The organism is Syntrophaceae bacterium (genome assembly GCA_013177825.1).
GTDB lineage: Bacteria > Desulfobacterota > Syntrophia > Syntrophales > PHBD01 > PHBD01.
Window position 1 is genome coordinate 57,205 of record JABLXX010000009.1, and the last position, 57,671, is coordinate 114,875.

The 57,671-nt window shown below is 57.8% G+C and carries 57 protein-coding genes, 1 tRNA gene and 1 riboswitch (2 of these 59 only partly in view); of the genes, 14 read left to right on the top strand and 44 right to left on the bottom strand.

Annotation, left to right across the window (positions count from 1 at the left end):
* From HPY65_16290 to HPY65_16305, 4 genes are all read left to right on the top strand, one after another.
* Positions 1-189, top strand: partial view of a pyruvate oxidoreductase subunit gamma gene (locus tag HPY65_16290; GenBank protein ID NPU86037.1) — the 3' portion only. Its footprint begins 375 nt before the window's first position; only the last 189 of its 564 coding nucleotides appear in the window; its start codon lies beyond the left edge, outside the window; its stop codon occupies positions 187-189.
* A 78-nt stretch (positions 190-267) separates the two neighbouring features.
* The gene (locus tag HPY65_16295) at positions 268-561 is read left to right on the top strand and encodes a 4Fe-4S binding protein (GenBank protein ID NPU86038.1); all 294 of its coding nucleotides are present in this window, start codon (positions 268-270) and stop codon (positions 559-561) included.
* Positions 554-1,762: a pyruvate ferredoxin oxidoreductase gene (locus HPY65_16300; protein ID NPU86039.1), complete on the top strand. Its 1,209-nt coding sequence runs from the start codon at positions 554-556 to the stop codon at positions 1,760-1,762. Before HPY65_16295 ends, HPY65_16300 begins: the two co-directional genes overlap by 8 nt.
* A 4-nt stretch (positions 1,763-1,766) precedes the next feature.
* A complete protein-coding gene (locus HPY65_16305; GenBank protein ID NPU86040.1) occupies positions 1,767-2,666 on the top strand; it encodes a pyruvate synthase subunit beta in 900 nt (299 codons plus the stop codon).
* A gap of 58 nt (positions 2,667-2,724) precedes the next feature.
* Here the strand turns inward: HPY65_16305 and HPY65_16310 are convergent, their stop codons facing one another.
* Positions 2,725-4,023 carry a 3-deoxy-D-manno-octulosonic acid transferase gene (locus tag HPY65_16310; protein NPU86041.1) on the bottom strand — a complete coding sequence of 433 codons (1,299 nt, stop codon included), beginning with the start codon at positions 4,021-4,023 and terminating at the stop codon, positions 2,725-2,727.
* Positions 4,024-4,314: 291 nt separating this feature from the next.
* Between HPY65_16310 and HPY65_16315 the strand changes: the two genes are divergently transcribed.
* Positions 4,315-4,968: a ribulose-phosphate 3-epimerase gene (locus HPY65_16315; GenBank protein ID NPU86042.1), complete on the top strand. Its 654-nt coding sequence runs from the start codon at positions 4,315-4,317 to the stop codon at positions 4,966-4,968.
* 57 nt (positions 4,969-5,025) lie between these two features.
* Here the strand turns inward: HPY65_16315 and HPY65_16320 are convergent, their stop codons facing one another.
* From HPY65_16320 to HPY65_16335, 4 genes are all read right to left on the bottom strand, one after another.
* The gene (locus HPY65_16320; protein NPU86043.1) at positions 5,026-6,063 is read right to left on the bottom strand and encodes a nitronate monooxygenase; all 1,038 of its coding nucleotides are present in this window, start codon (positions 6,061-6,063) and stop codon (positions 5,026-5,028) included.
* Positions 6,064-6,151: 88 nt separating this feature from the next.
* Positions 6,152-7,294, bottom strand: a complete 1,143-nt coding sequence (locus tag HPY65_16325) for an acyl-CoA dehydrogenase (GenBank protein ID NPU86044.1) — start codon at positions 7,292-7,294, stop codon at positions 6,152-6,154.
* A 63-nt stretch (positions 7,295-7,357) separates the two neighbouring features.
* A complete protein-coding gene (locus tag HPY65_16330; GenBank protein ID NPU86045.1) occupies positions 7,358-9,001 on the bottom strand; it encodes a fatty acid--CoA ligase in 1,644 nt (547 codons plus the stop codon).
* A 78-nt stretch (positions 9,002-9,079) separates the two neighbouring features.
* Complete coding sequence (locus HPY65_16335; protein ID NPU86046.1) at positions 9,080-9,925, bottom strand: 3-hydroxybutyryl-CoA dehydrogenase; 846 nt, start codon at positions 9,923-9,925, stop codon at positions 9,080-9,082.
* A gap of 304 nt (positions 9,926-10,229) precedes the next feature.
* Between HPY65_16335 and HPY65_16340 the strand changes: the two genes are divergently transcribed.
* On the top strand, positions 10,230-10,748 hold the full coding sequence (locus HPY65_16340) for a hypothetical protein (protein NPU86047.1): 519 nt from the start codon (positions 10,230-10,232) through the stop codon (positions 10,746-10,748).
* Positions 10,749-10,818: 70 nt separating this feature from the next.
* Here HPY65_16340 and HPY65_16345 read toward each other — a convergent pair whose 3' ends face one another.
* From HPY65_16345 to HPY65_16380, 8 genes are all read right to left on the bottom strand, one after another.
* Complete coding sequence (locus HPY65_16345) at positions 10,819-12,183, bottom strand: hypothetical protein (GenBank protein ID NPU86048.1); 1,365 nt, start codon at positions 12,181-12,183, stop codon at positions 10,819-10,821.
* Between the two features lie 78 nt (positions 12,184-12,261).
* Positions 12,262-12,915: a TIGR00730 family Rossman fold protein gene (locus HPY65_16350; GenBank protein ID NPU86049.1), complete on the bottom strand. Its 654-nt coding sequence runs from the start codon at positions 12,913-12,915 to the stop codon at positions 12,262-12,264.
* 92 nt (positions 12,916-13,007) lie between these two features.
* Positions 13,008-13,199, bottom strand: coding sequence for a 30S ribosomal protein S21 (gene rpsU / locus HPY65_16355; protein ID NPU86050.1), 192 nt, complete (start codon positions 13,197-13,199; stop codon positions 13,008-13,010).
* A 206-nt stretch (positions 13,200-13,405) separates the two neighbouring features.
* The gene (hisC, locus tag HPY65_16360; protein NPU86051.1) at positions 13,406-14,476 is read right to left on the bottom strand and encodes a histidinol-phosphate transaminase; all 1,071 of its coding nucleotides are present in this window, start codon (positions 14,474-14,476) and stop codon (positions 13,406-13,408) included.
* Positions 14,473-15,297 carry a lipoate--protein ligase family protein gene (locus HPY65_16365; protein ID NPU86052.1) on the bottom strand — a complete coding sequence of 275 codons (825 nt, stop codon included), beginning with the start codon at positions 15,295-15,297 and terminating at the stop codon, positions 14,473-14,475. The genes hisC and HPY65_16365 overlap by 4 nt, the downstream gene beginning before the upstream one ends.
* Positions 15,298-15,304: 7 nt before the next feature.
* Positions 15,305-15,703 (bottom strand): glycine cleavage system protein GcvH, encoded by a 399-nt coding sequence (gcvH, locus tag HPY65_16370; protein NPU86053.1) that lies wholly within the window; start codon positions 15,701-15,703, stop codon positions 15,305-15,307.
* A gap of 86 nt (positions 15,704-15,789) precedes the next feature.
* Entirely contained in the window at positions 15,790-16,875 is a 1,086-nt protein-coding gene (locus HPY65_16375) for an aminopeptidase P family protein (GenBank protein ID NPU86054.1), read from the bottom strand.
* Entirely contained in the window at positions 16,865-17,503 is a 639-nt protein-coding gene (locus HPY65_16380; protein NPU86055.1) for a tetratricopeptide repeat protein, read from the bottom strand. The genes HPY65_16375 and HPY65_16380 overlap by 11 nt, the downstream gene beginning before the upstream one ends.
* A gap of 352 nt (positions 17,504-17,855) precedes the next feature.
* Positions 17,856-17,943: riboswitch (cyclic di-GMP riboswitch) on the top strand.
* A 201-nt stretch (positions 17,944-18,144) separates the two neighbouring features.
* On the opposite strand from HPY65_16380, the gene HPY65_16385 reads away from it, so the two are divergent.
* The 6 genes from HPY65_16385 to HPY65_16410 are packed head-to-tail and all read left to right on the top strand — an operon-like array spanning position 18,145 to position 24,221.
* A complete protein-coding gene (locus HPY65_16385) occupies positions 18,145-18,951 on the top strand; it encodes a DsbC family protein (protein ID NPU86056.1) in 807 nt (268 codons plus the stop codon).
* Positions 18,948-19,457 (top strand): type II transport protein, encoded by a 510-nt coding sequence (locus tag HPY65_16390; protein ID NPU86057.1) that lies wholly within the window; start codon positions 18,948-18,950, stop codon positions 19,455-19,457. Before HPY65_16385 ends, HPY65_16390 begins: the two co-directional genes overlap by 4 nt.
* Positions 19,435-19,875, top strand: coding sequence for a hypothetical protein (locus HPY65_16395; protein NPU86058.1), 441 nt, complete (start codon positions 19,435-19,437; stop codon positions 19,873-19,875). The genes HPY65_16390 and HPY65_16395 overlap by 23 nt, the downstream gene beginning before the upstream one ends.
* Entirely contained in the window at positions 19,872-20,594 is a 723-nt protein-coding gene (locus tag HPY65_16400) for a prepilin-type N-terminal cleavage/methylation domain-containing protein (GenBank protein ID NPU86059.1), read from the top strand. Before HPY65_16395 ends, HPY65_16400 begins: the two co-directional genes overlap by 4 nt.
* Positions 20,581-21,069 (top strand): hypothetical protein, encoded by a 489-nt coding sequence (locus tag HPY65_16405; GenBank protein ID NPU86060.1) that lies wholly within the window; start codon positions 20,581-20,583, stop codon positions 21,067-21,069. Before HPY65_16400 ends, HPY65_16405 begins: the two co-directional genes overlap by 14 nt.
* Before the next feature lie 17 nt (positions 21,070-21,086).
* The gene (locus tag HPY65_16410; protein ID NPU86061.1) at positions 21,087-24,221 is read left to right on the top strand and encodes a hypothetical protein; all 3,135 of its coding nucleotides are present in this window, start codon (positions 21,087-21,089) and stop codon (positions 24,219-24,221) included.
* Positions 24,222-24,492: 271 nt separating this feature from the next.
* On the opposite strand, the gene HPY65_16415 is transcribed toward HPY65_16410, so the two are convergent.
* From HPY65_16415 to HPY65_16555, 29 genes are all read right to left on the bottom strand, one after another.
* Positions 24,493-26,220: a hypothetical protein gene (locus HPY65_16415; GenBank protein NPU86062.1), complete on the bottom strand. Its 1,728-nt coding sequence runs from the start codon at positions 26,218-26,220 to the stop codon at positions 24,493-24,495.
* Positions 26,217-26,720, bottom strand: coding sequence for a hypothetical protein (locus HPY65_16420; protein ID NPU86063.1), 504 nt, complete (start codon positions 26,718-26,720; stop codon positions 26,217-26,219). The genes HPY65_16415 and HPY65_16420 overlap by 4 nt, the downstream gene beginning before the upstream one ends.
* Positions 26,701-27,417, bottom strand: coding sequence for a type 4a pilus biogenesis protein PilO (gene pilO, locus HPY65_16425; protein NPU86064.1), 717 nt, complete (start codon positions 27,415-27,417; stop codon positions 26,701-26,703). The genes HPY65_16420 and pilO overlap by 20 nt, the downstream gene beginning before the upstream one ends.
* 3 nt (positions 27,418-27,420) lie before the next feature.
* Complete coding sequence (locus HPY65_16430) at positions 27,421-27,969, bottom strand: hypothetical protein (protein ID NPU86065.1); 549 nt, start codon at positions 27,967-27,969, stop codon at positions 27,421-27,423.
* Entirely contained in the window at positions 27,969-29,045 is a 1,077-nt protein-coding gene (pilM, locus tag HPY65_16435; GenBank protein NPU86066.1) for a type IV pilus assembly protein PilM, read from the bottom strand. The genes HPY65_16430 and pilM overlap by 1 nt, the downstream gene beginning before the upstream one ends.
* Before the next feature lie 78 nt (positions 29,046-29,123).
* Positions 29,124-29,351 (bottom strand): septum formation initiator family protein, encoded by a 228-nt coding sequence (locus HPY65_16440; protein ID NPU86067.1) that lies wholly within the window; start codon positions 29,349-29,351, stop codon positions 29,124-29,126.
* Positions 29,352-29,537: 186 nt separating this feature from the next.
* Entirely contained in the window at positions 29,538-30,716 is a 1,179-nt protein-coding gene (locus HPY65_16445) for a hypothetical protein (GenBank protein NPU86068.1), read from the bottom strand.
* Positions 30,717-30,726: 10 nt separating this feature from the next.
* A complete protein-coding gene (dut, locus tag HPY65_16450) occupies positions 30,727-31,173 on the bottom strand; it encodes a dUTP diphosphatase (GenBank protein ID NPU86069.1) in 447 nt (148 codons plus the stop codon).
* A gap of 18 nt (positions 31,174-31,191) precedes the next feature.
* On the bottom strand, positions 31,192-32,448 hold the full coding sequence (locus HPY65_16455; GenBank protein ID NPU86070.1) for an insulinase family protein: 1,257 nt from the start codon (positions 32,446-32,448) through the stop codon (positions 31,192-31,194).
* Between the two features lie 4 nt (positions 32,449-32,452).
* Positions 32,453-34,558, bottom strand: a complete 2,106-nt coding sequence (locus tag HPY65_16460; protein ID NPU86071.1) for a polyribonucleotide nucleotidyltransferase — start codon at positions 34,556-34,558, stop codon at positions 32,453-32,455.
* A 109-nt stretch (positions 34,559-34,667) separates the two neighbouring features.
* The gene (gene rpsO / locus HPY65_16465; protein NPU86072.1) at positions 34,668-34,934 is read right to left on the bottom strand and encodes a 30S ribosomal protein S15; all 267 of its coding nucleotides are present in this window, start codon (positions 34,932-34,934) and stop codon (positions 34,668-34,670) included.
* A gap of 18 nt (positions 34,935-34,952) precedes the next feature.
* Positions 34,953-35,909: a tRNA pseudouridine(55) synthase TruB gene (gene truB / locus HPY65_16470; GenBank protein NPU86073.1), complete on the bottom strand. Its 957-nt coding sequence runs from the start codon at positions 35,907-35,909 to the stop codon at positions 34,953-34,955.
* Complete coding sequence (locus tag HPY65_16475; GenBank protein ID NPU86074.1) at positions 35,906-36,862, bottom strand: bifunctional oligoribonuclease/PAP phosphatase NrnA; 957 nt, start codon at positions 36,860-36,862, stop codon at positions 35,906-35,908. The genes truB and HPY65_16475 overlap by 4 nt, the downstream gene beginning before the upstream one ends.
* A complete protein-coding gene (rbfA, locus tag HPY65_16480; protein NPU86075.1) occupies positions 36,846-37,220 on the bottom strand; it encodes a 30S ribosome-binding factor RbfA in 375 nt (124 codons plus the stop codon). The genes HPY65_16475 and rbfA overlap by 17 nt, the downstream gene beginning before the upstream one ends.
* A complete protein-coding gene (locus tag HPY65_16485) occupies positions 37,138-37,545 on the bottom strand; it encodes a DUF503 domain-containing protein (GenBank protein ID NPU86076.1) in 408 nt (135 codons plus the stop codon). The genes rbfA and HPY65_16485 overlap by 83 nt, the downstream gene beginning before the upstream one ends.
* 40 nt (positions 37,546-37,585) lie before the next feature.
* Positions 37,586-40,225 (bottom strand): translation initiation factor IF-2, encoded by a 2,640-nt coding sequence (gene infB / locus HPY65_16490; protein NPU86077.1) that lies wholly within the window; start codon positions 40,223-40,225, stop codon positions 37,586-37,588.
* A gap of 55 nt (positions 40,226-40,280) precedes the next feature.
* The gene (nusA, locus tag HPY65_16495; GenBank protein ID NPU86078.1) at positions 40,281-41,543 is read right to left on the bottom strand and encodes a transcription termination/antitermination protein NusA; all 1,263 of its coding nucleotides are present in this window, start codon (positions 41,541-41,543) and stop codon (positions 40,281-40,283) included.
* 154 nt (positions 41,544-41,697) lie between these two features.
* On the bottom strand, positions 41,698-42,273 hold the full coding sequence (locus tag HPY65_16500) for a ribosome maturation factor RimP (protein ID NPU86079.1): 576 nt from the start codon (positions 42,271-42,273) through the stop codon (positions 41,698-41,700).
* A gap of 127 nt (positions 42,274-42,400) precedes the next feature.
* A tRNA-Gly gene (locus HPY65_16505) sits at positions 42,401-42,475 on the bottom strand.
* 96 nt (positions 42,476-42,571) lie between these two features.
* Positions 42,572-43,888: a histidinol dehydrogenase gene (gene hisD / locus HPY65_16510; protein ID NPU86080.1), complete on the bottom strand. Its 1,317-nt coding sequence runs from the start codon at positions 43,886-43,888 to the stop codon at positions 42,572-42,574.
* A 1-nt stretch (position 43,889) separates the two neighbouring features.
* The gene (murA, locus tag HPY65_16515) at positions 43,890-45,140 is read right to left on the bottom strand and encodes a UDP-N-acetylglucosamine 1-carboxyvinyltransferase (protein NPU86081.1); all 1,251 of its coding nucleotides are present in this window, start codon (positions 45,138-45,140) and stop codon (positions 43,890-43,892) included.
* The gene (gene prmC, locus HPY65_16520) at positions 45,133-45,990 is read right to left on the bottom strand and encodes a peptide chain release factor N(5)-glutamine methyltransferase (GenBank protein ID NPU86082.1); all 858 of its coding nucleotides are present in this window, start codon (positions 45,988-45,990) and stop codon (positions 45,133-45,135) included. Before prmC ends, murA begins: the two co-directional genes overlap by 8 nt.
* A 40-nt stretch (positions 45,991-46,030) precedes the next feature.
* Entirely contained in the window at positions 46,031-47,110 is a 1,080-nt protein-coding gene (prfA, locus tag HPY65_16525; GenBank protein NPU86083.1) for a peptide chain release factor 1, read from the bottom strand.
* 238 nt (positions 47,111-47,348) lie between these two features.
* Positions 47,349-47,567, bottom strand: coding sequence for a 50S ribosomal protein L31 (rpmE, locus tag HPY65_16530; GenBank protein NPU86084.1), 219 nt, complete (start codon positions 47,565-47,567; stop codon positions 47,349-47,351).
* A gap of 91 nt (positions 47,568-47,658) precedes the next feature.
* Positions 47,659-48,906 carry a transcription termination factor Rho gene (gene rho / locus HPY65_16535; protein NPU86085.1) on the bottom strand — a complete coding sequence of 416 codons (1,248 nt, stop codon included), beginning with the start codon at positions 48,904-48,906 and terminating at the stop codon, positions 47,659-47,661.
* A 260-nt stretch (positions 48,907-49,166) separates the two neighbouring features.
* A complete protein-coding gene (gene pgeF, locus HPY65_16540; GenBank protein ID NPU86086.1) occupies positions 49,167-49,985 on the bottom strand; it encodes a peptidoglycan editing factor PgeF in 819 nt (272 codons plus the stop codon).
* Positions 49,978-50,955 (bottom strand): RluA family pseudouridine synthase, encoded by a 978-nt coding sequence (locus HPY65_16545; GenBank protein ID NPU86087.1) that lies wholly within the window; start codon positions 50,953-50,955, stop codon positions 49,978-49,980. The genes pgeF and HPY65_16545 overlap by 8 nt, the downstream gene beginning before the upstream one ends.
* Entirely contained in the window at positions 50,949-52,361 is a 1,413-nt protein-coding gene (locus HPY65_16550; GenBank protein NPU86088.1) for an L-seryl-tRNA(Sec) selenium transferase, read from the bottom strand. Before HPY65_16550 ends, HPY65_16545 begins: the two co-directional genes overlap by 7 nt.
* Before the next feature lie 184 nt (positions 52,362-52,545).
* The gene (locus tag HPY65_16555; protein ID NPU86089.1) at positions 52,546-53,814 is read right to left on the bottom strand and encodes a coproporphyrinogen III oxidase family protein; all 1,269 of its coding nucleotides are present in this window, start codon (positions 53,812-53,814) and stop codon (positions 52,546-52,548) included.
* Between the two features lie 142 nt (positions 53,815-53,956).
* Here HPY65_16555 and def point away from each other — a divergent pair, with 142 nt between their 5' ends.
* Together def and HPY65_16565 are read left to right on the top strand one after the other, a co-directional pair.
* On the top strand, positions 53,957-54,523 hold the full coding sequence (def, locus tag HPY65_16560; protein NPU86090.1) for a peptide deformylase: 567 nt from the start codon (positions 53,957-53,959) through the stop codon (positions 54,521-54,523).
* A gap of 556 nt (positions 54,524-55,079) precedes the next feature.
* On the top strand, positions 55,080-56,708 hold the full coding sequence (locus tag HPY65_16565) for an alpha-keto acid decarboxylase family protein (protein NPU86091.1): 1,629 nt from the start codon (positions 55,080-55,082) through the stop codon (positions 56,706-56,708).
* Between the two features lie 92 nt (positions 56,709-56,800).
* Here the strand turns inward: HPY65_16565 and HPY65_16570 are convergent, their stop codons facing one another.
* The gene (locus HPY65_16570) at positions 56,801-57,502 is read right to left on the bottom strand and encodes an amino acid ABC transporter permease (GenBank protein NPU86092.1); all 702 of its coding nucleotides are present in this window, start codon (positions 57,500-57,502) and stop codon (positions 56,801-56,803) included.
* Between the two features lie 2 nt (positions 57,503-57,504).
* A protein-coding gene (locus HPY65_16575; GenBank protein NPU86093.1) for an amino acid ABC transporter permease crosses the window boundary here: on the bottom strand, positions 57,505-57,671 show its 3' portion. 544 nt of this gene lie beyond the right edge of the window; 167 of the gene's 711 nt are visible here — the last part of the coding sequence; the start codon falls outside the window, past its right edge; it ends in the stop codon at positions 57,505-57,507.

A 57,671-nucleotide genomic window follows, 5' to 3' on the forward strand; every position in this document is an offset into this window, starting at 1 on the left:
CACCTGATCCGGGAGGGAGCGCCGGTGGTTAACACTCCCATGCTGGGCGCTTTTGCCAAGGCCACCGGCTTGGTATCCTTGGAAAATCTGGAAAAAGCACTGGAGGAAAAATTATCCCGGGAGGCAGTTCGGCGGAATTTCGCCACGGTTACGGATGCCTACCAGGAGACGACCATCGTCACCGGCTGACGCGACAGATTTCGAGTCGTTGGAAAGTTGCGTTCCGGGAGTCGGCCGGGAGGCTCCCCACAGAAATTAGAGGCGGTTATGGAAAAACGAGACGAAAACATTTCGGCCATGTGCAGGCCCGCTGTCGGGGAAGCGGGAAGAACCGGGGACTGGCGTACCGTCCGGCCGGTCATCGATCCGACAAGATGCATCCCCGCCGTGAAGAGGAAATCCGCCTGCTTCCTCTGCTGGCTGTACTGCCCCGAGGGCGTTGTCAAGGCCACCATCCCGGTCGAGATCGATCTGGATTACTGCAAGGGATGCGGCATCTGTGCCGAGGAGTGTCCGGCCAAGGCCATCCAGATGGTAAGGGAGGACCAGTCCGATGAGTAAGGTGCAGATCATGACTGGCAATTCGGCAGCGGCGGCAGCCGTCATGCTTTGCGACGTCCAGGTGGTGGCGGCCTACCCGATCACCCCCCAGTCGCAGCTGGCGGAGATGATGTCGCAGTACATCGAAAGCGGGGAGTTGAAAGCCGAATACGTCCGGGTCGAAGGAGAGCACACCGCCCTGACCGTCTGCATTTCCGCCTCCACCGTCGGCGCCCGGGTCTTCACCGCCACCAGCGCCAACGGACTTCTCTATATGCACGAGCAGCTCCACTGGGCGGCGGGGGCCCGCCTCCCGATCGTCATGTGCTGCGTCAACCGGGGTGTCGGCGCACCCTGGACCATCTTCAACGACCAGCAGGATTCCCTTGCCCAGCGCGATACGGGATGGATCCAGCTCTACTGCCGGAACAACCAGGAAATCCACGACACGATCCTGCAGGCCTACCGGATCGCGGAATCGGTCTATGTCCCGGTCATGGTTTGCTACGACGGCTTTGTCCTTTCACACACCATGATGCCCGTGGATATCCCGGAGCAGGAAGGCGTGCGGGAGTACCTGCCGCCATACAAGCCCCACACGATCCTCACCCCCGACGACCCCCGCTGTCTCAATCCCGTGCTTTTCCCGAACCGCCGGGCCGACAGCGAAGGAGTCCTGCGGGACGGTTACATGGAGATGCGCTACAAGCTTGAAGCCGCCCTGGAAAAAGCACTGGGCGCCATCACCGAGGCGAGTGACACCTTCGCAAAGCGTTTCGGGCGCGATCATGGCGGCCTGGTCTGGGGCTATCGGACGGAGGACGCTGAACTCCATCTCGTCGCCATGGGTTCCCTCGCCAGCGAGGCCACTCTGGCCGCCGACGCACTCCGCGCCCGGGGCATCCGGGCCGGCGTTACGGGAATCCGGGCATTCCGACCGTTCCCGAAGGCGGCCGTCAGAAAAGCCCTGCAAGGAGCAAAGGCCGCTGTCGTCTTCGAAAAAAGCATCAGTTACGGGAACGAGGGCGCGCTGTGCACGGAAATCAAGGGCGCCCTGTTCGGAACGGGAATCGAGCCGGCCGTTTACAACTACATCGCCGGCCTGGGGGGGCGGGACGTAAAGGCCCGCGAACTGGAGGCCGCAGCCGGAGAGTCGTGGGATGACCTGTCAGCGGGTCGGCGGGAAAAGAACACAACCTGGCTCAACTGCGTTACGGAGTGAGACGATGCCGGAAAATCTCTTCAAAATCAACAGCAAGGAATACATCCTCCCGGGGAGCCGGGCCTGTCAGGGCTGCGGGTTGTCTCTCTTCTATCGATATGCCTTGAAGGCGCTCCGTGAGAACACGATCGTCACGCTTCCGGCATGCTGTCTGTGCGTCCTCCAGGGTCTCTATCCGAGCACGCCGGTCATGGTGCCCGCCCTGAACAACTCTTTCGCGAGCACGGCGGCATCGGCATCCGGTCTGGTTGCAGGTCTCCGGGCGCTCAATAAGGCGGATACCACCGTCGTGGCCATCGCCGGAGACGGAGCGACCTTCGACATGGGAATCCAGGCCCTGAGCGGAGCGGCCGAGCGGGGAACGGATTTTATCTACGTCTGCTATGACAATGAAGGGTACATGAACACGGGTACCCAGCGCTCCAGTGCCACGCCCATGGGCGCCCTGACGACGACGACGCCGATCCTCACGAAACAGCAGCCGAAAAAGGACTTTCTGAAGATCATGGAGGCCCACAACATTGCCTATATCGCCACGGCCTCTCCTTCCTATCCCCTCGATCTTTATGACAAGTTCGTCAAAGCCAAGAAAATCCGGGGGACGCGGTACATCCATATCCATGTTCCCTGCCCTCCCGGCTGGGTGTATCCGCCCAAAGACACTGTGAAAATGGGTCGGCTGGCCGTGGAAACGGGGTTGTTCCCACTGTTTGAAATCGAAAACGGGAAGTTCCGTTTCACCGGCCGCAGCAAGACCCAGGCGGAACGGGGAAACCGTCTTCCGGTGATCAATTACCTGGAAAAACAGGGAAGATTCCGGAAGATGGACGCCGAACAGCTCAGCCAGTTTCAGTCCATGGTGGATGCCAAATGGGACGAGTATCTGCGGAAAACGGAAGGATAGGAATCATGGCGCGGCCCTGAGCCGGTCCGCAAAGGGATCGCACCGGGAAACACGCATTTCATTTCTTTTCCAGCTGGATCCGGATCATGGCCGCATAGCGCTCTGCCGCGCCCATGTTGGCGATAACGGCATCCCGGCCGCGGCCGCCCCGCCGGGCCATGTCCTCCGGATGAGCGAGAAGTCCGGAGATTCCCTTTAACAACTCGTCGCCGCTCCTCACGGTCACCCCCGCCCCCGTTTCCTCGAGGAGCTTCCTTTCTTCCAGGAAATCGTCCATGGAGGGACCATAAAAGACAACCTTGCCCCACGCGGCGGGCTCGAGAATATTCTGGCCTCCCTTCGGAACAAGGCTTCCGCCGCAGAATACAATAGTGGCCACACTGTAGAGCTTGAACAGCTCCCCGATGACGTCTACCAGCACAATCCGCTCGGCCTGCCTTGAACGGCCGGCCTGAATTTCCGAAAAGGTGATCACGTCTTCGAAGCCCGCCGCGCGTACCATCGAAAGCACCGCCTGAGCGCGCTCGATATGCCTGGGCACGAGAATCAGCGTGAAATCGGGGTGATCCATGAGCAGACGACGATAGGTTTCCAGGACGACCGTCTCCTCTCCCTCGTGGGTGCTCCCCGCAACCAGCACCTTCTCCGACCCGTTTAAGTTTAACTTTCGCACGGTCTCGCGGTGAAGCACCGGCGAGGCGTTGGCGGCGAGTCCATCATACTTCGCATTTCCCAGGACGTGTACCCGCTCCTTCGGGAGTCCCAGTTCCACAAGCCGGCGGGCATCCGTAGCGGAAATCACGCCCACATCGGCAACCGCGTCCAGAAGGGGCTTCCAGAAAAAGCGGGACAGTCGATATCCCCGGAATGATCTCGGCGACAGGCGCCCGTTCACCATCAAGGTCCGGATCCCCCTCTCCCTGCAGATCCGCAGGAAATTCGGCCACAGTTCCGTTTCCACCATGATGTAAACATCCGGGCGGACCCCGTCGAGCATCTTCCGGACGACCCACGGAATATCGAGGGGATAGTAAAGAAACGCCGAGGCGTCTTTGACCATGCGCCGGGCCATGTCCTGGCCCGTTTCCGTGCCGGTGGAAAAAACCAGGCAGGCACCGGGATAATGTTCCCTTAGAGACGCCACAATAGGGGCGGCGGCGGTAACTTCCCCGACGGACACAGCATGGATCCAGATTCGGGGGCTTCCCTGCAGTTCTCCAAAGAATCGGGGTTCGACATAGCCGAACTTCCGCGTCAGGCTTTTCCGGTACTTCCCGGTCGTCCACATCTTGACGGCGTAGTATGGAATTGCAAATAGGCCGACAACGAACATCAGCAGATTGTAGAGAAAAAACATGAATGCCCCGTCACGAAAAGGATTCAGCCCCTCAAAGACCGGGGATGCGGCGAGGATCTTGGTTCTTTTCCCCATGACTGTCAAGGCCAATCAGCCCTGCCGTTCAGACGATCCGATCAGCCGCGGGGGCCGGGCCAACGTTTCGGGAATGGGGACACATTTGAAATCCGCCCCCATTCCTGTACGACCCGAGCCAAACAGCCATCCGCATCGTGCATTAGAAAGACCTTGAATTGACAGGGCTTCATCAATTGTGTATGGAACGCACAGACAAAACCGGGAGGACACTTCGTGAAACTCATTGCCCCTTCCATCCTCTCCGCTGATTTCAGCCGCCTCGGAGAAGAAATTGCCGCCGTGGAGCGGGCCGGAGCGGACTGGATCCACATCGACGTAATGGACGGCCGCTTTGTTCCGAACATTACCATCGGGCCGGCCGTGGTCGGACACCTGAGGAAATGCACAAAGCTTCCCTTCGACGTCCATCTGATGATCGAGGAGCCGGAACGCTATGTCGATGCGTTTGCCGCAGCGGGCAGCGATTTCCTGACGATCCATATCGAGGCTTCGCGCCACCTGCACCGGACTGTGTCCCAGATCCGGGAAAAGGGAATCAGACCCGGAATTTCCATCAACCCGGCAACATCCCTGGCCCTGCTGGAAGAGATTCTCCCGGACGTGGACCTGCTCCTGGTCATGACGGTCAACCCCGGATTCGGCGGGCAGAAGTTCATCAAAAACGCCCTTTCCAAGATTAAAAAGGCGCGGGAGATGATCGACCGTGTTGCTCCCGGGGTTATTCTGGAGGTGGACGGCGGAATCACGCCGGAGAACATCGGGCAGGTCTCCGCAGCCGGAGCCGGGGTCTTTGTGGCAGGGGCCGCTGTTTTCGGGGGGCCGGATTACGGAGAGAAGATCCGTCTTCTGAAAGAAGCCGCCGGCTGAACATGCTTTCACAACCAAGCCCCCTCCCTGACGGGAGGGGGCTTTTCTTTGTCGATCTCAGGCCACTTGCCGAGCCATCTTTTCCTGCACAGCCTTCGCTTCCGCGACCATGCGTTCGAAGAGTTCCGCCACGGTCGGCTCGTCGTGAATCAACCCCGTGTTCTGGCCGATGGGAAGAATGCCCTTCTCCACATCGCCGTCTTCCGTCGCCGCCTTGAAGAACCGGAAGGCGTTGGCCATGTAGGCCAGCTGCTTCGCATTGCCGTATCCGGAAGCCAGGACGCCGAGGAACAGCTTGAAAAAGGGAACCTTGATCTGCCGGGCGATGTCCTGGGAGCTGAAAAACGCCGATACCCAGTCCAGACCCTTCTTCGCCTGCTGGCGCGCCGCATCTGTGTCCAGAACACGGCAATAGATGCCGTCGATCCGCTTGGAGAAGACCGTGTCGTAGACGTCCTTCTCGATGGACAGCTTTTTGAAATTCGCATGGAGCGGGCTTTCCTTCGTATTCATCAATCGCGTGCCCATGGCGATCCCCTCGGCTCCCAGTGCCAGGGCGGCGGCCAATCCTCTTCCGTCGGCAAACCCTCCGGCTGCGATGACGGGAATCTTCAGAACATCCGCCAGGCTCGGCACCAGGACCAGTGACGTGACTTCCTCCCCGTGGGCGGCCGCTTCGTTCCCCGTTGCGATCACACCGTCGGATCCATAGTCCTGCGCCCGCAGGGCGTGGCGTGCGTTGACCACCGTGGCGATCACCTTGCCGCCGTATTCATGGGCGCGCTTGACGATCCAGTCTCCCTTTCCAAGGGCAAAATTGATGACCGGGACTTTCTCCTCCAGAAGAATCTTGGCGTTTTCCATCGCCCCCGGAAACAGCAGGGATGCGTTCGCCCCGAAGGGTTTGTCCGTCAGTGTCCGGATCTCCCGGATGGCCTTCCGAGTCTCTTCCACCCCCAGCGCTCCGGTGGCCAGGATGCCAAGCCCTCCGGCGTTGGAAACGGCCGCCACCATCTTCGGCGTACTGATCCAGCTCATGCCGGACAGCAGGATAGGATACTGAATTCCAAAAAGCTCCGTAATCTTCGTCTTCACAGCCTGACTCCTCGTGCATGAATCATTCCCCCTCCCCGGCGGGGAGGGGGCTATTCGCCAAATGGAACAACCGCTTTGGCAACCGTTCCTATCTCGTCTGGAGATACCGACCGATGGTCATGATCTCCGCTTCCTTCGTCCCCTCGTACAGCTCCAGGATCTTCGCGTCCCGGTACCACTTCTGCACCGAGTACTCGTCGATGTACCCATATCCTCCGTGAAGCTCGACGCCTGCATTCGCACAGAACACCGCCGTCTGACCGCTGTAGAACTTCGCCATCGCCGCCAGCGTGTAGTCCGGAGTTCCCTGGTCGATCAGCCACGCCGATTTGTACACCAATCCGCGCAGCGCCTCAATCTGAATCACCATCTCCGTCAGCTTCTTCTGCGTCAGCTGGTAGTTCCCGATCGGTGTCCCGAACGCCGTACGCTCCTTGACATATTTCACCGACGTCTCCAGGCACGCCTCCGATAAACCCAGACCCTGCGCCGAAACCATCACCCGCGTCGTATCGAAGAAGTGCATCAGCTGGATGAACCCCTTCCCTTCCTTCCCGATCAGGTTCGCCTGCGGAACACGAACGTCCTCCAGTGCGATCTCCGCCGTGTCGCTCGCCCGGATCCCCAGCTTCCCCTTAATCTTGTTCCGCGTGATCCCCGGCGTCGTCATCGGAACCACGATCAGGCTGAAACTGTTGTGCTTCTTCTCGTCCGGGTTCGTGATGCATGCCGTCACCATGAAGTCCGCCACCGTCCCGTTCGTGATGAACATCTTGTTCCCGTTGATCACGTAGTCCGTTCCGTCCTTCACCGCTCGCGTTTTGTAGCCCGATGCATCCGTCCCCGCGTTCGGCTCCGTGTAACCGCCCGCGCTCACCCAGTCGCCCGCGCAGACCGGCGGCAGGTACTTCTGCTTCAGCTCCTCGTTTCCATACTGGAAGATCGACTCGCAGCCGAAGCATGCAGCCACCACGTTCAGCCCGATTCCCATGTCCACCTTGGACAGCTCTTCCGTGATGATCGCGTTCCCCAGCATCCCCGCATTCGCCCCGCCGTACTGCTCCGGAATCCACGATCCCACCAGCCCGTTCTCCGCCGCCTTCTTCCGGATCTCCGGCGTGTATTTCTCGTGCTCGTCGCACTCCTTCGAAATCGGCGTAAACTCCGCCACCGCAAACTTGTACGCCATCTCCTTCAACATCTTCAATTCTTCGGAAAGCTCGTAATCCATCGCAAACCTCCTGAGATCTATGATCGCCCGCCCCCCAGCAAGGAGGGGCAAGTCTCCGAACCATTATGCTCCATACGTCTTTCGTAATGCGACCTTGTTGATTTTTCCGACACTCGTTTTCGGAATGGCTTCGACGATCTCCACCCGGTCCGGGATGCCATATTTGGGAATCCGTCCGCTCTCGCTCATATCCATCAGGTATTTCTTCAGATCATCCGAAGTGACTTTGCCCTGGAAGTCCGCTTTGAGCACGGCTATCATAAATGGCCTCTCCCCCCACTTCGGATCGGGAACACCGATGGCTGCAGCTTCCGCCACTGCCTCGTGCTGGCTCAACAGATTCTCCAGTTCCAGGGAGGAGATCCACTCACCACCCGTTTTGATGACATCCTTGATCCGGTCGGTGATATGGAGGTACCCTTCCTCATCGATATTCGCAACATCCCCCGTATGGAGCCAACCGTCGCGCCACAGCTCCTTGGTGCGCTCGGGATCCTTGTGATAGCCTCCCGTCAGCCAGGGCGCCCGGACTACAACCTCGCCGGACGACTTCCCATCGTGGGGCAGTTCCCTCCCCTGGGCGTCGCGGACGCGCACGTACACCAGCGGGGCCGGGATACCCGTTTTGGTGTAGTAGTCCACGAGTTTTTCCTTCGGCAAGTCCAGCATCCAGGGCTTGACATTGCACAGGGTCAGGAGAGGACAGGTCTCCGACATCCCGTAGGCGGCATAAATTTGGATTCCCAGTTCCATGGCCGCCAGGGCCAGACCCTTGGACAGGGCCGCCCCGCCGATGACGACCTTCCAGTGGCTCAGGTCGAGTTGCTTGACGAAGGGGTTGGAAACGAGCATCTGGATGATGGTCGGCACACAGTGGGAGAAGGTGACCTTCTCCATGAGGATCAGCTTGAGGAGCATCTCCGGCTCATAGCGCCCCGGATAGACCTGCTTGACGCCGATCATGGTCGCTGCATAGGGCACGCCCCAGGCATGAACGTGGAACATGGGCGTCATGGGCATGTACACATCGGTCGACCGCATGCGTCCAATACCCTCATAGGAGCCCGTCACGATCATCAGGGCCTGGGCATGGAGGACGAGTTGCCGATGGGAGAAATAGACGCCCTTGGGTAACCCTGTGGTCCCCGTGGTGTAGAAGGTCGTGGCCCGGGTGTTTTCATCGAAGTCCGGGAAATCGTAGGAAGGAGCGGATCCGGCCAGGACTTCCTCGTATTCGGCGGCAAACGGAATTTTTGAAGCCGGCCGGCTGCCGTCCTCACTGATCAGGATCACCGTCTTGACCGTCTTGATCTGGTCCCACACGGCTTCCAGAAGCGGAAGGAAGTCCGTATGGATAATGACGATCTTGTCCTCTGCATGATTCATCGTGTAGAGGACCTGTTCCGGCGAAAGGCGCCAGTTCTGGGTATGCAGGACTGCGCCCATCATGGGTACGGCAAAGAAACACTCCAGGTAGCGGTTGCTGTCATAGTCGAAAACGCAGACAACATCTCCTTTTTTAACGCCCAGTTTTTCCAGCCCTCCCGCAAGACGGTGGATCCGTTCGTTGAGCTGGCGGTATGTCAGTCGGAGTTTGTCCCGGTAAACAATTTCCTGGTTCGGTGCAAACACCAGGGGCATTTCGAGGATGTGTTTGATGAGGAGTTGGTAATTATAGCTCTGTCCCGGTTCGTAATTCGCCGACATGAGATTTCCCTCCTCTGGCGGAAAGCCGGGAACGGCCCCCCCGAGCCGTTCCCGGGATATGAACATGGACGAGGCCTCCTACTTGTAATTGAAGACGCCCTTTCCCACCTTGCGACCGAAGCGGCCTGCCCGGACGAGTTGCACGAGAAGCGGCGCCGGCCGGTACTTGTCCCCCAGTTCGCGATGCAGTCCGTCGATCACACGCAGAAGCGTTTCATTGCCTACCAGGTCCGAAAGGGCCAGGGGTCCGATGGGGTGATTGCAACCCAGCACCATGCCCTTGTCGATGTCCTCCGCACTGGCCAGGCCTTCGCCGAGGACGAAGAAAGCCTCGTTCAGCATCGTGCAGAGGATCCGGTTTACCACGAAGGCGGGCGCCTCTTTCACGACAACCAGTTCCTTGCCGATCTTCTTTCCCCAGGCCTCGGCAACCGCGAGGGTGTCCGCACTGGTTTCGTATCCCTTGATGATCTCCAGGAGCCGCATGACCGGAACGGGGTTGAAGAAGTGCGTCCCGATGAATTTGTCGGGGCGCTTCGTCACCGCCGCCATCTCCGTGATGCTGAGGCCGGATGTATTGGTGAAGAACAGGCAGTGGGCCGGAACGATTTCTTCCAGCTCCGCATAGACCTTCTTCTTCACGTCCATGACCTCGATGACCACTTCAACCACGATGTCGGCATTGGCGGCGGCCTCTTTCATGTCCAGTGTCGGCTTGATCCGGCCCAGGACGGCGTTCATGTCTTCCTGGGTCCGCTTGCCCTTCTCCACTTCCTTTGCCAGATTCTTCCGGATCGTGTTCATGCCACCGTCCACGAACCGCTGCTCGATGTCCCGGAGGGTGACCGAATACCCTGCCTGGGCGCATACCTGTGCGATTCCATTCCCCATCAGACCAGCACCCAGCACACAAATGTTCTTGATTTCCATCTTCAACCTCCTTCCCGTGATTATGCGCAGACCGTACCCGCCGCTTGCGGGCCAATCGTTGCTGATGAAGTGGATTCTGGATGGGCCGTGAAGGCCAGGAAGCCTTCTGCAGTCGGTACCTGGCAGACCGCCATGATACATGGCCTGCCGGAACGGGTGGAACGGGTGGACTTTTATCGGCCGTTGGACTACATGTTTTCCATCACATGCGTCGGGGTTTATAACACATTCAACAACCCGTGACAACGGCATGATTGACATTTCAGTCAAGATACGCGCGATTTTATAAAGAGTGGTTATGCATGTCATTCTGGACGGCTATAACGTCATCCGTCAGTCCGACACCTTGAGGGCCTTTGAGCGGAGGAGCCTAGAGGAGGCCCGTACCGCGCTTGTACGCTCCGTGGCGGAATACCAGAGGAAGAAAGGACACCAGGTAACCATCGTTTTCGACGGCTGGTCCGGTGGATCTCCGCTGGAGGAGCGGGACCGGTTTGGAAATGTCGAGATCGTCTATTCCCGGAAAGGCGAAAAGGCCGATGAGGTGATCAAGCGGATGGTTCACCGGAGCAGCGAGGAAACCATCGTCGTCACCTCCGACCGGGACGTGGCGGATTATGCAAACCGTCATGGCGGCAGCGCCGTTTCCTCGCTGGACTTTGAGCGGATCCTGATGAAATCTCCTTCGGAAAGCGGGGGCGAGGACGAATCGGCAAACGACAGCGATGAAGAGGAGCGGCCCGCCAAGAGGAAAGGCCCCTCCCGGCGTCCTTCGAAAAGAGAGAAGGCATATCAGTCGCGGTTCCGCAAGCTATGACAAGCAGGCTGTTGAAAAGGGGATGTCTGCGCGTATTTTCTCGAATGCCTGCCTGCGAAGCGGAGGCCTGTCAGCGGGAACAGACCCTGATCAGAAAACGTTCCAGCATATGCCTGGGGCTGCGGGCAGTCGACTTCAGGGACAGATCCATCGCGGCCAGGTCGGATATCCAGGCGTTCAGATCGTTGTCAGAGAAAGAGCGGGCATTCCGCAGGGACAGATAGATTACATACGGATGCTGGCTCCGAAGAACTCCCTCCTGTTTGGAGGAACCGCTACCTGACCGCAGGGCCGGATACACGGCGCGCTGAAAGTCGTGGAACTCCATCTCGGCCCGATAGGCGGGTGGAAGTTCCCCGGGCCGGAGAAAGGCGGCGGCGTCACGGAGATTGCGTATCTCCCGGGCAATCATGGAGAGGATGAAGACGGGGGCCTCGCCTCTCAGGAAGAGTTCATCAAGGGTCAAGAGGCATCGGGAAAGATCTCTGGCCGCAAGGGCGGCTGTCAGGTCGAAAACCGTGTCTTCCTTCGTCTTTCCAACGGCTTCCTCCACATCCCGCGCCTCGATGACCGGCCTATCCCCCACATAAGCAATCAGCTTTTCCACCATTTTCAGCGATTCGCGGAGCTGGAAGCCGGTTTTCCGTCCGATCGCGGGCAGCGCGTCACCGGCCAGTTTCTTCCCTGTACCCACCAGGAGGTCGTCAACGGACCTGGCAAGGGACTGTCTCTGCTTCGCCTCTCCTTTTACAGATGCAAATGTCAGGACGCGGCTCTTTTCGCTGATGATCTTGAACAGCCTCATCCGGCGGTCCGCAGCAGGGGCCGTCAGAATCAGGCAGACATCCTCTGGCAGTATGGTCCGGAAAAAGTCCTCCAGGCGTCCTGCGCCATCGGCAGCATCGGATAAAGGTTTTCCGAACCGCTCGTACATTTCCAGGAGCCTGGGGAGCCATGTGGGAAGCTCACGAGCGGCATCCGCGCCGGCAATACGGGTCCATTCGTCTTCGGGCAGGTTTTTCCAGCCGCCGTCCTTCAGGTCGTCCGCCTGCAGACCGCTGACTGCCAGAAACTGGGAAAAGGACTGGGCGGCCTGGACCGGGCTGCGCTCCATCAGATCCTTCGTTCTCTGGACAAGCTGGGATGCGGTGGCGGCGGACTGAAAGAGCCGGGTGTTCCTGACGACAACCACCTTGCGACCGGGAATAAGTGCAGGGGTGTTCAGGTTATCCAGGAGACGCACCGGTGTCTCCTGATCGCCGTCCAGGATGAACAGGCTCCATTCCCGATCGGATTCCGGAACGAGCGCATCGATGATTTTCTGCAGTGCGTCCTGGATAAGGAACTCCTCGTCGCCCAGAAGCAGGTAGCAGGGAGCAACGACACCCTGTCGGATTTCTCGCAGGACGCCCGTCAGCGAATCTCTGGTTTCCATGCCTTCGTCCCCTGAAAAGGGAGTTTTGGATATGAAGGGACCTCCACGGGGAAGGAGGGTGCGGGATGATCGACTGGGTCAGAGGATGACAAATTTCTGAATGTGCCGTACGGCTTCTTCCGGATCGTCGGTAATCTTCAGGAGGGCCAGGTCCTCGGCGTCAATCTTTCTCTCTTTCACCATCACCTTCTTTACCCAGTCCAGCAGCCCCTGCCAGTAGGCCCGGCCAAGAAGGATGACGGGAAAGCTGCGGATACGTCTGGTTTGGATTAGCGTGAGGGCTTCGAAAAGCTCATCCATGGTGCCGTAGCCTCCGGGGAAAATGACATAGGCTACGGCGTATTTGACGAACATCACTTTCCTGACGAAAAAATATTTGAAGTCAAGACTGATGTTTGCGTATTGATTCGGCTTTTGCTCATACGGAAGGTGGATGTTCAGACCGACGGATTTACCTCCCGCGGCGGCGGCGCCTTTGTTGGCCGCTTCCATAATCCCGGGACCGCCGCCGGTAATCACTCCGAATCCCTCTTCCGCCAGCCGCCGGGCAAGGACTTCCGCCTTCTCGTAATAAGGATCGGAGGCTGTCAGGCGTGCTGATCCGAAGATGGTGACCGCATGTTTCACCTTCGAGAGGGACTCGATGGACTCCACGAATTCCGCCATGATGCGGAAGATGCGCCACGACTCATCGATGGACAGGGCGTCCACGAGATACTGCTTTTCATCCATCCAGAACTCCCCCGGCGAAGAAAATCCGCGCAGGATCCGAGACCGGCGGCTACCGCCGTCCATTTCGTCCCGGATACAACCACCATCTCTTTTCAGGAATGGCGGCGGCGCTGCACCTTGGCAAAACGACGGCGGGCTTCGATGGCTTTTCTCTTACGCCTCACGGAAGGCTTCTCATAGGCCCGACGCAATTTCAGTTCCTTGAACAAGCCGCTCTTTGAAAGCTTATTCTTGAGAATCTTCAAGGCCTTTTCCACATCATTGTCAAAAACCTTAACTTCCAAGGCCATCCATCCTTTCTTGTCTGTGTTTGTTCATTCCAGTTTTCCCGAATCCTACCGACAAGGCCTCTCCATTCAAGTGATATCGCTTATATTTCAATCAGTTATGCGTTATCGGCGGTTGGGCACAAAAAAAGGGTAGTACGGCGCATTCATCCTTCTCGTGCCGTAAACCACCCTTTGACGCAAAATATTTTAGATCACGCTCCTTATCGGCCCGGTACGAGAACACTCCTGACGATTCTCAGGAATTCCCCGTTTTCTTTTCGCGTTCCCACCGTCACGCGAATGCCGCTGGCTGCCCCCGGTCGGCTGAATTTTTTGACAAGAACGCCTTCCCGAAGGAGTGCCTGATATACGTCATCCTCTCTGAATTTGCAATAGAAAAATATGAAATTGGCATCCGTTGGGCAGGCCTGCACTCCTCGGATGGAACGCAGTGCCCGCAGCAATTTTTCACATTCCCGCCGGATCCTGGCGGCCTGGTCGAGAAAGACGGATTCGTGTTCGAGATAAAAAGCAGCCGCGACCTGGGAGAGAGCGTTCAGATTATACGGCGGACGGACCTTGTTCAGCTCCTTCACAAGCTCCGGAGCACCGATCAGAAAGCCGATCCTCATGGCGGCGAGGCCGATCTTGGACAGGGATCTCAGAATCACAAGCCGTTCGTATTGTTTCAACTTCGGGAGAAACGTCTTGCCCGAAAAATGGAAGTACGCCTCATCCACAACAACCACTCCAGGAGACGCCTTGATCAGCCGCTCCACCCGGTCGGCATGGAAACAGCCACCAGTCGGGTTGTTCGGATAACTCAGAAATGTGATGGCGGGTTTCTCCGTTTTCAGCAAATGCTCCATTGCGTCAAGTTCCAGGTCGCCCTGTTCATCAAGGGGAACATCGTGAACCTTGTATCCATTGTTCAATGCCGTAATCCGATACATGGGAAAGGTGGGCACCGGAATCAGAATCGCCGCCCCGGGACGCGCCAAGGCCGTGCTGAGGATCGCGATGGCCTCGTCGGATCCATTGCCGATCAGGATCATGTCTTCACCAACCCCGAAATGACGTGCATAGGCTCTTTGAAGGCGTGGGGATCCCGGTTCGGGGTAATGGTGCAGGTTAACGGACTTCATGGCTGCGAAGAGCTTGTTGCGCAACTGCATGGGAAGCGGATATGGATTCTCGTTTGCGTCCAGTTTGATCCTGGCCGGCACATCCTCAACGAAGTAAGCCTCCTGACCTGCCACTCCTTCCCGGACCAGGGATCGAATATGGCTCATCCTTCTTCTCCTTCAGGAGTTCCAGGGAGTGTGCCGTTCAAAAGTCTCCCGCGAGCAATCTGCTCCGCCAGATCCCGTTCCCGTTCCGTCATTCCAAAAGTGTCCAAGGATATCTCCCACTCAGAAGCGAATGCATCTTCCAGATACCGGCTCATCATCAGCGGCGTTTCCTCAACGACGGGCCGAAAATCACGAATACAGGTTACCGAGTTTGCAAGCGACCGGACCTGCTCATCCATATCCCCTGTCCCCCGGAGAACCTCCACCGTCCGGGCGGCATCGAAATCGATCAGAATGGAACCATGCTGAAGGAAAGATCCTCTCGACCGTGCCTGGGCGCTGCCGCAGATTTTGCGGCCGTTTACGAGTAACTCGTATCGTGATGGCTTTGCAAAGCAGGATGTGTTGAGGAATACTTCCGGGGAAGATCGCCCCGGTTCAGCGCAATCCACGGGGATCCCCCAATTCCTCAGAGCCTTTGACAGACAGCGGCTGATTGCCAAATAAGTCGCCAGGATCCCGGACTCAAACCGTTGGCCTTCCTGGCGGGCAATCACGGCATAGGTCAGATCATTTCCGTGCAGGACCGCTTTTCCACCTGTAGGCCGCCGGACAACATCCACTCCGAGGCGTTTGCATGCATCCAGATTGACCTCCGACCGGATGTCCTGGAAATACCCAAGGGAAACAGATGGTTGAAGCCAGCCGTAGAATCGGATCGTCGGTGGTGAGCGGTTTTCCTGCACTTCACGGAAAATGGCCTCGTCAATGGCCATGTTGTCAAAAGCCGAGTGAACCTGATAGCGCAGGACCCTCCACACGGGAATCTCAGTCCGCCTCCCCTTCCTGAACAATAAAGTCCTGATATCCCCTTGCGTCCAGGAGATCGTCCAGTTCATCGAGATCTTTCATGGCGACAACGATCATCCATCCCGTATCATGGGCGTCGCTGTTGATGATCCCGATATCATCGGTCAGATCTTCGTTGACATGTACGACATCACCGGTCACGGGAGAAATCAGTTCCACCACGCCTTTAACCGCCTCGATGGAACCGAAGGGCTCATCGCGTTCCACCTCATCCTCCGGATCCGGCAGTTCAATGGCGTGTACTTCACCAAGCCTCTCCTGCGCGTAGTCGGTGATCCCTATGGTTGCCAGATCCCCCTCGATGCGAACCCAGAGGTGCTCCCGGCTGTAATAGAAATCATCAGGGAATACTTTCATATAATGGCCTCTATATCGTAATTTTATTTTCCGGACCGGTTGTCCACCTGCGGAAGCATCGCCTCTTCAGGTGAAACAACGTGCCATCACAGAACCTTCAACTCCTTCGGTACCCTGGAAAGGATCTCGATCCCGTTACGCCGGACCACTACCATGTCCTCTAACCGGATGCCCCATTTCCCGGGAAAATAAACACCCGGCTCGACCGTAATCACCATCCCCTCTTCCAGCAACTCTTCGGATCGCGTCGACAGTCGGGGTGCTTCATGAACATCCAGCCCGACACCATGACCCGTTCCATGGGAGAAAAATTGTCCCCACCCTGCCCGCTCGATCCTTCCCCGTGCCTTGCCATCCACTTCCCTGCAGGGAACGCCGGGCCGGATGATGTCAAGACCCTCCTGGAGGGCTTCCCGCACAACTTCGTAAGCCTGCTTCTTTTCCGGATCCAGGGGTCCCAGAACAACCGTCACGGTTTCATCGGAGCAATAGCCGTCAAAGATTGCCCCGCAATCGATGATGAGAATGTCCCCTTCCTGAATACGGCGCCCCCCCGGGGCAGCATGCGGGAGAGCCGAGTTTTCCCCGGAAGCCGCTATGATCGGAAAGGACGGCCCGTCAGAACCATTCTTTTGAAGCAGATGACCAAGCTCGGCAGCCAGTTCCCGTTCGCTCACCCCCGGCCTGATCAGCGGGAAGAGCGATATGACGGATTCCGAAGAAATGGCGGCGGCCCTGCGCATGAGATCCACCTCGGCATCCTCTTTTATGGCCCTTACAAGTCGAATTTCCTCCCGGAGAGGCGAGAGTCTCTTCTCGCCGAGGCGCTGTGTCATAGACAGGTAGAGATCCACCGAAAGTGCGGAGGCGTCGAACCCGAAGCTCTGCCCACCGTTTGCCGATAATGCGTCCAGGATTCCCGTTACTTTATCTTCGTAAAGCCTGATTTCGGCGCTGCCCGCCTGACGAGCCGCCTGTTCCTGATAACGGCCGTCCACGAGAAGGATCGTCCGGTCGGCCCCCAGCAGGAGAACTCCATCGCTTCCTGAAAAACCAGTCAGATAACGGATCGTTCTCAGATCAAAAAAGATAATCCCCTTGAGACCGAGAACCGCAAATATGGATCGGACCCTGTTCTGCCGGTTGCTATGCGAATCTCGGTCATGCCCCATGGGATTTCATCCTGCCAATATTCCTCAGCCATCGGGCAAGCTCCCCTGCCAGCCTGATCCGCGATGCGGCATTGGGCTGCACGTCCTCCCCAGGCAATGCCGCAATCCTGATTCTGGCTTCCTCGTGATCGGGTTCCCGCCTCAGGATTTCTTCAAGAACTCCCCGAGCCATGTCCAAGTGTCCCTGACGGGTATAAAGATCAGCCAACGTGACGGTCCAGAACTGACGGTCTATGTCCTCGACACGTTCGTAACGGCTGTCTGGTCCGAGTTCCCAATCGCGCTTCGGGTCACTGGCATGGCCAATACGGCCAGCGATTTCATCCGCTCTCGGAGCATCCGGATTCAGACTGAGAAAAATCTTGTAGAATCGGGTTGCTTCATCCAGACGACCCCCGCGTGCAAAGGCATCGCCTGCATCGAGATAGATCCGGACCGCCCACTGAATCCAGGGATCGATTTCATGGAGCTGCTCGCCAGCCTCTTCCAAGGCATTCATGCCCAAGAGGGCTCTGCAGAGGATGATTTTTCCCTCGATATCAGAAGGGAGACGGGCAAGGTTCTCATCCGCAAGCCGACGGGCTTCATCGAAACGCCCCTGATTCAGCAGCAGTTCCGCTTCATCCATAAACGGCGAGTTTCCCTGAATACGGCTTGGATCCATTAGTCAATGTATTCGAAATGTTTACGTTTTCAGCCATTCGATGCGGCCCGGTGAACGCTAGCATAGCCCCCACGGGGTGTCAAGGAGGAAATCCGTACTTTTCCGCGGGATTCGCGCGTTCACAAAGACATCACGAACAGCCCGGTGAAAATGCCGCCTTTATGGTGAAAACCCCCGGTTGTGACGCCCCTAGTTAAAAAATCCTCTTCTCAGAGGGAGCTATGTTAAGTATGCTTACATTATTCATTACAATATCTTCGGCATACAGGATTCCGTAACGCTTTCAATGGTCCGACATTTGCAAGTCTCGTCACGATGCCTGCAGAGGCAAACTGTCCGAAAGGGCAGGACGCAAAGCCAGCGGCCTACGTCTTGTAAAGGGATATGGCGGCAGGGTTGCCGGGCGCCAACAGTCAACACCATGATTTCATAACTCCGGGAAACTTCCGTTGACTGTCCGGATACCCCTCCATTATCCCCTTAAGTCGTTTCCACGACAAACCAGGGAGTCCACTCTACGGAGACGCTTCTTGATTTTGATGCTGGGATATGAGAATATTTGGCTAATTTCAATCATATCCCCATTCACAGGGAGGTCAAGGAGCATGCCGATGACGCTGTTTTCTCACAAGTCGATCATGATGCGAATCATTCCTTTTGTTCTTCTGGTTCTCGTTTTCAGTCTTCCTGCTTTGGCAAGCGCCCAGGATCGCCCAATGGCAAAAGATCCTTGTTCGTCCATGACAGAAGCCGATTTGCGAGTCGTTTTTGATAAGATACAATCGGGTATCCACATCCTGTCGAATCGTCGTAGCCCGGTGGAGGGCCTCTGTGAAATCGTGCTCGGCAACAAGATGAACCCACAGGTTGTTTATCTTGACTATACGAAAAAGTATGTCCTTGCAGGATCGTTATTCGACGCCGGAAACATGACAAACCTGAGTCTGATCTCCCGAAAGGCCATCCAGGATCAATTCCGGGTTGACGTGTCAAAAATCCCGCTGGGAAACGCACTCCTGATGGGAAGTGAAACGGCAGGGGAAAAAGTCATCGTTTTTACGGATCCTGACTGTCCGTATTGCTCGTCCCTTCACCAGACCCTTCGACAAATCGTTGCAAAGCGCAAGGATGTGGCTTTTCTCATCAAGCTCCTGCCCTTGCCCATGCACAAGGACGCTTATTGGAAGTCGAAGAGCATCCTCTGCAATCGTTCTTTGAAAATGCTGGAGGACAATTTCGAGAAAAAGGAAATCCCCCGGACGGATTGCCAGACCGACGAACTGGAGAAGAATATCAAGTTTGCTGAATCATTGGAATTTGGAACACCCACGATGATCCTCCAGGACGGTTCGGTTATTGCCGGAGCCTTACCGGAGGATGAATTGCTGAGAAAACTGGATTCAAAAAAATGACATCAGGATATCGACAGAACTCAGCAGATCTTACTACACGATCATCCAGAGAGATCGGCCGAGGCTTTAACACGAGGGGTTTCAGCCTCTCCGAACTCCTGATCATTATTGCCATTATCGGCATCCTTGCCGTGATTGCAGGGTATTCATGGCAGCGTTACGTTACGAATGCCAATCTGCGTTCCGCCGCCCGCGAGATTGCCTCTGATTTCTCCATGGCAAGGGAAAAAGCCCTCAAGGAGAATCAGAACTTCACCATCACCTTCGACGTTACGGCCAACCAGTATACAATCTCTCCAGGGGCAACCGTAAAAAAGCCGACATTCTTTGGTTCGGACATCAGCCTCACCGGAGCCAATTTCGGGATTGGCGGAACGACCATCACGTTTTTGCCAAGGGGTACGGCATCGGCCGGCAATGTGACGCTTACCAACAGTCGCGGTTCCACGGCGACGATTGTAGTGAACATCACAGGGAAAAATTATGTTCAGTTTGCAACGCAATAATCGAGGGATCGGCCTCCCGGAGGTCATCATCGCCATTTTCCTGACCACCATCGGTGTTTTAGCCATTCTGTCCCTGCAGCCCTCTGCATGGAGAACGGTAGGGCGATCCGATTTCCTGGGCCGGGCAGCTGAGATCCTCTACAAGGAACTGGACACCCGGGAAACACTTATTATGAACCCGTGCAACACCGTGACCGTTGGGACCACAACCACTTCTGTCAAGACCAGCGGCATGGCCGGAGTGATCGCCGGGGACGCCACTTATTCGGTAACCACGACGATAACCAATATTGGTACGAATGTCTGGCGGGTCACGGTCCGGGTCACCTGGCCGATCAACACAAGGGGAATCTCCGAGAGCCTGGTGGTAACTCGACAGGAGAAGTTTCGATTCCCGGAGGGATGCCCAAGCGTATGAGAAGCCGGAAAGGTTTTACCCTCATTGAATTGCTGGTCACCATGACCATCACGGTCATTCTCATGATGGCCATCTACGGTGCAATCAACTCCGCGCAGAGGTCCACCCAGGGAATCGAGCGGAAGGTAACGGCCCAGCAGGACGCACGCGCCGCCCTTGAACTGATAGCCATGGAAATCCGAATGGCTTCCTACAACCCGAATTTCGTCACGAACATCTGGGTCGATCCGGGAAACTGCTTCAGCACCAGCGGAAACCAGACCTATCAGGGAATCCAGGCAGCCACGAACAATCTCATTACGGTTGAAATGGACATCAACGAAAACTCCGTCATTACGAACAACACGAACACGGACCCCAATGAAACGATCGCCTATGTCTATGATGCAGCCAACCAGTACGTCACCCGGACGACAAACTGTGGTACCGCGCAGCCGTTTCTCGGGGAAACCCCAGCCAGCGGCAGGCCCCGGACGGTCCGCGTCATCAACGACGTCAACGGAAACGGCGTATACGACGCGGGTGTGGACATCCCCATCTTCCGCTATTTCGACGGAAATGGAGTCGAACTGACCAGCTTTCCGGCGAATATTCCAAATATCCGGCGTATCGACATCACGCTGGCGGTGGAAACGGCGGAAATCGACCCCATGACGAACCAGAGGAGACGTCTTGTCTACTCAACCAGTGTCACTCCGAGGAACCATGTCGCCAATTGATTCGAAGCATCAGCAACCCCTCCCGTCGGAACGCGGGTTTGCCATGGTGGCGGCCATCATGGCCTGCCTGATTCTCCTGGCCATCGGCATGCTTGTAATCCACCTGTCCACAGGGGATTTGCGGACCAGCACGATGACCGTGGGAGACAAGAAGGCCCTGGCCGCCGTGGAGACGGGAATACACCGGCTCATGCAGTCCTTCGATCCGGAGAACTTGTCGGCAACGACCTCCAATACCCAGGTGGACTCGAGCAACGACCCCAACTCCTACTACTCCATAGGAGCCGCGGTTTCACCCACATCGGGGCCTTCCGTCATCCCTATGGCAGGATTCGCCATCGGGGGGGGGCAACAGTGGGGACAGGCTCGCTTTAATGTAGATATTACAGGGACTAACACCACCTACAATTCCACCGTTACGGTCGGGATCGGTCTTGGCTTCGGCCCGGTGGAAATCAGCCTGATGCACCGTTGAAATCCGGAGGAGTATGTATGAAGCGTTCGGCTTTGTTCTTTATGATCATGATCCTTGTATGTTTCCTGCCCACCGTGGTCATCGCCCAGGATGATGAGGACGAATCGGCGCTGTTCACATCCCTGGCGCCGGACGCACTGATCGTTCTCGACCTGTCGGGAAGCATGAACTGGGCCGCCGCCGGGGAATACATGTACGCGGCCAGTTGTTCCTCCGATGGGCCGTTTTACAACGATGCCGCGGCGGGTCTCGTCAAATGCACGATCAGCACGACCAATGTCCCCAAGTATGGAACAACGACGTGTGACGGCGCCTTTTATAAGGCCAGCCGGTCGGGCTACACGACCGACTGCAGCCGCCTTTCCATCGCCAAGCGGGGGCTTTTCGAGATCCTGGACGACAACAACGATACGTACATTAATACTCAAGACTCGAACAGTCTCGGCATCCGGCTAGGCTACATGCGGTATTACAATTGCGGGTCCGACGAAAGCGGCGACTATTCCAGCGGTTGCAACAAGGTCCTGAAAACCATTGATACCAAGTACAGCAATATTTATTGCGGCAGCAGTAACGAATGCAGGCCCTGGAGCACTGGGTCCAGCTCCAACATCGCCGGTGCCAGCGCCACTGGAGGAACCCCGCTGGCGGGCGCCCTGACGGAAGCCAAGGCCTACCTGAAGGCCCATCAAGATGCAGATAACGCGGCCCTCTGCCGTTCGAAATTCGCCATCCTCATCACCGACGGCGCGGATACCTTCGCCTGCAGTGGCAACGGGCAGGAAAACCAGGTGGACCAGTACAAGCGCCGGAGGGCCTTCGTGGAGAAGGCCCGGGCCCTATCCGCCGCCGGCTATCGCACCTTCGTGATCGGCTTCGGCGCGGCCATGCCCCACTTCCTCAAGAATACGCTGAACTGGGCTGCTTACCTCGGTGGCACGGACAACCCTCAGTCAACCAATGCAGGGGACCCTACAACGTACACCGAAGTGTCATCCCCGTGTACGACCGTAACCGTCACCAGCGGAAGCCAGTGCCTCGCCACGGCGGATTACAATGCAGCCAACTCCATCTGTTACCACACCCTGACGGGTGAAGATGCCCATTATTATTCGCCAAACGACCCCGGGGAACTGTCCCTGTCCGGGTACGCGTTCATCGCCTCAAACCCCAACGAGTTGTCCACCGCCCTCAAAGCGGCGTTCACCATCATCCGTGAAGCCACCTATTCCTTTTCCCAGGCATCCGTCCAGTCAACCCGAACCCAGGACGAGAATTACATCTATGAAGGTTCCTTCCAGCCCGTGACGAATGATCCCTTCTGGCTCGGCCACCTGAAAAAATACAACATCAACACCGACGGAACCGTCGGAAGCATCGTCTGGGATGCCGGCACCATCCTTCAGTCGCGTGGGGCCGACACCCGGACCATGTATACATACGTTGGAGGAGCCCTGACGTCCTTCACGACGAGTATCGGCCGAACATATTTCAATGCCGATTCGGACACCGAACGAAACAGCATTGTGGGATACATGCGAGGAGAAACCGCTTACAATTTCGACTACTGGAAGCTGGGGGACGTGTTCCGTTCCAACCCGATCACCATCAGCACACCATCTTCCTTTTTTAACGACACCCGCGACGCCAACAATGCCTTTTCCACATTCCGCTCGGGCCACTCAAGGACATCGGCCATCGGAAACCGGGTCATCCTTGCCGGGGCCAACGACGCCCAGATGCACGCCTTCAAGACGAGCGATGGCGCTGAGGCCTGGAGCTTCATCCCACCGAATTTCCTGTATCGCCTCAAGTCAATCGCCCATTCTTCCCATCCCACCCTGCTGGCCCACGCCTATTATGTGGACGGACAGGTAACCGTGTCCGAATACTGGACCGGTTCCGGCGACGGCACCAGCAAGACGTCCACCGACTGGAAGACGATCCTCGTCTTCGGCGAGGGGCGAGGCGGCAGCTCGACCCTGTGGAGTTCATCCGCATCCTGTGACAGCGGCTTCAACTCCGCGTACACCTCAACGTACTCCAACTACTGCGGTTTCTATGCCCTGAACGTAACGACTCCGTTGACTCCGACATACCTGTGGCGTATCATGCCCACCAGCACCCAGGCGCCATACCTGGGAGATCCCTGGAGCAGAATGCAGATCGGACGAGTCAGCGTCCTGGGAAATGAGAAATGGGTGGGCTTTGTCGGAGCCGGCTATAACGCCTCCGACTGCTCCGGTGGCGGTACCTGCGACACGCGGGGAAAGGGATTCTTCATCATCGACCTGGCTGACGGTTCCGTCTTGTGGAGTTACACCCTGTTGAACAATACAAACATGAACTATAGCTTCCCGGCACCTCCGGCCATCGCCGACACGGACAACGACAATTTTATCGATACGGTTTACATCGGAGACTTGGGTGGAAGCATGTGGCGTTTCAAAATGTGCTCAGCCGCCGATCTGGCCAGTAGCCCATACTGTACGACATCGAGTTGGTCGGGAAACTTTCTTTTTGCCTCCTCCACCGGTACCATCCGGCCCATCTTCACGAGTCCGGCCGTTGCGAAAGACAAGCAGAACAATCTCTGGGTGTACTGGGGTACGGGTGACAAATCGGATCCGACGGCAGCAAACGCCCAGGAAAAGTTCTTCGGCGTTAAGGACAACGACCGTACCACATCATACGGGATCAGCAACCTTGAAAACATCACGACAGGCACCTACGACACCGCCTCGACCACGAAGGTGGGATGGTACATCAACCTCGCCGGCCAGGGTGAAAAGATGCTTGCCGACCCCACCGTGTACGGCGGTGTTGTTTATTTTACATCCTACACCCCCCCGATCGGGAACGACCTCTGTTCCCAGGCCGGAACGGCAACACTCTACGGCGTAAATTACACAACGGGCGGCGCAGCTCTTACGACCAGCACGGGAACAGCCCGTAGCATCACACTCGGTGTAGGGATTCCTTCGGCGCCAGTTATCTCCCTGAAGCCGGGCTCATCACCGGTGCCAGATCTCTACGTCACCGTCAGTGGCGGGGCCGGTACAGGCGCCAGCACGACTCGGGCAGACATCAACCCCGTATCACCATCCAATCGCACGAACATGCTCTACTGGAGGGACCGGCGCCTGCAATAACCATTCATCGCCTCCACCTGCCCCTCTCACATAAGAGGGCAACAAGTCAGGATCAGGAATCGCAGGAAAGCTCCTTCTATCGAATCGCCAACCTGGAAGGCTACAATATTTGGGCAAAAGGCGGGGGTTACCCCCGCCTTTGTTCTTAACCGCTGTAAGTGCGCTTTCACCCCACGCGCTCCATGCCTATAGAATCACAGCAGAAAGCCCCTCCTGCTGCTTGCGGGGAGGGGCTTTCTGCTGTGATTGCACATGTTGGTTTACGGCAGTCTTATCCTTCCATCGGCATGGATGGTTCAACGAGTGCCGTGTCTGATGCATTGATGATTTTTGGTGTAACGAAAATGAGAAGTTGGGTTTTCTTGCGGGTAATGTCTTCCGTCTTGAAAAGCCATCCCAGAACGGGGATTTTGTGGAACCAGGGAACACCCGTCACGGCCTCGGTGTCCGTTGTTTTCATGATGCCGCCGATGACGATCGTATCACCGTCCCGCACAACCACCGTAGACTCGATCTCGCTTTTGTTGATCGGCGGATTGTTCTGCAGGCTGGCGGCCCGGGCATAATCAGCGTAGTCATTGGAAGCCTTGATTTCCATGGATATTTTCCCATCGGGTGTCAGACGGGGCTTCACCTCCAGCTTCAGGACCGCTTCTTTGAAGGAGACCGTTGCCGGACTAGTGGAGGAAGCCGGTGTCACATACGGAACATCCTCTCCCTGTTTGATAATGGCCTTCACATTGTCCATCGTTGTGATCTTGGGAGACGAGATAATTCGGGTCTCGCTGTTGGTCTCACTGGCTGCGAGCTGTACGTCCAGAATCGCCTTGGAGCTTCCAAGGACAATGCCCAGTGTTGGAGCCGTCACAGTCGAGGCCATGGGCAGGAAGTTCACGGCCAGGGCTTCACTTGTGAGACCGATCCCCGTGGGAGGAGTCGTTACGAGTGAGTTCAGCAGCGACGGGTTCGTTCCACCAGCCACACCGTAAGGATAACTGTTTGCACCACCAATACCTGTGCCGCCGGCCGCCCATTGAACTCCAAGTGACCGAATGAAGCTGTCCGTTGTTTCAATGATCTTGGCCTCAATGGACACCTGCCTCAAGCGTCCCTTCTCAACAAGCTGTTTCTGTTCTTCCTCCTTGCGGGCCAGTTCCGCTTTTCTCTGCTCGTCCTCGATCGCCTTCCTGTCGGCCGTCTCCTTTTTCAGCTTGTCCTGCGTGATGATGGAGATGACATTCCCCGACTCTTTCTTGGTCAGACTGTTCAAAGACAGGATTGTGTCCAGTGCCTGATCCCAGGGAACGTTCTTTAGCGTGATAGTAACGCTGCCCTTGATGTCCTCGGCTGATACAATATTCTTTCCGCTGATCTCGGAAAGGAGTCGGAAGACGGAACGGATGTTGGCGTCTTGGAAATCAATGGAAATTCGCTGTCCGCTGTACCTCGGTTTATCCGGATCCGTCATATCCTCCATGACGGGCTTGACGACCGGAGCCGGCTTTGCTTCCGCGGGCGCTTGCCCAAGGAGTAGAGCCTTGCTGGAAACCATGGGCTTTTTTGTTAATACGGAAATTTCGGGCTTCTTCATCGCCAGCCTGGTCAGATCGAAATCCACGAGTATGGTTCGGCTGCCCTGCTTGACAATGAATGGAACCCGCTCTTTCAGGCTTATGTCCACTGCGACCCAACTCCGGCTCCCCTCCCCCTTGCCATCGGCAACAATGCCGGCGATATTGGCGAATTCACCCTCTCCGTGGGGACGCTTCAGTTTTTCCGGAACGGAGGCCCTTTCCAGCCGAATCCGCACGACGTTTCCACTCCGCTCCTCCACCGTGAACGAAGCGGGCTTTGATATCACGATATTCACCCGTTCCTTTCCGGCCGGATTGTCAAACGTGATGCCTTCCAGCACAGCCAACTCGGCTGCATTTCCTCCAGGCAGAAGGACGGCCAGTACTAAGAAAACGACGAGAAGTCCCTCAATCAATCGCTTCATGGTTTCACCCCTTCATCCTTATGAAGCAGAATAGGAATCCGCTTCGCTTTCACCTTTCCCCTGCCCTCTCTCAGCCTTTCCTCCACGATGATCCGGTCGGCCAGAATCTCCGCTACGCGGCCGTCGTTTTGTCCAATGTAAGTGCCCGACACAACGGGATAAAACTTCTTGGCAATTTTATCTTCCATCATGGCAACACGGCTGTCCCTGCCCATGGCAATACCCACAAGAGAAAATTGCTCAAGGGGCTGGTTTTGGAGTGGAGAGATGGGCCCCATTTTCCCCCGGGCTGTTTTCTTCGTGACCAAAAGTGGCTTGTTCAATTCGACAAAAGGCTTGAACGGATCCGGTTTCCCCGCCGGCACATACCGGTACGTCTCCACCGGAACCTGTTGTTGCTGAACTGGCATCACCGCCATCTGGGTCCATCCATCGGCCGCCAGCAACAGAGCCGCTCCGCAAGCGGCCATCCCGATCCAGCTACGGTTTTTTCTTTTCATCGGCCTTATCCAGGAACATGTATGTCTTGATGATGCAGGATGTTGTAAGGACCCGTTGACCTTTCAGATCCTTTCCCTCTCCCATGGTGACTTCCTCGATATTCACGATTCGCGGAAGTTTGGCCACCTTGTCGAAAAAGACGGCGGTACTGTGAAATGGACCATTCACCGAGACTTTCACGGGAATTTCCTCGTAGAAACTCTCCGGTTCTGCCTGTTTCCCTTTCTCTCCCTTGGCTGCCTGTCCCTTCGCCTCTGTGGCTTTCTGTTCAGCACGCTGGTCCGAAGGTTTTAAATTCTGGGCGACCTGCGACTTTACCTCCTGCTTCTTCTCCGGCGCTTTCGGCTCAAAGAGAACGAACTCCACACCTGCGTCCTTCCCCGCTTCGGCAACAGCCAGGAACAGTCCGGGGATTTCCCTCTGATTCGGCAGCTTCGTAAGAGCCAATTGATAGGCATCTTTGAGGGCCTGAACCTCCTTGATAAACTTCTCTCTCTGTTTGGCGATCCGGTCCTTCTCATCGATCTGTTGATCCAGGGTCGCCTTTTTTTCCTCCAGTCCTTTCTTCTTCTCGAGGGCAGCCTCCAGGTAGAAGAACCAGAAAAAATACCCCAGCAGAAGAAGAACCAGGCAAAGAATTAAAATCTTTACCGGCATGGACAACTTCTTCAGATCCTCCAGGGACGACAGGGCCATGGCTCACAAGCTCCTTCTGGTCATGCATTTCAGGGTAAACTGCTGCAATATGTGGCCGGAGAGATCCTTCTTCTTGGAAAAGACAAGGTCCACAGACTTGATGAATGAGGCCGTTTCAAGGCTTTTCATGAATCTGGCAACGGCTATGCTGTCCCGGGCCATTCCGTCAATGGTCAACTCCGTCCCTTTCTCCGCAATCTTGTCGAGCCAGATGTCCCGTACCGGCACCAGGGATGTAAACTGGTCCAGCATACGAACGGGATAAAGGCGGTTCTCCTCCAGCCTTTGAATAATAGAGAGCTTTTTCTCCATTTGCATCTTGTCGGCTTTGAACATCTCCACTTCACCGACAATTTTATTCAGAACTGCAAGCCGCTGTTCATTTTTCGCAATGTCCGTCTCCAGACCGCTGATTCCGATGCTCATATAAGCGGCCAGGGATCCCAAGATCACAAGAAAGATGAGAAGAACTCCGGCGAAGATGAACAACTCCGCTTTCGTGTCCTCCTTTTTTTTCTTCTCAACGTACGGGAGCAGATTGATGCGGATCATTAGTCGCCAATCCTCCTCAAAGCGAGACCCACCCCTACCGCGGCAATGGAAGCAATGTGATCCATAGTCTCCGGATCCAGTTTCTTCCTGTTGATGCTAATTTTTCGGAAGGGATTGACGATCTCGGTTTCGATGTTGAGTCTCTGATAAAGTTCTCCCGCGAGTCCCGGCAGGCTGGCTCCTCCTCCGGAGAGAATGATCTTCTTGATGGATGCACCGCCATAAGAGGACTGAAAGTACTCAATGGATCGCTCGATCTCAAGGATCAGGGGCTCCGCAAAGGAAAGCAGACTGGCCATGACCTCCCGCCGCGCAGTATCGTCAAAGACCATCTTCCCCGACTTGATCATCTCCGCCTCTTCGAACGTCAGGCCGAACCGCTCCTGAATCGCTTCCGTTACGGCATTTCCTCCCAAAGTAAAATCTCGTGTAAAAACCGATGTCGCACTCTTGATGACTCCGATGTTGGTGATCGTCGCCCCGATGTTAACAATCACAACCATCTCGTTTTCCTGATAATCGTAGTTCTCCTCAAACATGGTCTCCAGCGCGAAGGAATCGACATCCATAATCGCAACAGATAGACCGGCATCCATGAGGGCATCTACATAACTGTTGACCACCTCCTTCTTGGCGGCAACGATCAGGACATCCATCTGATTCGGATTGTATTCGGAGGATCCAAGGATCTCGAAGTCAAAATTGATATCATCCATATTGTCGAAGGGGAGATACTTGGCGGCTTCGTCCCGGATCAGCTCTCGAAGTTCCTCCTCCTCCATGGTGGAGAAGTTTACTTTCTTCACAATCACGGAGTGACCGGACAGAGAGGTGACAATCGCTTTCTTGCTGCAACCCGAATTTTTGAACAGCTCTTTGACTTTTTCGGTGAGGGCTCGTTGGTCTACCAGCAGACCGTCGACAATGATGCCTCTGGGAAGGGATACCTGCGAAAAGTGATTCAAAAGATATCCATCGGCGGAATCCAAGACTTCCACCAATTTCAAGGAACTGGACCCGATATCCAGTCCTACAACCTGTTTCTTTCCGGAAAACAAGTTTTTGATATCGAACATGGGATCACCACAAAAGAAATGGGTTCATCACGTTCCTCCCGCCGATGGTTGACGGCAAGCGGACCATTTCAATCACACCTATTTCGGAAATCGATAGACGACGTCTCCTTTCTTGACCATGCCCAACTCATTGCGGGCCACCATCTCAATGTAACCCAGATGGTTTTTCAGCAAATCGATTTTCTTTTGATACTCCCTGTTCTCTTGTACAATTTCCTCATTCGCTTGTTGGATGGCAGCCAGCTTCTTCCCCATCCTATAATTATCCAGCAACCCACGGTTACCGAAGGTAATGAGGATCGCCATAAACGTTATGAATACAACAAGATACCTTCCTACCCGCATAATTTTCAGATTCGAACAGGTATTTCATAATGCAATTTGGATTGGAAATATAAAGCAAATTTAGACGCTTTGCAACATAAAAACGAGTTGGAGAAAAAGATTGAGTTGAGGCTCTTGATTGATCAGCGATAGAGGTAGGAGAAATGTTTACTCTGTCTCGACAGTTGGCAGGATCTGCTGAGGTTCTCCGAGCATAAAATCTCCCCGTTCGATCCACTCTTTGAGGATGCCGGCGATTTCCCTAGCCTTGAACATACTTGACAACGGCGCCGTCGGCACGTCTTTTTCAAACAGTCGGATTGTGCCGCCTCTGAGTTGCTTGTAGTTTACTTCCGCCAGGCTTTTGGCGGTCCCTTTTGGATAATCCATCCCATAGTCGTAAACTTGCGCAACGATGTCCTCGTCTTTAACCGAGGTGAAGCGGGCCATCTCTTCATTCAAGATCGGGATCGGGATGCCGATCCCCACAAACAGAGAAACGCCATACCCAAGAATACTCGCCCCAACAATCCAGTCGGGCGACATATCCTTCAGGTTTCCAATGGTGGCAATCGTTCCCGCACCTTCTCGGGGTACGCCGTTCTTTCCTCTCATTGCATGCGGGTTATGCTGCGTTCCCGGCCAGGCACAGAATCCCTGGGCACCACCCAGGAAAATGCGCGTCCCGATTCCGATCGTTCGGTAGTAAGGATCGTTAAACAACGGGCTGAGCTGTCCGGACGTCGCATAATTTGCATTCCCGGCCCGAGGCCGCAACATACCCATATAGGTATAGATCGTGCGGTCTGAGAGATTTACGGCGCAACTGTAATTCTGATAGGCATTTCGAGGATTGAAAAGAATACCGTCCCTGAGATCGTGAACGGTGATGTTTTTCTCGAATTTCCGAAGGGGGTAACAGTCCGTTCCATAAGATTCGGCACGCAGCCTGATCACGTTTCCCGCCACCAGATCCTCCAGCACGTGGCCGCCGCCATAGTTGAACTCGCCCGGATACACGCTGTTGAGCGGGTCGCCCTCCACCACTTCCGTCGCCCCGATGTAACAATCAACCGCTGCGATTCCGGCATACGCCGGCACATCGTTGAGCCAGACTTTGGATGCCTTGATTTTGGGGGAAGTATGTCCGAAATTCAGAAATGCACCGGATGAGCACATGGGACTGAACGTACCTGTCGTCACGACATCGACCCGTCGTGCCGCTTCGACGTCCCCGTGGCGCTCCACGACGTCGATCATCTCCTCTGCCGTGACAACAACGGCCCGGCCCTTGCGGATTCGATCATTGATCTCCTGATAGCTTTTGACGACCCGGTGTTTCTTCATCCGTCCACCCTCATTCCGTATGGCCGAAACCACCTTCCCCTCGCGCCGTGGGATCGAGCTGTTCCTGTTCGACCCATATCACCCTGGCCACTCGTTGAACGACCAATTGAGCGATTCGATCTCCCCTTCGCACGGTGAACGGGGCGTTGCCGTGATTAATGAGCAGGATGCCGATCTCCCCCCGATAATCCGCATCAATTGTGCCCGGCGTATTGACCAGGGTAACACCATGACGGAGAGCCAATCCGCTGCGAGGTCTGACCTGGGCCTCGAAACCCACAGGCAGGGAAATGGCGATACCGGAAGGAATCATCATCCTTTCCCCCGGGAGGATGACCGTATCATCCATTACAGCCGCATGAATGTCCATCCCGGCGGAATGCATCGTCATATAAGATGGCAAAGGCAGCCCTGAACCACCGGGTAGGCGCTGGACGGCCAATTCCAGGATTTCCATTACAGGCCGCTCATTCTCTTAATGCTGAAGGATGGAAAGTGTCAGATCCTTTTCAGAAACCCGTCCCGTGGCCGCCACCGAGATCTGGTCGGGATGGAACAGTTCCTGGGCGAGTTGCAGGACATCCAGGCTTTCCACCGCATCAATGGCAGCTACCGTCTCCTCCATGGGAATCTGGCGGGCGAAACAGATTTCATTTTTCGCCAGCCTGGTCATGTGGTTGTCGGTGCTTTCCATGCTCAGGAGAAAGTTTCCCTTGATCAACTCCTTGGCCCCGCGAAGTTCCCGTTCGGTCAGCGGCTCATTGACGAGGCGGAGCATCTCGTCCAGAATCACACCGACCACTTCCCGGACCTTGTCGTCACTTGTTCCCACATAAATACCCAGCATTCCCGTATCCTGGTAAGGGGTCAGGTAGGAATGAACGGCATACGCCAGCCCCCGCTTCTCCCGAATCTCCTGAAACAGACGGGAACTCATGCTTCCCCCAAGAACGGCATTCATGATAAAGCCGGCGTAACGCCTCGGATTTACGGATGACGGGGCTGGCGTGCCGACAATCATGTGCACCTGCTCCAGATCCTTTTCCAGGGAGCCGATCCGGTGTGTTATCATCGGAACGGTAATGGCTGCGGTCCGGGCATTCCGTTCAAGCCCCGCAAAGGAAGCGGTCACAAGATCAACCAGCGTGTCATGATCCAGCCTCCCGGCCGCCGAGATGACGAGATTCTCCCCCCGATAGCGCGGTGAAAAGAAGTCCGTCAACGACTCCCTGCTGAAATCCTGGACCCGCTCCCTTGTTCCCAGGACGGGAAGTCCGAGCGGATGTCCGTTCCAGAAAAGGGCCTCGAAAAAATCATGGATGTGCTCGTCCGGGGTGTCCTCCAGCATGTGAATTTCCTGGAGGACAACCGATTTTTCGCGCTGGATTTCCTGAGGATCGAAAACCGATTCCTGAAGAATGTCCGCCAGGAGATCGATTGCCATGGGAAGATGGTAATCGGGGATTTTGACGTACAGAGACGTCAGTTCCTTGCCTGTAAAGGCGTTGAGGACACCTCCGACCGAATCGATGGCCGATGCGATATCGAAGGCGGACCGCTTCCTGGTTCCCTTGAAAAGCATGTGCTCGACAAAGTGAGACATGCCATTGGTCGATCCGTCCTCATACCTTGTCCCGCACTGAACCCAGACCCCAATCGTAACCGACCGGACATGGTCGATGCTCTCCGACACGACCCGGATGCCGTTATCGAGGATACTTTTCCGGATCATGTGCTCACAGGGCTTCCTTACGGCTGAGGCGGATCTTTCCGGCCTTGTCGATCTCCAGGACCTTCACCATGACTTCATCCCCTTCCTGGAGAATATCTGTCACCTTGTTTACTCGTTCCTTCGCCAATTGAGAGATATGGATCAGGCCTTCCGTGCCCGGCAGAATTTCGACAAACGCGCCGAAGTCGACGATCTTTTTCACCGTTCCCCGATAAATCTTGCCGATCTCCGCATCCTCGGTCAACCATTTCACCATGGCAACGGCACGTGCCGAAGCCTCGGCGTCACTGGAGGCGATGGTCACGGTTCCATCGTCTTCCACGTCAATGGTGACGCCCGTCTCGTTGATGATCTGGCGAATGTTCTTCCCGCCCGTCCCGATGACATCCCGCACCCGTTCCGGCCGGACCTTCACGGTCGTGATCCTGGGGGCGTAAATGGAAATGTCGCTTCTGGCCTGGGAGAGCGTCTCCTTCAGTTTTCCGATAATATGCAGGCGGCCTTCCTTGGCCTGCTGCAGGGCTTGGCGGAGGATTGCCTCCGTGAGGCCGTCGATCTTGATGTCCATCTGCAGCGCCGTGACGCCGTTCTTGGTTCCGCAGACCTTGAAGTCCATGTCGCCTGTGTGGTCTTCGTCGCCAAGGATGTCTGACAGGACCGCCACGTTTTCCCCTTCCTTCAGGAGGCCCATGGCAATGCCGGCCACTATGTCCTTCACGGGAACCCCGCCATCCATGAGGGCCAGGATACCCCCGCATACGGTGGCCATGGAAGATGAGCCATTCGATGAAAGGATCTCGGAAACGATCCGGATCGTATAAGGGAAGTCCTCCGCCGAGGGCAGGACAGGCACGATGGCCCGCCGCGCCAGATTTCCGTGTCCGATCTCCCGTCGGCCCGGGCTTCTCAGTGGTCTCGCTTCACCCACGCTGTAAGGCGGGAAATTGTAGTGTAGAAGGAAGGACCTGAACTCCTCCCCCATAATGAAGTCGAGTCGTTGTTCGTCGGACGAGGTACCCAGCGTCAGGGAAGCCAGGGCCTGGGTTTCACCCCTTGTGAAAAGGGCCGAACCATGTGCTCTCGGCAGGATGCCCACTTCCGACCATATCGGTCGGATTTCATTGTAAGCACGGCCGTCGATTCGCTTCCTTTGCTCCAGGATCATGCCCCGCAGGACCTGCCTTTCCAGTTCCTCAAAGATCCCCCGGACCTGCGGTGCCAATGCCTCGTTTTCTTCTGTAATCGTTTTCAGAACAGTGTCCCTCAGGGCATCCAGTTGTGCATAACGGTCATGCTTCCCAGGCGTCACGTAAGCCTGCTGTAACCCAGACAGGGCCAGCTCCTTGATTCGCAGTGCAAGCGCTTCATCCACCTTCGGCGGTTCAATCACCCGCTTCGGTTGGCCGATGGCTTCCCGCATCTTGTCCTGGAGATCGATCACCGCTGCCAGTTCGTCCAAGCCGCACTGTATGGCATCCACCAACACGTCTTCCTCGACTTCCCTGGCCTCGCCCTCCAGCATGACGAGGTTTATATCGTAGGGCTTTCCGCCGGTACCGGGAGTGACCTTCCGTCCGACGAGAAAAAGGCTGAAGTCGCTCTGGGTCATCTGCTCCTGTGATGGATTGCAGACAAACCGGCCGTCGATCCTTCCCACCCGGACCCCACCAACGGGACCCTTGAAAGGAATGTCCGATATTTCCATGGCTGCCGAGGCGCCCAGCATGGCCGCCACGTCCGGATTGTTCTCGTTGTCCACCGACAGCACCGTCGCCACGATCTGGGTTTCATAGACATATCCCTTTGGGAAAAGGGGACGGACGGAGCGGTCGATGATGCGCGAGGTAAGAACTTCCCGTTCGTTGGGACGTCCTTCACGCTTGAAGAAGCCGCCGGGAATCTTTCCGGCGGCAGATGTCATCTCTTGATAATCCACTGTCAGGGGAAGGAAATCGAGTCCTTCCCTCCTGCCTTTAACGGCCACGGCTGTCACGAGAACAACCGTGTCTCCATACTGGACGAGCGCGCTGCCGTTGGCCTGGCCCGCCATGTAATTCACCTTGACCGAAATCGGTCTTCCGGCAAAATCTGTACTAAACACTTGACTCATCGTATTCTTCCTCTTTTTTTAGTCGATCCTTGATCGGGCAAGGAATGTAAGGATTCCATGCATTCCTCTCCCGCATTCGGGATCGGCGGCACGGTTTTCGGACCGCGCATTACTTCCGGAGTCCCAACCGGGAGATGATGCTTCGATATCGATCCACATCGCATTTCTTCAGGTAATCCAGCAGTCTCCGACGCTGGCCGACAAGCTTCAAGAGTCCTCTCCGAGAGTGATGATCTTTCTGGTGCATTTTGAAATGCTCCGTCAGATATTCAATTCGGGCGCTGAGGAGGGCAATCTGCACTTCCGGGGAACCGGTATCCCCCTCATGGAGTTGATAGCTCTTGATGATGTCTTTTCTCTTCTCCGTATCTAACACCTCTATATCCTCCCTCTTTCACTGATTTCGATCTATGTTGGACGGAAGAAACACACGCAACAGCCTCGCTGCCTGAACATCACCCTTTTCGGCAAGAAGCTGTTCCGAAGAAAACAGCATTTCGGCAACGGCGACCAGTTCTCCTTGCACATTCAATACTTTTATCATATCTCCCGGGGCAAGGAAAGGGATATCCACCCCACGGAACGTATCCACACAGGGCTGCCATCCCTCCCGAATCTTTTTCGCTTCATCCCGTTCGACGAAAATGGTGCACATATCATCCCCCAGCGCTTCCGCCATGGGAATCATGGCCTCCAGCAGGACTTTCCGTGCTTCTTCCGGACTCATGCCGTCGTAAGAAACGGCATTTTCTTCTGCAAAAGGGCCGTTTCGAAGGCGGCGCAACTCCGTCAGACAGGCCCCGCAACCCAAAACCTCGCCAATGTCCGAGCACAGGGAGCGGATATAGGTGCCTTTTGAGCAGGCAACCCGCAGGGTCACGTGCGGCAGTCGGACTTCCTCGATGTCGATCCGGTAGATATCCACCCATCGGGGAGGCGGTGAGACAGCCTCGCCCCGCCTGGCTCTGCGGTAGAGCGGTTCCCCATGCAGTTTGATGGCGGAATACACGGGAGGCACCTGACAGATGCGACCGATGAATCTCGGTATGACCTCCTCGATGTCTCCGGTCGAAACGTGAACCTCCCGGTTTGAAAGGATCCGCCCATCGCGGTCCATGGTATCCGTCGTCGTCCCCAGGAGCAGGGTCGCCCGGTATTCCTTGTTGCCTTCCATCAGAAAGGGGGCCAGTTTCGTAGCCTCCTCCAGACATACGGGAAGAACGCCTGTAGCCAGCGGATCCAGAGTACCGGTATGACCGGCTTTACGAACGCCCAGCGTCCGCCTTACATCCTGAACGACGCGATGAGATGTCCGCCCCGCCGGCTTGTCCACCACCACGACACCGTTCATTCCGACAGGACCGCTTCGATCTCTTCCAGTACCCGGCGCCTCACGGCCGGCCATTCGTCTTCCACTCTGCAGGCAGCGGCATTCAGATGGCCACCCCCTCCGAAAGAACGGGCAACCCGCTCGATGTTCACCCGGCCCTTGGAACGAAGACTGACCTTGAAGGACCGCTCGGCGACCTCCGTGAACAGGATGGATACCTGTACTCCCCTTATGCTTCGTGGAAGATCGACAAAGCCTTCCGTATGCTCGAAAAGCGCCCCGCAGGCGGCAAAATCGGCCAGGGTCACGACCATGAATCCCACTCTTCCATTGAGGTGGAATTCCAGGGCCGTCATTGCCTTTGCCAGGAGCCGGATTTTCGCGATCGGGCTGCTTTCATAGACGTTCTCTGAAATCCACTGCGGATCGGCTCCCCTTTCTACCAGACTTGCCGCCGTGAACAGGGTGTCCCGGCCGGTGTTGCCATAACAGAATCCGCCCGTATCCGTCAGGATACCCGTGTAAAGGCAATCGGCGGCTTCCTTGGACAGCTCCCATCCCAGGCTTTCGGCAAGACGGTGGAGAAGCTCGGCGGTCGAACTGGCATGGGCGTCGATAAGGAAGAGCTCTGTGAATCGATCATTCGAAAGATGATGGTCGATATTGATGACCGGACCGGATTTGCTGATCTCATCCCAGCGGTCTCCAACACGGTCCAGCTCGCTGCAATCGAGAAGAAAGACGGCATCATAAGTCCGACCAACCGGAAGGTTAAAGATGACATCTTCTGAGCCCGGCAGAAAACGGTAATTTTCCGGGATCGCGTCCTGGGAGTAAACCAGCGGCTCTTTTCCGGCGGCCTTCAGCATATTATGAAGCGCAAGCATGGATCCAACGGAGTCCCCATCGGGTCGTGCATGGGCGACGACAAGAAACGAGCGTCCCCGGCGGATAATATCAAGAATCTTCTGCATCGTGCTCCGCTTCTCTTTGATGAATCTCCCTGAGCAGACCCTCGATCCGGCTTCCATAGGCAAAAGACGGATCATGCTTGAATACGATGTCCGGCACATAGCGGAGATGGAGCCTGTGCCCCAGTTCCCGTTTCAGAAAGCCGGAGGCGCTTTCGAGCCCCTCCCAGGTTTCCTCAGCGACATGATCCTTCCCGAGCTCCACGAAAAATATCCGCGCCAGCCGCAGGTCATCCGTCACGCGCACATCCGTAATGGTTACCGAGCCGATCCGCGGATCACGGATCTGACGGCGGAGGATTTCCGAGACCTCCGTCCGGATCAGGTCCGCCACCCTCTGGGCCCTCTTGAACGGCTGCATATTTCCGCTCCTCGTAGACTGCGGGGGACATCTGCTCCGACACGCTGGTTATTTCGATCATGGTTTGCAGAATCTCCGCCAGCTGTTGCTCCTGGATGAAGTTCAACACCATGTCGATCTTCCGGTTCACATACGCCCGATCGTTGCCGACGATGCTGAACCCGATTCTTGCCCGTCCCCACAAGTCCTGCAGGCCCACTTCGGCGATGGATATATTGAACGAATTCTGCGTTCTCTTGAGGATCCGGTTCAGGACTCCCCGTTTGTCCTTGAGGGACCGGCTGTCGGGAATCAGGATTTCCAGGATGCCGGATCCGATGACCATTTTAACTCCCACCGGCCGGATTTCGCATCTCGGCCGTTCATCATAATTTCCGCTCGACCCGCTCCTTGACGTAGGCCTCGATCACGTCTCCTTCACGGAGGTCGTTGAAGTTCTCGATGCCGATCCCGCATTCATAACCGGTCTGGACTTCCTTGACATCGTCCTTCAGGCGTTTGAGGGAAGCGAAGCGGCCGTCATAAAGCACGACCCCCTGTCGTAGCAGTCTCAGTTGGGCATTTCGGGAGATCTTGCCGTCCACGACATAGCTGCCGGCAATGGTCCCCGCCTTCGGAATCTTGAAGAGCTGGCGTACCTCCGCGTGCCCTTGAACGACATCCCGATACTCCGGTTCCAGCAGCCCTTCCATGGCCGCCCTCATATCGGCGATGACATTGTAGATGATGTCGTAAGGTTTGATCTCGACGCCCTCGTTCTCCGCGAGTTCGGAAACCCGGGCATCGGGCCGGACGTTGAAACCGATGATGATGGCATTGGAGGCGGATGCCAGCATCACGTCCGTTTCCGTCACGGTACCGGTGGAACTGTGAATGATCTTGACCTTGATTTCCTCCGTGCTGAGCTTGTTGAGGGCGTCTGAGAGGGCCTCGACGGACCCCTGGACGTCGGCCTTGAGGATGACGTTGAGCTCCTTGACGCCTTCCTTCATCCGCTGATACAGTTGCTCCAGCGTGATCTTGGACGTGGAGGAAAGCTCCCTTTCCCGTTCCTTGCGTATCCAGTATTCGCTGATGCCCTTGGCCTTCTTCTCGTCCTCCACACCCACAAACTCGGCCCCTACCTGGGGCACACCGGAGAATCCGATGACGACAACGGGCATGGAGGGGGGAGCTTCCTTCACACGGCGCCCCTGGTCGTCGATCATGGCCCGCACGCGCCCGAATTCCGTCCTGGAAACAAAGGTGTCCCCTTCCTTCAGCGTACCTTCCTGAATCAGGACGGTCGCCACGGGCCCGCGTCCCCGGTCCAGGGTTGATTCGATGATGATCCCTCGGGCCGGCTGATCCGGATCGGCCTTCAATTCCAGCACGTCGGCCTGGAGAAGAATCATTTCCAGAAGTTCCTCGATACCCTCCTGCTTTTTCGCGGACACTTCCGAGAAGATCGTATCTCCTCCCCATTCCTCCGAAACCAGGTTGTATTCCGTCAGCCCCTGCTTGATCCGTCCGATGTCGGCGTTGGGCTTGTCAATCTTGTTGATGGCCACCATGATCGGAACGCCTGCCGACCGGGCATGGTTGATGGCCTCCACGGTCTGTTCCATGACACCGTCGTCTGCGGCGACGACAAGAACGACGATGTCCGTAACCTGGGCCCCACGGGCGCGCATGGCCGTAAACGCTTCGTGTCCAGGCGTATCCAGGAAAACGATGTCCCTGTCCTTGATGTGGACGTGATAAGCGCCGATCGCCTGGGTGATTCCGCCTGCCTCCCCTTCGATCACGTTGGTCTGGCGAATGGCATCCAGGAGAGACGTCTTCCCGTGATCGACATGGCCCATGATCGTTACGACGGGAGCCCGCGGCTTCAGATTCTCCGAGGCCGTCTCCGGGCGCTGAATGGTTTCATCATAATCGAAGGCGGCCGCCTCCACCTGATATCCGAAATCGCCTGCAATCAGCACGGCGGTGTCGAAGTCGATGGATTGGTTGATCCCCGCCATCAGGCCCAGCCCGATCAGTTTGTTGATGACCTCGCTGGCCTTGACGCCCATTTTCTTTGCCAGTTCCCCGACGGTGATGGCCTCCATCACCTTGATCCGCCGCTTGCTTGCCTTGGGTACGGTGATCTGGGGCTTCTGCATCCGGACGACGGTGGCCCTCTTTTCCTCTCGCCAGCGCGACGCCCGCTCGTCGATTTCCAGTTCCTGCCGGATATCCCGGCGGTCAGTGGATTTGCGGGCCAGCGTCTTCTTCTTCAGACCCGGCTGCTCGCCCATGACCACCTCGATGGTCTTTTTCTTCTTGTCGGCCACCCATTTCGGCTTCTTGTCCGCAGCCGCGCCGGCTGCAGGCGCTGCCGGAGGAACGTCCCTCGTCACCTTCAGATCGGGTCTTCGCGGGACTTCTTTCCTCGCACCGGGAGCTGCAGGAGACGGCCTGGAGGGAACCGTCTCCCTCCTGACGAACGGTTTGCGGACTTCGCCCGGGGCGGGTCTGGATATGACCGTGGCCGTAGTTCCGCGGGAGGGTACCTCCGGGGGTTTTTCGGGTTGCTTTTCCTCTTCGGGAGGGGCGGCCGTCTCCGCGGCAACGGGAACCGGCTCTGCCGCCGGCTCGGCTTCCTGTGCGAACGGCTCCGGTGGAGAAACGACAGATACGGCATCAACCGGCTGTTCGGTTTCGGGAGGCTCCGGCGCGGGAACGGCAGGCTCCTCTTCCGCGGCTGCTTCCGCAGGCGCTTCTTCCGCTTCCCCAGGCTTTTCCTCATCCGCGGCCGTCCGGATTGCCCGGCGCCGGATCACCGTTGACTTGATCCGCTGCTCAACCATCTCTCGAGGTTCGGGCGCCAGCAGCTCCCGCTGGATTCTTTCCAGATCCGCCTCCTCGAGCGTGCTCGAGTGGGATTTTACTATGACACCGATCTTTTCCAGGCGGGAAATGAGCTCCTTGTTATCCAGCCCCAGTTCCTTCGCCAGTTCGTAAACCCTCTTCTTCGACATCCCGACTTCCTCCGACGAAATCCCAACAGAGGAAAACACCCCTAAGGGTCTTTGATCACTCGCCTTTTCCGACAACAGCATCCTGTGTGATCATCCTTCCCGCTTCTTCAATCCATCGAACGGCCACCGGCTCATCCAGACCGGGCAATGCGGAGAGCATGACCGGATCTGCTGCGGCCAGTGCCGCCACGGTTTTGAAACCAAGCTCAAAGAGTTGTTCCGCATGTTCCTCGCTCATCCCGGGAATCCCCATCAATTCCTTATAGGCCGGGGCCTCCTGGGCAGAAGCCAGCGCTTCCGTCTTCACGTCTATTTTCCAGCCCGTCAGTTTGACGGCCAGCCTCACATTCTGCCCGTTTTTTCCGATAGCCAGAGACAACTGGTCCTCGGGAACGATGATCTCCATGGAACGGCTTTCTTCATCCATGAAAACCCTCTCCACCTTGGCCGGGGAAAGAGCGCTGCAGACGAATTTGACCGGGTCTTCGGAATACGGAACGATGTCGATTTTTTCGCCCCGCAATTCCTGAACTACGCTCTGAACACGGGACCCCCTCATGCCGACGCAGGCCCCCACGGGATCGATATCCTTGTCCTTGGTGCGCACGGCGATCTTCGCCCGTTTTCCGGGTTCCCTCGCCACGTTGACAAGCTCGATGAGCCCCTCGGAGATTTCCGGAACCTCCACCTCGAACAGAGCCCGCAGGAATCCGGGATGGGTCCTCGACAGTATGATCTGGGGGCCTTTTGTAATTCGCTTCACTTCCAAAATATAGGCCCGGATCCGCTCTCCCCGTTTGTACACTTCCTTGAAGATCTGTTCGGACACGGGAATGACGCCCTCTGCACGGCCGAGGTTCACGATGATGGATCCCCCCTCGAACCGCTGGACAAACCCGTTGATCAGTTCCCCTTTCCGGTCCTTGTATTCATCGTAGATGTTATCCCTCTCCGCGTCCTTGACCCGCTGGATGATGATCTGTTTAGCCGTCTGGACGGCGATTCTTCCAAAGGTGCTCGTGTCGATCTTAATTCCCAGGCTGTCCCCGGGCTCCGCCTCCTCGTCCAGATTCTGCCGAGCTTCGTCCAGCAGGACATGGAGATCCGGATCGAGGATCTTGTCCACGACCATCTTGAACTGGAAGACCTCCACCTCGCCGGCCTCATCGTTATAATGAGCCTCGATCTCCACGTGGGGACCCAGTTTCTTGCGCGCCGCCGTCAGCATCGCCGCTTCCAGGGCTTCGATGATGATCTGCTTATCGATTCCCCGGTCCTTCCCCATCTGTTCGATCAGTCGTTTCAACTCCGGCAACATGAATGTTCCTCCGCTTACATAATATGCCTCATCACGATGCACATGATCCGGCCGGGAGACCACCATTCCATCTCCTCTTTGACCGGCGTGACTGGCCAGCTGCTCCGCGTTGGCCGGCGAACCGGCAACGACCGGGATCGTTTCCGATCACGGCCTACCCACGGATTTTTCCTTTCCCTTTTCGGCGTGTGTCCGCGCGGTCCGCATCCCCGGCTAGGTCCTCGATGTTCGCCTTCACGACAGTTCTCCTGGGAATGCGATGAACCGTACCGTCCATCTCTACCAGCAGCGCCCTCTCCGGGTCTCCGGTTTCATACGCCAGGAGCGTACCGCGAATGTTTCTTCTTCCCTCCACCGATCCGTCGAGCCTGAGCACCACCCGGTTGCCGCAAAACCGGGCAAAGTCGCAGTCCCGGAACAGCGGCCGGTTCGGACCCGGCGACGAAACCTCCAGGGTATAAGGTCCCGGCGGGACATCATGAACTTCCAGAAGGTCCCCCAGCACGTGGCTGACCCGCGTACAATCATCCAATGTAACGCCCTCCTTCTTATCCAGAAAAATCCTGACGATCCACCGAGTCTTCATGCGGATGCATTCCACGTGGATCAACTCCACACCCTCCGCATCCGCAGTGGGCTCCGCCAGGTTCCAGATCGCTTCCTCGATGGACCTTCCGGTCGGGACGTTTTCCATTGCTTTGAAAAAAAAAGTGGGCTCAAGCCCACTCATCAGAATTCCACGATGATCTTGGGGGGCGGTACCATATCCGGACCGCAATTTCAAGCGTTTTTTCGATATGAAGCCGGGACGCGGTCGGAAAAGGGGACCGAAAAAAGCCCTGGGGGAGGAGAATCGATGGAGCGGGCGATGGGAATCGAACCCACGACGTTCAGCTTGGGAAGCTGACATTCTACCTCTGAATTACGCCCGCCCTCGATGATTCCTGCTGCTGAATGGGAGCGCCATCCTAATGGAGAGCGCTTTTTTTATCAAGGGTTTTTTCCCGTAAGTCTTTTCACCGGCCAGGTCAACGGGAGTCCGGATGATCGGACAGGGCGCCCGGACCCCGGATGGATGCAGCCAATCCATGCCCCGTCAGCCCCTCCATTCCGGCAAAGGCCTCGACCGCAGTTCCATAGCGCCCGAAGGCTTCCGGCGAAAACTCAAGGACACTGGTCCGCTTCAGGAAATCGTATACCCCGAGAGGGGATGAGAAGCGGGCGGTCCCGCCGGTGGGCAGGATGTGGTTCGGACCGGCAAGATAATCTCCGATCGCCTCGGGTGCATAGGCGCCCAGGAAGATGGAGCCGGCATGCCTGAACCACGGGAGAATGTGGCGGGGATTCGCCACCATCAGTTCCAGGTGTTCCGGTGCGAACCGGTTGGCGACTTCCGCCGCTTCCTCCAGGTTCTCCACCAGGAAGATCGCCCCGAACCGCTCCAGGGACCGGACCAGGATCTCTCTCCGGGACAGGCGGTCCACCAGCCGATCCACCTCGGCCGCCACCTGGGACGCATACCGCGCATCGGGCGTCACCAGGACCGCACTGGCCATCTCGTCGTGCTCCGCCTGGGCAATGAGGTCTGCGGCGGCGAACGATGCGGGGGCGCTGCCGTCTGCAACGATCAGCACTTCGCTTGGACCGGCGATCATATCAATGGACACCTCACCGAAGACGATTCGCTTGGCCGCGGCGACGAATGCATTTCCGGGCCCCACGATCTTGTCCACCCGGGGCACCGAGGCGGTCCCGTACGCCAGGGCCGCAATCGCCTGGCCCCCCCCGATCTTGAGGATTTGCGTTATGCCGCAGAGTTTCGCTGCGGCTGCAATCAGGGGATGGAGCCGCCCTTCCCGGGCCGGCGATGCAAGCAGGATCTCCTTCACCCCGGCAATCCGGGCGGGAATGGCCGCCATGAGCACCGTCGACGGATAGGCGGCAAGCCCCCCCGGGGCATAGACACCCACCCGCTCCAGCGGCAGGACCCGCTGTTCCAGAAGCACACCCTCTTCGTCGTCGATCCTCAGGTCTGGGAGGATCTGCCTCCGGTGATACCGTTCGATCCTCTCGGCGCTCAGATGGAGGATCTTCCATTCCTCCGGGGAAACGGCGGATACGGCGGCGTCGATCTCCCCCGGTGTTGCCGCCACGGCGCCCGGTGCGAGCCGGTAGCCGTCGAACTGTTCCGTATAGGCGAACAGAGCATCATCCCCTCGCTCCGCCACGTCCCGAACGATCCGGTACACCGTCTTCCAGAGTTCCTCCTCAAAGACACGGCCCCTTCCGGCGATCTGCCGGAACACTTCTTCAAATCGGGAATCGCTCGTCCGGATGATCCTCATCTTACGCTTTCTCCCTTTTTACATCGGCCCCGAGAGCGGCAAATTTCTTCTCCATCGACTCGTAGCCGCGATCGAGATGATAAACGCGGGAAACGTCCGTACGTCCCTCCGCCGCCAGCCCCGCCAGGACCAGGGATGCCGAAGCCCGGAGGTCTGTGGCCATTACCGGCGCTCCGAGCAACCGCGGGACCCCTCTCACGAACGCGCTGTTTCCCTGAATATCGATATCCGCGCCCATCCGGAGCAGTTCGCTCACGTGCATGAAGCGATTTTCGAAGACCGTCTCGGAAACGACGCTGAAGCCCTGTCCGAGGGTCATCATCGCCATGATCTGGGCCTGGAGGTCCGTCGGAAAGCCCGGGTAAGGAAGGGTCTTCACATCGACGCTCAGGATCCGCCGGGAACCGGCGGCCCGGATGACGTCGGGCTCCGCTTCGATGGTCATTCCTGCTTCCCGGAGTTTCGTGATCAGGGCATCCAGGTGGCCCGCCAGGCATCCGGTCAGGCGGATATCTCCGCCTGTCATGCCCGCGGCGATCATGAACGTCCCGGCCTCGATCCGGTCGGGGATGACGGACGCCTCGACGGCATGAAGGCGCGGGACCCCTTCGATGGTGATCACATCCGTCCCCGCCCCGGAAATGCGGGCGCCCATTCCGTTCAGAACATCCGCAAGGTTGACCACCTCAGGCTCCTTTGCGGCATTCTGCAGGATGGTCGTGCCGTCGGCGAGGGTCGCGGCCATCATGATGTTCTCCGTTCCCGTCACGGTGGAGAGATCGAAATATATCCTGGCCCCGCGAAGCCGCCGCGCCTTCGCTTCGATGTACCCTTCTTCCAGGCGGATCTCCGCACCCATCTCTTCCAGGGCCTTGATGTGCAGGTTGACGGGCCTGGCCCCGATAGCGCACCCGCCGGGCAGGGAAACCCGCGCCTGGCCCATCCGGGCCACCAGCGGTCCCAGGACCAGGATCGACGCCCGCATGGTCTTCACCAGATCATACGGGGCTTCGCAGCTGGTGATCCCGGTGGCGTCCACTTGAACGGTGCCGTTTCCCTCCGTACGGACGCCGAGATTGTGCAGCAGCTTTCGCGCCGTCTTGATGTCCACCAGATTCGGAATGTTGCGGAACGTATTCGTTCCCTCCGTCAGCAGCGATGAAACCAGAATGGGCAGCGCCGCATTCTTGGCACCGCTGACGGGCACGTCCCCGGCCAGCTTCCGCCCTCCCTGGATGACGATCTTATCCATGCTCAAGCTCCCTTTTCCTGGCCTTCACGACCCGGTCCCGGCCTCCATAATCCTTCCGGATTTCGATCCGGTCATACCGGCCGTCCATGCGGAAAGCCTCCACGAGCCTTTCCGCCTGACGGTCGCCGGTTTCCATCAGGAGCCATCCTCCGTCCTTCAGGACGGCTGCGGCTCCCCCGATAAGCAGGCGATGTACCGCGGTCCCGTCTCCGGCGGCCCAGAGCGCCTCCTTCGGTTCGTACTCCCTCACCCCGGGAGGCAGTTCTTCGAATTCATCATCCGGGATGTAGGGAGGGTTCGAGACGATCATGTCAAGAGGACCGCGAATCGATTCCAGGAGATCCGCAACCAAGACACATACGCGATCGGCGACTCCTGCCCGTTGTGCGTTTCGCGCCGCCGTCTCCGCCGCTGCGGCCGACCGGTCCGTCGCCACCACCCTCGCCAGGGGCAGCTCCCGGGACAACGCTACGGCCACGGCACCGCTTCCCGTTCCGACATCCAGGATGTTGCAGCGCCCTCCCACCACCCGGAGCGCCTCCTCCACGAGAATCTCCGTCTCCGCGCGGGGAATCAGAACATGCCGGTTAACGGCAAAGGGGATCGACCAGAACTCCTTCTCCCCGATGATATAGGCGACCGGTTCCTGCTTCCTCCGCCTTTCCACCCAGCCCAGGAAGCCGCGGACGGCATGCTCCCCGAGGATCTCCTCCGGGTACGTATAGAGATGGGTGCGATCGGTCCGGAGACATCGGCACAACAGGACCTCGGCGTCCAGACGGGGAGAGGGCAAGCCGTGACGGCGAAGGGTGTCGGCCGCCTCTTGCAGGACGGATCGGATGGTTGCCATGACTCCCCCCGATTCACACCGGTCGCGGGATGAATTGATCTCAGGCGGACGTCGGCGCCTGGAGGGCATTTGCCTGGAAATGGGTCGTCAGGGAATCGATGATTCCCTGGATCTCGCCGTCCAGAATGCTCTCCAGGTTGTACAGGGTCAGCCCGATGCGATGATCCGTGACCCGGCCCTGGGGAAAGTTGTAGGTCCGGATCCGCTCGCTCCGGTCTCCGCTCCCCACCTGGCTCTTTCTGGCCTCCGAGATCTCTGCGTTCTGCTTCTGGACCATGATGTCCAGGAGCCTCGCCCGGAGTACCTTCATCGCCTTCGCTTTGTTCTTGAGCTGGGACTTTTCGTCCTGGCAGGTGACGATCAGGCCGGTGGGCAAATGGGAGATTCGTACTGCCGAGTCCGTCGTGTTGACGCTCTGACCGCCATGACCGCTGGAATGGTAGACGTCGATCCGCAGGTCGTTCGGATCGATCTGAACGTCCACCTCCTCCGCCTCCGGGAGAATCGCCACCGTGACCGCCGAGGTGTGAATCCGGCCCTGGGATTCCGTAGCCGGAACCCGTTGAACCCGGTGGACGCCGCTCTCGTACTTGAGGCGGCTGTATGCCCCGCGGCCCTCGATCAGCGCGATGATCTCCTTGAAGCCGCCGCCGCCCCCCCCTCCGGAAGGACTGCCGCTCACGACCTCCACCCGCCAGCCGGAACGCTCCGCATATCGAGCGTACATCCGGAAAAGGTCGGCCGCAAAGAGGCCCGCCTCGTCTCCCCCCGTACCCGCACGGATTTCCAGGAGGACGTTCTTGTCGTCGTTCGGATCTTTCGGAAGCAGGAGGAATCTCAGGCGCTCTTCCAGGAGCGTCCTTCGTTCCTTGAGCTGAGTCAGTTCTCCCCTTACAAGTTCCTTCAGTTCCTCGTCGTCCTCCCGGAGGATCCGCTGGTCTTCCTCGATCTGCCCGCCCAGTTTTTCGTATTCCCGCCAGACATCCACCAGGTCATGGAGGTCGGAATGCTCCTTGGCGTACTTCTGATACAGGGAGGGTTTGGTAACAACATCGGAGCTGCTGAGCAACCCCTCCAGCTCTCGAAACCGCTGATCGATGTCTTTCAATCGCTTAAACATGGGGATACCGAGGATCCGGGAGAAGGACTGGGAAATCCTGATACGCCGGGCGGATCGAATCGCCCGGCCCGGCCGTGGTTGTCCGGAAGACTTCGAGGGGCTTTGCCCCGGGGATGATGGTATACAGGCGGGTGTATCGGGGCATAACGGAGACCGGTTCGTCTTTTCCTGTCACTCATTCCATGCAACCGGCCGCCGGACCGGTCTCATGAACGCCCCCCGCAAGCGGAGAAACCGTTTATTCTCCCTTTTTCTGTTCCAGGGAGGCATACTTTTTCTTGAACCGCTCCACTCTGCCGGCGGTGTCGACGATCTTCTGCTTCCCTGTAATGAAGGGATGGCAGTTGGAGCAGATCTCGACCTTGATGTCCTGCCGGGTGGACTTCGTTTCAATGACGTTCCCGCATACGCAGGTGATGGTTGTTTCCTTGTATTCCGGATGGATTCCCTCTTTCATGGGACCTCGTTCTCCTTTTTCCGTGATATGCGAACCATCTAACGAAGGGGTGTGCATCTAATCAATTCCGCCGGAAAATTCAAGCGGTATTTTACTGGTTCATCGAATCCAGGAAGAGCTGGTTCGTGTCGGTCTTCCGGATCTTGTCGATGATGAACTCCATGGCGTCCAGGGGATTCATCTCCTGGAGGAGCCTGCGGAGGATCCAAACCCGGTTCAGGTTGACCTTCGGGATCAGGAGTTCTTCCTTGCGGGTTCCCGAACGGATGAGATCGAAGGCGGGGAAGATCCTGCGGTCGGCGATGCGACGGTCCAGGTGCAACTCCATGTTGCCGGTTCCCTTGAACTCCTCGAAGATGACTTCGTCCATCCGGCTTCCCGTGTCGATGAGGGCCGTGGAGATGATGGTCAGGCTTCCGCCGTTTTCGATGTTCCGGGCGGCCCCGAAGAAGCGCTTCGGTTTATGGAGGGCATTGGAATCGACGCCACCGGAGAGGACCTTGCCGCTGGGGGGAACCACGGTGTTGTAAGCCCGGGCGAGCCGGGTGATGCTGTCCAGCAGGATGACCACGTCGCGCTTGTGCTCCACGAGCCGTTTCGCCTTTTCGATCACCATTTCAGCAACCTGGACGTGCCGGGTGGCCGGTTCATCGAACGTGGAGGAGACGACCTCTCCCTGGACACTCCGCTGCATGTCCGTGACTTCCTCCGGCCGCTCGTCGATGAGCAGCACCATGAGGATCACTTCGGGGTGGTTCTTGGCGATGCTGTGGGCGATATCCTGCAGGAGAACGGTTTTCCCCGCCCGGGGGGGAGACACGATCAAGCCTCGCTGCCCTTTTCCGATGGGAGTGAAGAGGTCCATAATCCGGGTCGAAAAGTTCTCCGTGTCCGACTCCAGGCCCAGTTTCTCCTGTGGGTAAAGCGGCGTCAGGTTGTCGAAGAGGATTTTATCCCGCGCGGCGTCCGGATGTTCGAAGTTGACCGAATCCACCTTCAGCAGGGCGAAGTATTTCTCCCCCTCTTTGGGGGGCCGGACCTCTCCCGAGATCGTATCGCCGGTCCGCAGGCTGAAACGCCGGATCTGGGATGGGGACACGTAGATGTCGTCCGGGCTGGGAAGATAATTGTAATCCACGGCGCGAAGGAATCCGAAACCGTCCGGAAGGATTTCCAGAACGCCGGAACCGGAGATGACGCCGTTCTTGTCCGACTGGGCCTGCAGGATCGAAAAGATGAGATCCTGCCGCCGCATCCCCCCGGCGCCCGGCACGTTGAGATCCTTTGCCAGATTGGCCAATTCGCTGATAGGGAGTCTTTTGATTTCCTCGATGTTCATGTGAATGTCCTTTCCGTGTCGCTGCACGGATCCGGCCGAAACGACATCACACGCCTGCGCGCGTAACGGTTCCCGGCATCATGATTCCCACTGTCTTCAAGTGGAATTGGCCATGTGACAGAAATACGAATCTGGATTAGAACCGGTTTGCCAAATGGAACGCTGGAAACACTTGAAAAGGGAGGCTTAGAAGTTACCTTTCAGAATTCCCAACTCCCCCTATCCGATGCTCCCCGAGGTGTCAAGACTTTTTTAACCTTTTACAGGATATGCGGTGTCCGGTCCATAAAAATGAAATTCAGATGCCTGCCTGTCCGCCCCGCATCCCGGCGATGGGAAAACCAGCGCTCCGCTTCACAGGACGTACAGACGCCGGAAAGATGGATCCGCTCCGGAGAAAGCCCCCGCTCCAGCAGCTGAAAACGGTTTGCCGCCGCTAGGTCGAACTTCCACTTCCCCGACCCCGCCGGGTCCAGAAAGGATGTCTGGCCGGGTCCCAGGGCCTCCATGGCCCGGTGGACGGGTTCATCCACTTCATAGCAGCACGGCCCGATGGAAGGACCCACCGCCGCCAGGAGATCCCGCGGATCCGAAGAGAAACGCTCCCGGAGGCAGTCGACAGCCCGGCCGGCGACGCCCAGGGATGTGCCTCTCCAGCCGGCGTGGACCGCCGCGACCACTCCTTTCCTGGAATCCGCCAGGAAAATGGGAACGCAGTCCGCCGTCCGGATGCAGAGCGCGAGCCCCGGCCGGTCCGTTACGATCGCGTCGTACTTCAGGGGCTGGCAGGTAAAGGTCATAAACGCCGGGTCATCGATGGCCAGGACGTCGTTCCCATGCACCTGGTGGACGTTGAAAAACTGGCGGCGGGACAGGCCGAAAGCCTCCGCCGTCCGGTCCCAGTTCGCCCGGACGCATTCCTCCGGATCCCCTTCCAGGGTACTGAAATTGAGGCTCTCGAAGACCCCCGTGCTCGTGCCCTCCCGGCGCGTGCAGAAGGCATGGGTCACGAAACCCAGCTCCCTCAGGGGCGTACACTCCAGGTACGAGACGGCCCCCCTCCGCACAAGCTCAAACATGCATCCGCCTCCCCCGGAGGGCATCGCACAGAACCGCCAGATCCTCCGGCAGGGGTGACTGAAAGGAAAGCAAGGTCCCGTGAACGGGGTGCCGGAAAGCGATCCGCGCCGCGTGCAGGGCCTGGCGCTTCAGACTCCGAAGGATCGAGCGTGTTTCCGTATCCGCCACGGACCTCAACCAGCCGGATTTCCCGTAAACGGGGTCCCCCGCCACAGGGTAGCCCTGGGAACTCAGATGAACCCGGATCTGATGGGTCCGGCCCGTCAAAAGGTCAACCTCCAGCAACGTTGCGGCGCCGAAGCGCTCCCGAACGCTCCAGCGGGTGACCGCCTCCCGGCCCCGGGAACTCCGCGTGGACATTCTCTTCCGGTCCACCGGATGCCGACCCACGGGCAGGAGGATCTCCCCGTTCTCCGTCGGTGGCGTTCCCAGCACCAGGGCGAGATAGGTCTTATCGATCCGGCGGTCCCGGAACTGCGTAGTGAGGCCTCGATGAGCCTCGTCCGTCTTGGCGACCAGGAGCAGCCCCGACGTATCCCGGTCCAGGCGGTGGACGATCCCCGGCCGAAGCACTCCGCCGATTCCGGAGAGATCCCGGCAGTGGTGGAGAAGGGCGTGCACGAGGGTCCCGCTGGAATGGCCCGCCGCGGGGTGGACCACCATTCCCGCCGGCTTGTCCACCACCAGCAGGTGTTCATCCTCGAAAACAATGGACAGGGGAATCGCCTCCGGCAGAACATCCGACGGCGCCGGTTCCGGAATCACCAGTTCCACGGTTTCTCCGGTGCGGAGCCGGTGGCCCGCCTTGACCTGCCGGCCAGCGACGAGAACCCGGCCCTCCTCGACGGCCTTCCGGATCTGCGATCTTGAAAGGCCTGCGTCACGGCCGGTCAGGTAAACATCCAGGCGCACTCCCTCATCGCCGTCGGTAACCGTATATCGCTCCGTCTTCGAATCTGCAATCACGATGCCGACACCGCCAGCAGGGCGTCCCGAACCGCGTGGAGATCGGCCTCGTCCAGGGTCCGTGCGTCGAAGAGAACTTCCTCGTTGACGATCCGGACGACGACCGGCAGCGGAAGCCGCCGGAGTCGTTCTCCCAGGGCGGCGGACGAAAGGCCGTCCATCTTCACAGCGACCAGCCAGGTCGGGATGTCCCGGGCGGGAAGGGAGCCGCCGCCGGCCATTGCGGTGCCCGGTTTCAGGGACAGGCCGACTCCTTCGATCCCCGACCGTCGTACAAGGGCCATCAGCCTCCGGGCGCGTTTTCGCACACCCTCCAGAGGCTCCGACAGGGCCTTCAGGACCCGGATTTCCTGAAGGGCACGGCCCGGCTCAAGATAGGCGACCAGGGTCGCCTCGAGGGCCGCCAGGGTAAGCTTGTCGATTCGCAGGGCCCGGTTGAGGGGGTTCCTGCGGATTTTTTCCAGGCTCTCCCGCCGGCCCAGGATAATCCCCGCCTGCGGCCCGCCCAGGAGCTTGTCCCCGCTGAAGGTCACCACATCCGCCCCGGAGGCGACGACCTCCCGGACCGTGGGCTCCCGCTCCAGCCCGAAGGGCCCCAGGTCCATCAGACAACCGCTGCCCAGGTCGTACATGACCGGGATGCCCGTCCTGCCCCCCAGCGCGACGAGTTCGGAAACGGTCGCCTCTTCCATGAATCCGACAATGCGGAAGTTGCTCGTGTGCACCTTGAGAATAAGCCCCGTCTGCTCCGTGACGGCCCGTTCGTAGTCTCCCAGGCGGGTCCGGTTGGTTGTGCCGACCTCCCGGAGACGGACACCGCTCTTCTCCATGACCTCGGGGATACGGAACTCACCGCCGATCTCGACCAGCTCTCCGCGGGAGACGACGGCTTCCCGGCCTTCCGCCAGGGTGTTGAGAACCAGGAGAACGGCAGCGGCGTTGTTGTTCACCACCAGCGCCTCCTCCGCCCCGGTCAGGAGGAGGAGCAGATCCCGGATGTGGTCGTACCGGAGTCCCCGCTCCCCTTTCTCCAGATCAAATTCCAGGTTCGAGTATCCGCCGGCTACCTCCGCCACCCGGCGGACCGCCTCCCGGCTCAAGGGGGCCCGCCCCAGGTTCGTGTGAAGAATCACACCGGTCGCATTGACAACCCGCTTGAGCCGGGGGGAACGCAAATCGGCCATCCTCTTTTCCACGGCATCCGCCACGGCCTGCAGATCCGGAACGGGGAAATCATTTCCTGTCTCCATCGCCAGGATCCGGCGGCGCAGGTCGTCGACGGCCGAGCGGCAGGCCTCCCGGACAAATTCCCTGGGCATCTGCCGGAGGAATTCACGCTTTTCCAGGAGAAGCATCATCTCATCGATTTTCGGCAGTTTTCGCAGCCGGGATTTTTTTTCGTCCTCCATGTTCATGCCCCTCCCTCCCGGGATCCGATTCTCACGATCACACCTTCGCCGCCCGTAGCCGGGATTTCACACGTGCACCGGAGCCGTCCCGCTCCGTCCCGATGCGGGCGGATTCCCCTGCCGGAGCGGGAATGCGATTCCCGCCAGATCCGCCGACGGGAACGACTGATTCGGGACACTGGCCTCACCATACCAGGGGGGAAACGATGGCGTCGCGGCAGAAATCGCGGAAATTGTTCACCGAGGTGAAAAACTCCCGCATCAGGATAACCCAGTAATAGCAGCCCCGCTCCGTCAGGAAAAACGTGCCGTCCCGGTAGCGAAGGCCCCCCGCCGCCGCAAAGGCGGCAATATCTTTCCAGAGATACGGGTATACGGCGCTGTATTTTTTCCGCAGGCTGGATTCGCTGAGCTCCATGCCGAACAGCTTCATCAGGAAATCATAGCGGATTCTCTCCTGCAGGCTGAACGTCCGGGAGGCCATCAGCGGTACCTCGCCCCGCCCGACCCGGGCGACGTACTCGGCCACGTCGAAGGTGTTTGCGTAACAGGTGCCGTGGAGATAGCCGATGGATCCGCTGCCCAGGCCGGCATACTCGTCATAATCCACGATGTACTCGTCGATGAGGGCGGGTTTGCGGGAGAAACACCAGGCCGAGGACATCCGGTAGGTTGGACGGATCCGTTCGAGAATCTGACGGTAAAACAGGCCCTCCTGTTTCATGTCCACATAGCCGAGCGTCCGGGTGACCATCTGACGGGTCGAATCGGACACCATCAGGGGATAATAGGTCACCTGATCCACTCCGCTCTCCAGAAGAATATCCAGGTCCCGATCAAGCATCTTTGGCGTCTGGGTGGGAAAGTTGAATATCATGTCGGCGTTGAGGGTGTCGAACGCCCCCTGGTACGCCCGGAGACGGCCGAGAATCTCCTCCCCGTTGCCATACTTGTCGCGGCGCTCCATCTGGCGGAGGAGCCCGTCGTCGAAGCTCTGGATACCCACTGACAGGCGATTCACGCCGGCCCGCCGCAGGATCTCCACATTCCCGTCCGTCAGGTGATTCGGGTTCGTCTCCACAGATATCTCTTTAATTCCGAACGTTTCTCGCGCCAGAAGGAGGGTCTCCGCCAGTTCCTCGGGCAGAACCGTCGGTGTTCCGCCTCCGACATAGATACCCTGGAAATCGTATCCCCGGGACCGGTAGAGGCCCATCTCTTTCCTCAGGGCCTTGAAATAGCGGCGGCAGACTTTTTCCTGGAAGACGAACCGGTTGAAGGAACAGTAAGGGCACAGCCGCTCACAGAACGGAATGTGGAGGTAGAGAAGCCGCGACTCCGAATCGGTACAGTCCGGAAGCTCCGGAGGAGGGCCGCCTTCAAAATTCATGGCCCCGGCAAATTCCGCCTTGGCCTGCCTGCTGATGATCCGGTGAATCAGTGAGGTCAACATGGGTTCTTCCGTTGGTGAGGGGCAGAGGCTAACAGAGGCTCCGCAAATAATCAAGGGGTTTCGCCCGCTCCCTTGCAACGGGCGCCCCCCGGTGCTATAGGGACGGAAAACTCATAAACCGGAAAGGAACATACGAATCGGCATGTTGGAAAGAAGAGTTCTGACCTTGTGGACCGAAACCGGCCGAAACGTCGGCGACGCCGCCGTCCTGAGGACTCCCTGCCGGGAGGCTGCGTCTCCGTTCACGCCGGAGACACTCCGGAATATCGAGACCCTGGTGAAAACCTTCCTGGAGCGGAATGACGCCCTGGGCCTCGCGGCCCCGCAGATCGGCATCAGCGAGCGGATCATCGTGTTTCGCAACAAGGACTTCGAGGAGAAAAACTGGTCGAGGAAAGAGGGCGACTACGACGTCCTGGTCAACCCGCGGATCACCCAGTCCCGGGGCGAACCGGTGAAGGGGGCGGAGGGCTGCCTTTCCTGCCCCGACATCCAGGTGGAGATCGACCGCTTCCCGGAAATCAAGGTCCGGGCTCTCGACCGGCAAGGGAAGAAGCTCAACCGCCGCTACCTGGACTTCCTGGCCCGCATCGCGCAGCACGAGATGGATCACCTGGACGGCAGGCTTATCGTCGATTATGAGGGAAGCCTCTGGTATCCAAAGAAGAAGGAACGATTCTTCGCGGAGGTTCTCGGCGGACGTTTTTAGAAGAGGCGGACGGATTTCATTTGTCGCCCTCCAGTGCGACACAAACGAATACGGAACCAGGCAGTAACGTCCGAATCCCTCGCTATTCTCTCGACAAAGATGACATAGGAATGGTATGAATCCTGCCAAAAGGTTCATATTACAGGTTTGATCTCAAGATTCGTGCCCGCGATCACCGAACACCCTGCCTCATTGATCCCCGGGAGCATCCGAGACTTGGACGGCACTGGCATTTGGATGTAGCCCGGTCCGTGCCGGTTCGGGAACAAAGTCTGCCCGAGGTGCCCCATTCGCACGCCAGCCTGCCATCAGTCGACCGGATCGGCCGGCCGGCGGGGAATTGCATGATGCCCCGGGGTGTTCATCCTCCGAAGGACGCTCAGCTTGACGGACGACGGACGGAGGGACGTTTTCCCGGAATTCCTTCACTATCCGGGGTATGCCTGGTTTTCCTTTGTTGCGGGACAGGGCCGGGGCGGTTCGCAATACGAAGTCTCCGGTTTTCCAGGAGGTAACATCTGACAGGGTTCTCCATTCGGCAAGGAGGGATAGGGACATGAACAAGACCGTGATTCAATATGTACTTTCGCGTCTTTCGGCCATCGGCATCAACGACATTTTCGGGGTGCCGGGAGACTTTTCCTTTCCGGTCAACGACGCGATCTGCACGGACGGCAGCCTTCGCTGGATCGGCAACTGCAATGAACTGAACGCTGCCTACGCGGCGGACGGATACGCCCGCATCCGGGGCGCCGGCGCACTGAGCACCACCTACGGGGTGGGCGAGCTCAGCGCCATCAACGGGATTGCCGGCTCCTATGCAGAGCACCTTCCGGTCTTTCACCTGGTGGGCATGCCATCGAGCGGAACCAGGAAAGCCAGGAGTCTGGTTCATCACACGTTCGGCAACGGCCAATTCGATTTTTTTTATCATATGACCGAGCCCGTGGTCTGCGGACGTGCGATCCTGACCCCGGACAACTGCATCCGGGAAACGGAGCGGCTGATTGCGGCGGCTTTCTATCACCGACGACCGGTCTACATGGCCTTCCCCGCCGATTATGCGGAGATGCCGGTGATGGGATCGGTTCCTGCCGTCGAGACCCGTGAGAGCGACCCCTCGGCTCTCGAAAAGGCAGTGGACGCCATCGTCGATACCGTGTGCCGTGCCGGATCCTCCTGTTTCCTGCCGGGCATCATCGTTTCCCGCTGCGGGCTGAAAAAAACCGTAACCGATCTGGTGACCGCTTCGGGACTCCCATATGCCGCCATGATCATGGACAAGTCCGTACTGGACGAGACCCATCCGGGCTATATGGGAATCTATGACGGACGTCTCATGAACGAGGAGGTTCGCGAATTCGTCGAGGGGTGTGACTGCGTCATCGAAATCGGTGCGCTCATGACGGACCTGAGTTCCGGTGGCTTCACTGCCAGAATCGACCCGGCAAAAAGCATCAACATCGCGCTTCACCATGTACGGGTGGGGTATGCCGTCTACAAAAACGTGGAAATCCGCGATGTGCTGACGGCGCTGGCGGGAAGGCTCCCCCGGCGCACGGACGTGAAAGCCCCGCGGCTCCAGGGACTCGGTGAGCCGGAAGGCAGCCCGGCCGACAAAATCACCTCGTCCTACCTGTACCCGCGACTGGAACGGATGTTGAAACCGGAAGACATCGTGATGGTCGAGACGGGCACCGCGTCCATGGGGTTCGCTTTCGCCCGGATGCCCGCGGGCTCGACGTTTCATAATCAGTCTCTGTGGGGCTCCATCGGCTGGGCCACGCCGGCCGCCTTCGGCGCGGCCCTGGCCGACCCGAGCCGGAGAACCATCCTTGTCACCGGTGAAGGCTCCCACCAGCTCACGGCCCAGGAGATCTGCATGTTCCACCGCTACGGACTGAAGCCGATCCTGTTCGTAATCAACAACAACGGATACCTGATCGAGCGCCTCCTCTGCAAGGATCCCGGCATATACTACAACGACCTGGCGCAATGGCGTTACCACAAGCTGCCCGAGGCACTGGGATGCGAAGGCTGGTTTGCCGCCCGGGCGACCACGTGCGGTGAGTTCGATGACGCCGTCGGAAAGGCGGAGAAATGCGGCAGCGGGGCCTACATAGAGGTCGTAACGGACACTTACGAGGCACCGCCCCTGCCAAGGAAATTCAAAAATGCCTCATGAAGCGGCAGGAACGCATCTCCCGGGAATCGGGGTGAAGCACGCCCCGCTTTCGATGAGGGAAACGCAGCAGACGGGTGTTTTTCAACGGCCCGTCAGATGGCTTTCCGCCAGGCCAGCCTCGTCTCCAACCACCGCGACAGGGTCGTGAAAGCAAAGCAGATGATGAAATAGACGACGGAGATGAATAAGAAGATCTCCGCCGGATAGATCATGGTCCGGTTGTTGACCTGCGTGGCCACATGGGTCAGTTCGGAGACACCCACGATGAACGCCAGCGACGTGTCCTTGATCATGGAGACGAACTGGTTGACGAACGACGGGATCATGTTCCGGAGGGCCTGGGGCAGAATGATGAACACCATGGCCTGCCAGGGACGAAGGCCCGTCGAGAGGGCCGCCTCCGTCTGCCCCTTCGGAATCCCCTCGATCCCCGCCTGGACGATCTGCGACATGTAGGCGGAGGTGAACAGCGACAGAGCGGCAATGACCGTCCAGGCTTCCGGCATGGTCCTCCCCATCACGAAGGGCAGGAGGAAGTACATCCAGAAGATCACCAGGAGAAGCGGAATTCCCCGGACCAGATTGACCACCGCCACGGTAGGGTAGCGGATCAGGGGATTCCGGACCACACACAGGAGCCCCAGGATCAATCCCCCGAAAAAGGACAGGATGAGGGACACAACCGCCAGGTAGAGCGTCAGGAGCACGCCACCCATGGGCCCCTTGGGGTAGCGTCCGATCATGAAGTGGGCGATGTTGTTCCAGATGACCGTGAAGTCGAAGCCCCCGTCCATGGTCACTTCCCTCCCATCATGGGACTGAGAACCTTCCGGTTGTAAATCGTCATCAGTCCGGCGATGACCAGCGACAGAACAAGGTAGACCAGGGTTGCCGCCGTGAACGCTTCGAAGCCTTTGAAGGTATAGCTCTCTACCTGCCTTGCCTGGTAGGTGATCTCCGCCA

Coding starts and splice junctions, on each gene's coding strand:
- HPY65_16295 (NPU86038.1), top strand. CDS start 268: ATGGAAAAACGAGACGAAAACATTTCGGCCATGTGCAGGCCCGCTGTC.
- HPY65_16300 (NPU86039.1), top strand. CDS start 554: ATGAGTAAGGTGCAGATCATGACTGGCAATTCGGCAGCGGCGGCAGCC.
- HPY65_16305 (NPU86040.1), top strand. CDS start 1,767: ATGCCGGAAAATCTCTTCAAAATCAACAGCAAGGAATACATCCTCCCG.
- HPY65_16310 (NPU86041.1), bottom strand. CDS start 4,023: ATGTTTTTTCTCTACAATCTGCTGATGTTCGTTGTCGGCCTATTTGCA.
- HPY65_16325 (NPU86044.1), bottom strand. CDS start 7,294: ATGGATTACGAGCTTTCCGAAGAATTGAAGATGTTGAAGGAGATGGCG.
- HPY65_16330 (NPU86045.1), bottom strand. CDS start 9,001: ATGTCGGCGAATTACGAACCGGGACAGAGCTATAATTACCAACTCCTC.
- HPY65_16340 (NPU86047.1), top strand. CDS start 10,230: ATGCATGTCATTCTGGACGGCTATAACGTCATCCGTCAGTCCGACACC.
- HPY65_16345 (NPU86048.1), bottom strand. CDS start 12,183: ATGGAAACCAGAGATTCGCTGACGGGCGTCCTGCGAGAAATCCGACAG.
- HPY65_16350 (NPU86049.1), bottom strand. CDS start 12,915: ATGGATGAAAAGCAGTATCTCGTGGACGCCCTGTCCATCGATGAGTCG.
- hisC (NPU86051.1), bottom strand. CDS start 14,476: ATGAGCCATATTCGATCCCTGGTCCGGGAAGGAGTGGCAGGTCAGGAG.
- gcvH (NPU86053.1), bottom strand. CDS start 15,703: ATGAAAGTATTCCCTGATGATTTCTATTACAGCCGGGAGCACCTCTGG.
- HPY65_16375 (NPU86054.1), bottom strand. CDS start 16,875: ATGGGGCATGACCGAGATTCGCATAGCAACCGGCAGAACAGGGTCCGA.
- HPY65_16380 (NPU86055.1), bottom strand. CDS start 17,503: ATGGATGAAGCGGAACTGCTGCTGAATCAGGGGCGTTTCGATGAAGCC.
- HPY65_16385 (NPU86056.1), top strand. CDS start 18,145: ATGCCGATGACGCTGTTTTCTCACAAGTCGATCATGATGCGAATCATT.
- HPY65_16390 (NPU86057.1), top strand. CDS start 18,948: ATGACATCAGGATATCGACAGAACTCAGCAGATCTTACTACACGATCA.
- HPY65_16395 (NPU86058.1), top strand. CDS start 19,435: ATGTTCAGTTTGCAACGCAATAATCGAGGGATCGGCCTCCCGGAGGTC.
- HPY65_16400 (NPU86059.1), top strand. CDS start 19,872: ATGAGAAGCCGGAAAGGTTTTACCCTCATTGAATTGCTGGTCACCATG.
- HPY65_16405 (NPU86060.1), top strand. CDS start 20,581: ATGTCGCCAATTGATTCGAAGCATCAGCAACCCCTCCCGTCGGAACGC.
- HPY65_16410 (NPU86061.1), top strand. CDS start 21,087: ATGAAGCGTTCGGCTTTGTTCTTTATGATCATGATCCTTGTATGTTTC.
- HPY65_16415 (NPU86062.1), bottom strand. CDS start 26,220: ATGAAGCGATTGATTGAGGGACTTCTCGTCGTTTTCTTAGTACTGGCC.
- HPY65_16420 (NPU86063.1), bottom strand. CDS start 26,720: ATGAAAAGAAAAAACCGTAGCTGGATCGGGATGGCCGCTTGCGGAGCG.
- pilO (NPU86064.1), bottom strand. CDS start 27,417: ATGGCCCTGTCGTCCCTGGAGGATCTGAAGAAGTTGTCCATGCCGGTA.
- HPY65_16430 (NPU86065.1), bottom strand. CDS start 27,969: ATGATCCGCATCAATCTGCTCCCGTACGTTGAGAAGAAAAAAAAGGAG.
- pilM (NPU86066.1), bottom strand. CDS start 29,045: ATGTTCGATATCAAAAACTTGTTTTCCGGAAAGAAACAGGTTGTAGGA.
- HPY65_16440 (NPU86067.1), bottom strand. CDS start 29,351: ATGGCGATCCTCATTACCTTCGGTAACCGTGGGTTGCTGGATAATTAT.
- HPY65_16445 (NPU86068.1), bottom strand. CDS start 30,716: ATGAAGAAACACCGGGTCGTCAAAAGCTATCAGGAGATCAATGATCGA.
- dut (NPU86069.1), bottom strand. CDS start 31,173: ATGGAAATCCTGGAATTGGCCGTCCAGCGCCTACCCGGTGGTTCAGGG.
- HPY65_16455 (NPU86070.1), bottom strand. CDS start 32,448: ATGATCCGGAAAAGTATCCTCGATAACGGCATCCGGGTCGTGTCGGAG.
- HPY65_16460 (NPU86071.1), bottom strand. CDS start 34,558: ATGAGTCAAGTGTTTAGTACAGATTTTGCCGGAAGACCGATTTCGGTC.
- truB (NPU86073.1), bottom strand. CDS start 35,909: ATGAACGGTGTCGTGGTGGTGGACAAGCCGGCGGGGCGGACATCTCAT.
- HPY65_16475 (NPU86074.1), bottom strand. CDS start 36,862: ATGCAGAAGATTCTTGATATTATCCGCCGGGGACGCTCGTTTCTTGTC.
- rbfA (NPU86075.1), bottom strand. CDS start 37,220: ATGCAGCCGTTCAAGAGGGCCCAGAGGGTGGCGGACCTGATCCGGACG.
- HPY65_16485 (NPU86076.1), bottom strand. CDS start 37,545: ATGGTCATCGGATCCGGCATCCTGGAAATCCTGATTCCCGACAGCCGG.
- infB (NPU86077.1), bottom strand. CDS start 40,225: ATGTCGAAGAAGAGGGTTTACGAACTGGCGAAGGAACTGGGGCTGGAT.
- nusA (NPU86078.1), bottom strand. CDS start 41,543: ATGTTGCCGGAGTTGAAACGACTGATCGAACAGATGGGGAAGGACCGG.
- HPY65_16500 (NPU86079.1), bottom strand. CDS start 42,273: ATGAGTGGGCTTGAGCCCACTTTTTTTTTCAAAGCAATGGAAAACGTC.
- hisD (NPU86080.1), bottom strand. CDS start 43,888: ATGAGGATCATCCGGACGAGCGATTCCCGATTTGAAGAAGTGTTCCGG.
- murA (NPU86081.1), bottom strand. CDS start 45,140: ATGGATAAGATCGTCATCCAGGGAGGGCGGAAGCTGGCCGGGGACGTG.
- prmC (NPU86082.1), bottom strand. CDS start 45,990: ATGGCAACCATCCGATCCGTCCTGCAAGAGGCGGCCGACACCCTTCGC.
- prfA (NPU86083.1), bottom strand. CDS start 47,110: ATGTTTAAGCGATTGAAAGACATCGATCAGCGGTTTCGAGAGCTGGAG.
- rpmE (NPU86084.1), bottom strand. CDS start 47,567: ATGAAAGAGGGAATCCATCCGGAATACAAGGAAACAACCATCACCTGC.
- rho (NPU86085.1), bottom strand. CDS start 48,906: ATGAACATCGAGGAAATCAAAAGACTCCCTATCAGCGAATTGGCCAAT.
- pgeF (NPU86086.1), bottom strand. CDS start 49,985: ATGTTTGAGCTTGTGCGGAGGGGGGCCGTCTCGTACCTGGAGTGTACG.
- HPY65_16550 (NPU86088.1), bottom strand. CDS start 52,361: ATGGAGGACGAAAAAAAATCCCGGCTGCGAAAACTGCCGAAAATCGAT.
- HPY65_16555 (NPU86089.1), bottom strand. CDS start 53,814: ATGTTGACCTCACTGATTCACCGGATCATCAGCAGGCAGGCCAAGGCG.
- def (NPU86090.1), top strand. CDS start 53,957: ATGTTGGAAAGAAGAGTTCTGACCTTGTGGACCGAAACCGGCCGAAAC.
- HPY65_16565 (NPU86091.1), top strand. CDS start 55,080: ATGAACAAGACCGTGATTCAATATGTACTTTCGCGTCTTTCGGCCATC.
- HPY65_16570 (NPU86092.1), bottom strand. CDS start 57,502: ATGGACGGGGGCTTCGACTTCACGGTCATCTGGAACAACATCGCCCAC.